Consider the following 56,111-nt stretch of genomic DNA (forward strand, 5'->3'; position numbering starts at 1 on the left):
ACACCCTGGCCCTGTCGGTGGTGGAGCGCACCCGGGAGATCGGCCTGATGCGGGCGATCGGTCTCTCCCGCCGTCAGCTGCGCCGCATGATCCGCATGGAGTCGGTCGTCATCGCCCTCTTCGGCGCCCTCCTGGGCCTCGGTCTGGGCATGGGCTGGGGCGCCACCGCACAGCAGCTCCTGGCCCTGGAGGGCCTGGAGGTCCTGGAGATCCCCTGGACGACGATCACCGGCGTCTTCATCGCCTCGGCGTTCGTGGGCCTGTTCGCGGCACTCATCCCGGCGTTCCGGGCGGGCCGGATGAACGTCCTGAACGCCATCGCCACCGAGTAGCGGGGCAAGGACCACCGCACACGGGGGTTGCGAAGGACCACCGCACACGGGGGTTGCGGAGGACGGGCCCGCCCCGGAGGTTTCCACCTCCGGGGCGGGCCCTTTGCCCGACAGGGCCGCGCGTCCGGTGTCAGCTCGCCGTGCGCCGCTCCAGGACCACGTACCCGTCGGCCTTGCCCGCGACGGCGTACACGGCGCCGGGATGCAGGTCCCCGGCGTAGCCCACGGGGTCGCGGTACTCGCCGTCGATGTTCTCCAGGGCGATGTACTCGGGGGTGACGCCCCGGGTGTTGCCGAGCCAGAAGACCCGGCAGCGCGAGGTCAGGCGGCTGATCGGGCCGATGTTGGCCTCGACGGTGGCGCCGTCGGGGATCCGAGCCAAGAGCCGTTCGACGCCGGACACCGCGGCGGGCTTCCGGTAGATCCCGGCCTCCGTGAGCTGCGCCAGCGGCAGCGAGGTGGTCAGCGCCAGGGCCGCGGCGGCGACGGCGGCCGGCAGCTGGGCGGCGTACGAGCTCAGCCACGGGCGCGGGCTGTGGCGCGCGGTCGTGAGGGCGTCGGCGAGGGCGAGGAAGACGACCGGCATCAGGACCGCGCTGTAGTGCCAGTCGGTGCCCCAGTAGTGGTCGTCGCCGGACAGGAAGCGCCAGCCGAGCGTCGGCAGGGCCACCAGCAGCAGCGGGGAGCGCAGGGCGAGCAGTCCGGTGGTGGGGATCAGCAGCCAGGCGAGGGTGCGGAGCTTGGTGCCGAGGCCGTCGAGGGGGCTGCCCGACTCGCTGACCTTGTTCCAGTAGTCGTAGGTCCCGGCGGTGTTGAACGACGGGATGACCACTGTGAGGACGAGCAGCGTCGCCGCCGTGCCGAACACCGCGGCACCGAGCGCGTACGGAACCGTCCGGGACGACGAGCCGCGCGCCCGCCAGGCGACGACGAGCGCGATCGCGGCCAGCGTCAGCCCCAGGTCCTCCTTCACCAGCACCAGGGGAAGCGCCCAGCACAGGGCCGCGCGCCGGCGGTCCGCGAGCAGCGCCTCCAGGGAGAAGGCGATCAGCGGGACGGCGAAGCAGATCTCGTGGAAGTCGAAGTCGACGGCGCGCTGGACACCCCAGGACAGCCCGTAGGCGAGACCGAGCGCCAGACCGCGGCGACGGCCGAGGAGCCGGGCGGCGGCGCGGGTGACGGGGACGGCGGACAGGGCGAAGAGCGCGACCTGGGCGACCAGCAGCGTGACCGGTGAGGGAAACAGCCGGTACGCCGGCGCGAGCAGAGCCGTCACCGGGCTGAAGTGGTCACCCAGGATGCCGAAACCCGGCCCCTTGAGGTCGGACACCGGCGCCCGCAGATGCGCGTACGCCCGCACGACCTGCTCGAAGATGCCCAGGTCCCAGGAGAGGGTCGTCATGTGCCGGTAGCGGCCGACCGAGACGGCCGCGTACGCGGCGAAGAGGAACGCGGCCAGGACCCAGGGGCCCCACCGCGCGCGATCCGGATGCCGGTCGCCGCGGGAAGGGACGACCGGCGTCGGTATGTGGGCCTCAGAGACGACCGGGAGGGCGGGGGCGGGCATGCCGGGCCTTACGGGTGGGGGGGACCGCTCGGGGGACCGGACCGATCTTGCCGTGGCGAAATCAACGGGTGGAGGTGAAGGTGTGAAGATTGGGCGGCTGGTTCGATCTTGTCCGGCTGAGAGCGGGCGTCATCCACAGCCCCGACGCGCGGGCGCGCGTCGTCGTACGCTGGAGACCCCCGGCCCGCGACGCGCGTCGGGCCCGTCGTGTTGCCCACCCTGGACGGAAAACACCCCGAATGAGTCTGCACGGTCTGCTCGACGCCGTAAGTAAGGACGCCGCCCTCGCAGAAGCGATCAACGCGGCCGCAGACGGCAACCGCATGCACGTCGACCTGGTCGGCCCTCCCGCGGCCCGCCCCTTCGCGGTCGCCGCCCTGGCCCGCGACACGGGCCGCCCGGTGCTGGCGGTGACGGCGACGGGCCGCGAGGCGGAGGACCTGGCCGCGGCCCTGCGCTCCCTCCTCCCACCGGAGGGGATCGTGGAGTACCCGGCGTGGGAGACGCTCCCGCACGAGCGGCTCAGCCCCCGCAGCGACACCGTCGGCCGCCGCCTGGCCGTGCTGCGCCGCCTGTCCCACCCCCGCCCCGACGACCCCGAGACCGGCCCGGTCTCCGTCGTCGTCGCGCCCGTCCGATCGGTGCTCCAGCCGCAGGTCAAGGGCCTCGGCGACCTGGAGCCGGTCGCCTTGAGGACGGGTCAGAGCGCCGACCTCGGCGACATCGTCGAGGCCCTCGCGGCCGCCGCGTACGCGCGCGTGGAGCTCGTGGAGAAGCGCGGCGAGTTCGCCGTCCGCGGCGGCATCCTTGACGTGTTCCCGCCCACCGAGGAACACCCCCTGCGCGTCGAGTTCTGGGGCGACGACGTCGAGGAGATCCGCTACTTCAAGGTCGCCGACCAGCGCTCCCTGGAAGTCGCCGAGCACGGCCTGTGGGCGCCGCCGTGCCGCGAGCTGCTGCTCACCGAGGACGTCCGCGCGCGGGCGCGTGCCCTCGCCGAGGAGCACCCCGAGCTCGGTGAACTGCTCGGCAAGATCGCCGAGGGGATCGCGGTGGAGGGCATGGAGTCCCTCGCGCCGGTCCTGGTCGACGACATGGAGCTGCTGCTCGACGTGCTGCCCAAGGGAGCCATGGCCGTCGTGTGCGACCCGGAGCGGGTCCGCACGCGCGCGTCGGACCTGGTGGCCACGTCGCAGGAGTTCCTCCAGGCCTCCTGGGCGGCCACCGCCGGCGGCGGAGAGGCGCCCATCGACGTCGGCGCGGCCTCCCTGTGGTCCATCGCCGACGTCCGGGACCGGGCCCGCGAGCTGGACATGATGTGGTGGTCGGTGTCGCCGTTCGCCGCGGACGAAGAGCTCGACGCGGACACGCTGAAGCTCGGCATGCACGCCCCGGAGACCTACCGCGGCGACACGGCCAAGGCCCTCGCCGACACCAAGGGCTGGCTCGCCGACGGCTGGCGCGCGGTGTTCGTCACGGAGGCGCACGGCCCGGCGGCCCGTACGGTCGAGGTGCTGGGCGGCGAGGGCATCGCCGCCCGACTGGACGCCGACCTCGCCGAGATCTCCCCGTCGGTCGTGCACGTGGCGTGCGGCTCGATCGAGCACGGCTTCGTCGACCCGGCCCTCAGACTCGCCGTCCTGACCGAGACGGACCTGACGGGCCAGCGGGCGGCGGGCCGCGACGGCGCCCGGATGCCCGCCCGCCGCCGCAAGACCATCGACCCGCTCACCCTGGAGCCGGGCGACTACATCGTCCACGAGCAGCACGGCGTCGGCCGCTACATCGAGATGGTGCAGCGCACCGTGCAGGGCGCGACCCGCGAGTACCTGGTCGTCGAGTACGCGCCCGCCAAGCGCGGCCAGCCCGGCGACCGCCTCTACATCCCCACCGACCAGCTGGAGCAGATCACCAAGTACGTCGGCGGCGAGGCCCCCACCCTGCACCGCCTCGGCGGCGCCGACTGGACGAAGACGAAGGCACGCGCGAAGAAGGCCGTCAAGGAGATCGCGGCCGACCTGATCAAGCTCTACAGCGCCCGCATGGCGGCCCCCGGCCACGCCTTCGGGTCGGACACCCCCTGGCAGCGCGAACTGGAGGACGCCTTCCCCTACGCGGAGACGCCCGACCAGCTCACCACCATCGCCGAGGTCAAGGAGGACATGGAGAAGTCGGTCCCGATGGACCGCCTGATCTGCGGCGACGTCGGCTACGGCAAGACCGAGATCGCGGTCCGGGCCGCCTTCAAGGCCGTCCAGGACGGCAAGCAGGTCGCCGTCCTGGTGCCCACGACCCTGCTCGTGCAGCAGCACTTCGGGACGTTCAGCGAGCGGTACGCGCAGTTCCCGGTGAACGTGAAGGCGCTGTCCCGCTTCCAGACCGACACCGAGGCCAAGGCCGTCCTGGAAGGCCTGCGCGAGGGCTCGGTGGACATCGTCATCGGCACCCACCGCCTGTTCTCGTCGGAGACCAAGTTCAAGGACCTGGGCCTGGTCATCGTCGACGAGGAACAGCGCTTCGGCGTCGAGCACAAGGAGCAGCTGAAGAAGCTCCGCGCCAACGTCGACGTGCTGACCATGTCCGCCACCCCGATCCCCAGGACGCTGGAGATGGCGGTGACCGGCATCCGCGAGATGTCCACGATCACGACGCCTCCGGAGGAACGGCACCCGGTGCTGACCTTCGTCGGCCCCTACGAGGAGAAGCAGATCGGCGCCGCCATCCGCCGCGAGCTGCTGCGCGAGGGCCAGGTCTTCTACATCCACAACCGCGTCGAGTCGATCGACCGGGCCGCCGCCCGGCTGCGCGAGATCGTCCCCGAGGCGCGCATCGCCACCGCCCACGGCCAGATGTCCGAGCAGGCGCTGGAACAGGTCGTCGTCGACTTCTGGGAGAAGAAGTTCGACGTGCTGGTGTCCACGACCATCGTGGAATCCGGCATCGACATCTCCAACGCCAACACCCTCATCGTGGAGCGCGGCGACACCTTCGGCCTGTCCCAGCTGCACCAGCTGCGCGGCCGGGTGGGCCGTGGCCGCGAGCGCGGATACGCGTACTTCCTCTACCCGCCCGAGAAGCCGCTGACCGAGACCGCGCACGAGCGGCTCGCGACCATCGCCCAGCACACGGAGATGGGCGCCGGCATGTACGTCGCGATGAAGGACCTGGAGATCCGCGGCGCGGGCAACCTGCTCGGCGGCGAGCAGTCCGGCCACATCGCGGGCGTCGGCTTCGACCTGTACGTACGGATGGTCGGCGAGGCCGTCGCCGACTACCGCCGTCAGCTGGAGACCGGCGAGATCGAGGAGGAGCCGCCGCTCGAGGTCAAGATCGAGCTGCCCGTCGACGCGCACGTCCCGCACGACTACGCGCCGGGCGAGCGGCTCAGGCTCCAGGCGTACCGGGCCATCGCCTCCGCCAACACGGAGGAGGACGTCAAGGCCGTACGCGAGGAACTCGTCGACCGATACGGCAAGCTGCCCGAGCCGGTGGAGAACCTGCTGCTCGTGGCCGGTCTGCGGATGCTCGCGCGGGCGTGCGGCGTCGGCGAGATCGTGCTCCAGGGCACCAACATCCGCTTCGCGCCCGTGGAGTTGCGCGAGTCGCAGGAGCTGCGGGTCAAGCGGCTGTACCCCGGGGTCGTCATCAAGCCGGCCGCGCACCAGGTGCTGGTGCCGCGCCCGAAGACCGCGAAGGTCGGCGGGAAGCCGCTGGTCGGGCGGGACCTGCTGGCGTGGGTCGGGGAGTTCCTGACGTCGGTCCTGGGTTCCTGACGGCCCGGGCCCGCCGAGACTCCGTCAGGCCACCGGGCGTACGTGCGCCCCGGTGGCCTGACGCAGTGCCGCCGCCAGCCGGTCGCGGACCGCGACCTGCGCGGCGATGCGCTCGTCCAGCACCGCGAGACGGCCGGCGGCGACCCGGAGCGCCTCCTCGGAGGCGGGCCCGGCCGTGACGTCGCCGTCCAGGCACGGCAGGAACACCCGTACGTCGTCGAGCGTCAGGCCCACGTCCAGCAGACGGCGGACGTTGCGGACGCGGACGGCCGTGCCGGCGTCGTACAGGCGATAGCCGTTCGCGGCGCGTACGGAGGTGATGAGCCCCGCCTGCTCGTAGTGGCGCAGGGCACGCGGCGTCGTGCCGGTCGCCTCGGCGAGTTCACCGATCCGCATACGTGGTTCCGCCATGCGCGTCAGTCTCATGCGACGACCGCGCCGCCGTCCACCGCAAGCACCACGCCGGTGACGAACGAGGCCTGCGGGGACGCCAGTTGGGTGATCGCCCATGCCACCTCCTCGGGGCGTCCGACCCGGCCGAGCGGCGTGTGCGCGAGCTGCCACGCGCGGATCGCGGCCTGCTGCTCGGGGGTGTGGCCCGAGTGCTCGCCGATCGGTGTGTCGATCGCTCCCGGGGCCACGGCGGCGACCCGGATCCCCAGCGGGGCGAACTCGACCGCCCAACTGCGCGTGAGCACCTCCAGGGCCGCCTTCCCGGCCGCGTACAGGGAGTTGCCCGGCCAGGCGCGCTGCCCGACGGACGTCGTCACGTTCACGATCACGCCCTGGCTGTCCTCGAGGGCCGGTAGCGCGGCCTGCACGAGCAGGACGGGAGCGAGGAGGTTCGTCGCGAGCTGGTGCTCCGCGGCGGCACGCGTGTACGTGCGCAGGGACTGGGTGTTGACGATGCCCGCGTTGTTCACGAGCACGTCGATGCGACCGTGCCGGTCGAGTGCCGCACGGACGACGCTCGCGGGGCCCTCGTCGGCCGTGATGTCGGCGACGAGCGGGCTGATGCGGGCCGGGTCGTGAGCGGCGGTCTCGGCGAGCGGCACCTCGCGGCGGCCCACCGCCACGACGTGCGCGCCCGCGTCGGCGAACGCGTGGGCGGTGGCACGGCCGATGCCGGTACCGGCGCCGGTGACGAGCACGGTTCGCGAGGTCTCTCGCAAGGTCTCTCGCGGAATCTCTCGCAGGTCCTTCGCATACCGGGACGGGGGTGGGGACGGGAATCGGGATGCCATGCGGGGATCGTCGGACCCTGACGTCAGTGTCAAGGTCAAGCGCGAGTGCCGAGGTCACGCCCGTACGGCACCAGGGCGGCGAGCGACGGCTACCCGGCGTGGCGGAAGAGCATCCCCGCCAGCTCGCGGAACACCTCCTCGGGGTCCTGGCCGCCCACCGGGTCGTCCAGGTTGTGACTGAGCAGCAGCGTGGCGAAGCCGTGGGCGAGGGACCAGGCGGCGACGCCGGCGAGCCGGGCGTCCGTGCCGCGGCCCTCCGGGGGCACCGCCGTGACGGCCTCGCGCAGGGCGTCCGAGGCGAGGGCGCGCGCCGTGGTCAGTTCCAGGTCGCCGGTGCGCAGCAGTTCGGGCGCGAACATCACCTGGAAGTGCGCCGGATGCTCACGCGCGAAACGCACGTAGCGCACACCCGCCTCCTGAAGGTCCGCCGCCGCCCTGAGCGTGGTCGCGAGCAGCCCGAAGCCCTCGGCGGCGATCGCCGTGAGCAGTCCGGCGCGGTCCTTGAAGTGGTGGGCGGGCGCGGCGTGCGAGACGCCTGCGCGGCGGGCCAGGTCGCGCAGACTCAGCCCGGACGGACCGTCCGCCGCGATGGCGTCGAGGGCGGCGGTGAGGATGGCACGGCGCAGGTCGCCGTGGTGGTACGGGCGGCCGCTGGGGCCCTTCTCGTTCGCTGACGGCTTGCTGGAGCTCATGGTCAGGAGCGTACGCCGCATCTAGGCATTGACAAGTTCGGGGTCACCGGAGCAATCTTGTCAGTGTCAAGTTGAGTGCCTGGGCCGAACGCGACGCGGCGGTCGAGTGCGACGGGACCGGACGCGAGTGTGTGGAGGTGTGTCATGCCGGAACATGTGAGCGAGATCGACGGAGGCGCGGTGACGCGGGACGGCGGCGTGGAGCCGGCTCGCGTGCGGCAGATGTGGCACCTGCTGGAGCCCTTGCACGCGGTGCTGTACTACGCGCCGGAGGCCTTCGAGGAGGCGGCCGCCCTCGGGTACGGCACCCGGGAGCGCTGGCCGAGCTACTTCGCCTACCGCGCCGCCCCGTTGGGGGAGGCCGGCCCGGAGCGGGTGGCCTCGGCCTTCTACAGCTTCAGTCCTCGCATGGTCGCCGAGCATGTCCAGCCCGCGTGGAGGATCGCGAGCCCTGAAGCGGTCCTCGAAGCGCGGACGCGGGCGGTCGACCGGGCCTACCGCGCCCTGTTCGGCGACCAGGTGGACAGCCCCGCGATGGCGGAAGCCGCCGCGCTCGCCCGGCGCGCGGCCGAGGCGGCGGACCCGGCCGGTCGCCCGCTCGCCGCGGCCAACGCCGCGCTCGACTGGCCCGCGGCCCCGCACTTGCAGTTGTGGCACGCGGCGACGATCCTGCGCGAGCACCGCGGCGACGGCCACCTCGTGGCCCTGCTCGTGGCCGGTCTGGATCCGGTGGAGGCGCTCGTCTCCTTCGCCGCGATAGGCGCCGCGCCGGTGGAGCGCTTCGAGAGCCGCGGGTGGAGTTCAGCGGAATGGGCTGCCGCACGCGACCGCCTGGCCTGCGAGGGCCTGGTCGACGCGGACGGCGCAGCCACGGAAGCGGGCCGCGCGCTGCGTGACCGAGTGGAGCGGCACACTGACCGACTTGCCGCCGGGCCCTGGCAGTTGCTCGGCCCGGATGGCGTCGACCGTCTCGCCGGACTGCTGGGTGACTACTGGGTCGCGGTCCTGGCATCGGGACTGCTGCCCCAGGAGACGACGCTGGGGATAGGTAAGGTCTGATCCGGCGGGGGTGTGAAGGCCCGCTCGGGTCGCCGGCTCAACCCCCGTCCCCTTCAGGCGCTGTCGGGCATGCGAAGCCGCCCGCAGGAGGCGCGTCTTGGTTTGCCTGTTGCCTCTCCGCGGACGGCCTCTGAGGTTCGGAGGCCTTACTGCTGGTCGGGCCGTTCGCGGTCGCGGTCCATGCCGAACTGTCCCTCGACCCGCTGCTGTCCGGCGTCGATCTGGTCCTCGTGCTTGCCGCCGGTCCTCTCGTTCATCTTCTGTTCCGCGGAGTCGGAGCCTTGCTTGCCCTTGTTCCGCGCCTGGCTCTTGAACTTGTCGAAGATGCCCATTCAGAGCTCCTTCCGGAGTTGGCTCAGAACCGACGATACGCGTGGCATGCGAGGAATGCCCGTTCAGGCCTGGTGTGGTCTGTACCTCTCCCTCGCTACGGTGGGGGAGGCACAGACCGCCCGTGCGGTGGCGGAACAGGCGAGCAGGGGAGGGGCGCACAGTGAGGCGTCTGAGGGGCGGGGCGGCACCGGCTGTCGCGATGATGTGCGCGGTGCTGGCCGGCTGTGAAGGCCTGGCCGAGCCATCGGACGGCGGTGGACCCTCGGGTTCCGGCGTCCCCACGGCCGGCGACGGACGAGCCGTGAACCCGCTGGACAACCCGGACGGCACGAAGCCGGGCCTGGCGGCGATCACGTCCACCGAGGACCAGGCGCGGGCCCGTGCCCTCATCGAGAAGGTGGAGACGAAGGGACGCGGGCCCAGGACGGGCTACGAACGGGACAAGTTCGGCTACGCCTGGATGGACTCGGCACCGGCCGACGTCCCCTTCGCGCGCAACGGGTGCGACTCGCGCAACGATCTCCTCAAACGCGACGGGGAGGACCTCCGCTTCCGGTCGGGCTCGGACTGCGTCGTCATGGCACTGACGTTGCACGACCCGTACACCGGGAAGGTCATCGAGTGGACCAAGTCCCGCGCGACGGAGGTCCAGATAGACCACGTCATGCCGCTGTCCTACGACTGGCAGATGGGCGCCTCGCGCTGGACGGAGGACAAACGGGAGGCCATCGCCAACGACCCGCTCAACCTCGTCCCGGTGGACGGGCGGACCAACAGTTCCAAGGGCGACTCCGGTCCGGCGTCCTGGCTGCCGCCGAACAAGCGGATCCGCTGCGCCTATTCGGTGCGGTTCGCCCAGGTGTCGCTGAAGTACGAGCTTCCCGTCACGGCGGCGGACAAGCGGATGATGCTGGAGCAGTGCGGCGGCTGAAGCGGTACGGGCCGCCGGTGCGGCTGCCGCTCGGACAGAAAGCACTTTCCAACTCCGACTCGATGTGCTGGGGTGACTCGTGATGCCACTGGACGGGTGACGGGGACTCGATCGGAGAGTGACGGATGCCGAGCGGACTCGTCGCGCTGGCGCTCGGCGGTTTCGGCATCGGTCTGACCGAGTTCCTCATCGCGGGGCTGCTGCCGCAGGTGGCGTCCGGTCTCATGGTGTCCGAGGCGGCCGCGGGCTGGCTGATCTCCGGCTACGCGCTCAGTGTCGCCGTGGGAGCGATCGCGCTGACCGCGGCGACGGCACGGCTGCCCCGCAAGCAGGTACTGCTGGGGCTGGTGGCGTTGTTCGTCGTCGGCAACCTGCTCTCCGCCATCGCGCCGAACTACCCGGTGATGATGCTCGGGCGGATCGTCGCGGCTCTGTGCCACGGTTCGTTCTTCGGTATCGGTTCGCTGGTCGCGCGCAGTCTGGTCGCGCCGGAGAAGAAGTCCCAGGCCGTGGCGGTCATGTTCGCCGGGCTGACGGTCGCGAACGTGCTGGGCGTGCCGTTCGGCGCGCTCGTCGGCGAGCGCTGGGGCTGGAGGGCGGCGTTCTGGGCGGTCACCGCGATCGGAGTGCTGGCGCTGGCGGGAATCGCCGCGCTGGTGCCCGCGTGGGCGGGCCGGGCCCGGCCGGCAACAGGAGCGGATCCCGTCCATGGGCGTTCGGCCGCACAGACAGGGGAGTCGGGCCCAGCGCCTCCCAGCGGCCTGCGGGCGCAGGTGCGGGCGTTCCGGTCCTGGCAGGTCTGGCTGACGCTGGCGGCCACCGCGCTCGGCTACGGCGGGATGTTCGGCGCCTTCAGCTACATCGCCTACACCTTCACCGAGGTCAGCGGCTTCGCCCAGGCGGACGTCGCCTGGCTGCTGATGGTGTACGGCGTGGGGCTGGTCGTCGGGAACCTGGTCGGCGGGCGCGCGGCCGACCGCGACCGTGACCGTGCCCTGGTCCTCGCGCTGTCCGGACTCACCCTCACCCTGGCCCTGTTCGGGCTGCTGGCCGGCAGCGCGACCGCCTCGGTCGTCCTGGTGTTCGTGATGGGCGTGACCGGGTTCGCCAGTGTGCCCGGGATGATCACGCGTGTCACCGACTACGCGCACGGAGCGGCACTGGCCGCCAGCGCCAACGTGTCCGCGTCCAACGTCGGCAACGCCCTCGGCGCCTGGCTCGGAGGCCTGGCCATCACCGCGGGCCTCGGCTACACCTCACCGCTCTACGTCGGTGCCGGCATCGCCCTGTTGTCCACAGTGGTCATGGTGATCGCCGCCCGCCGAGCCGGGACACCCCGAGTGGCGGACCGAGCCCCCACGTCGTAATTCGGTTCCGGCCGAGCCTCCTCATGCCTACCGTGATCGCATGCAGCCGAAGATATCGAGCCTCGCCGACCGCCCGGACATGCTGGAGCGGGTCGTCGGGATGGCGGACAGCTGGCCCGAGTTCACGATCCAGGACCTCGTGGGCGCCGCGCACTTTCCCCGGATCGCCGCCGAACTCCCGGAGTACGTCCTGTTCGCCGAGGACGAGCAGGGCGAGGTCGTCGCGAACGCCTACAGCGTGCCCTTCGCCCTGAACGCCGAGGGCCGTGGCCAACTGCCCGGGAACGGCTGGGACACGGTCCTGGTGTGGGCGTTCTCCGACCTGCGTCGCGGGGTCCGCCCCGACACGGTCAGCGCGATCTCGGTCTCGATCGCCCCGCACGCCCAGGGCCGCGGCCTGTCGGCGCTGATGCTCTCGGCCATGCGCGACAACGCCCGGGCGCGCGGCTTCCGGGAGGTCGTCGCCCCGGTCCGCCCCAACGCCAAGCATCTCGAACCGCACACGCCCATCGAGGAGTACGCCCACCGCGTCCGCCCCGACGGCCTGCCCCAGGACCCGTGGCTGCGGGTCCACGCCCGGGCCGGCGCCACCATCGACTGCGTGGCACCGGCCTCCATGACGGTGTCCGCCTCACTGGCCAACTGGCGCCGCTGGACGGGGCTGCCCTTCGACACCCAGGGCGACATCGAGGTGCCCGGCGCCCTGGTGCCGGTGCGTTGCGAGCCCGAGCGCGGATACGCGGTGTACGTCGAGCCCAACGTGTGGATGCGGCACCCCTTGTGACCGCGTCACACGGTGTGACGCGGTCGGCCGTGTGACGCGGTGCGCCGCGTGACGCGGTGGGCCCTGCCGCAGAGCTCCCCTACGACCCGTAGGCCGGCTGGCCGGCCAGCGCGGCGAGTTCGGGAGCGGGCTCGACGCCCAGCTCTCTGCGCAGCCGTCGCCGCAGGTCCCGGAAGAGCTCGGCGGCCCTGCTGGGTGCTCCGATCTCCACGAACGCCCGCATGAGCAGCAGATGGCTGGGTTCGTCGAGCGGTTCCCAGGACACCAGGAACGTCGCCGTCTCCGCCGCCTCGTGGGGAAGACCGCCGGCCAGCAGGCTGTGACCGGCCTCCCGCAGCGCGTGGAACCTGCGCTCGTCCCAGCCGGCCTGGTGCATCTCCGCCCATGCCGACCGCACGTCGGACATCAACGGCTGCCGCAGCATCTCCAGGTCCCGCGCGCGGGGCGGTACGCCGGGCCGGGTGACGCGTTCCAGGGCCTCCTCCGCCAGCCTCCAGTCGCTGGCCAGCGCGTCGGTGAGGTGCACCGTCTCGCCTTCGGTGTACGTCAGTTCCCAGGGGAGGCTCCGGTTCGTCCGCCACAACAGGCGGCTGAGCCTGCGCCGCCCGACGCTCTCCGGCAGGTCGGGCCAGAGCGCTCCGACGAGGGCGGGTCTTCGGGCCCTGCGTCCGCCGCGCAGTTCCAGATAGGCGAGCAGTTCGGCGGTCTGCGGCGGCAGTCGGTGGGATTCGTGCTCTGCGAGGTGGATGCCGTCGTCACCCAGCAGACGGAGCAGCACGGTGGGTTCGGTCTCGCTCTTGTCCGGGTGCGTGGAGGCCACTCCGAACGGAGATACGTATGGCAAAGGTTCCCCCTGTTTTTCCCCGTATCCGGCCCGTGTCCCCGTAAGTACCGGGCCGCGCGTGATGCGACAGAGGTCAGCTGTGCGGATCACGCGCCAGACAGTTAACACCGGGCCGCCGAACGGAACAAGCCATATGGCCACCGGTCGTGGGACAGCGGTGACCGAAAGTGATTTCCCGGCGCGTCCGGCCGTCGAGGGGCCCGCATGCGCTGACCTGGCCCGAGAACAGCGCGGAGACACCCCGGAGACACCGACGCTGCATGATGTGCTCATGTCCGAGATCGTCAGGGGGCGCGACAGGGTGAGCGCGGAGACGGGGCCTTGTGAGCCTGTGCGAGCCGTTGGCCAACCGGCCGGAACGGCTTACCAGTTGACTCATGGAGGACTCCGTGAACAAGAACCGCGTCATCGCGAGCACCGTGCTCGTCGGTGCTCTCATCGGTGTCGGCGCGCCGGCCGCCAGCGCCGCGACCCCGGCTCCGGCCCGCTCCGTCGCCCAGGTGCAGACGGTCGACACCCACCGCGCGGTCACCTCGGCCGCCGAGGTGAAGATCGCGACGCCGGCCGCCTCCTCCAACGCCGCCACGGGCTCCGCCACCGCCTCGGCCGCGGCGGAGACGGGCGACGTCGCCGCCAAGGGCCGCATCAGCTGGCTCATCGGCAAGCTGAAGGGCCTCGGCTCGACCGCCTGGAACAAGCTGAAGGCCGCGGCCAAGAGCGGCTACAACGCGTTCAAGAAGGCGTACGAGAAGTACGTGCCGTGGCTGGTCCGCAAGGCGATCGAGGTCGGCTACACGGTCTACGAGGTCTACACCATCGTGAAGGACTTCGTCAGCTGACGACCGTGCTGACCGAGGGACCGAGCAGGGCGATTCCCCGTTCGGACGCTTGTCGGGAAGCCACCGTCGCAGCGCCCGGACTCCCGTCCGGCTCTCGGTGACCTTGCCGGCCGCGGGAGCGGGGGCTCCGCTCGGCCGTCAACACCGGTCAGGGTTCCGGCCGGTCACCGGCCGGCTGTGCGGCCCGCGGAACCAGCCGGTTCCGCGGGCCGCACACCCCTTCCCGACACCCGACCCTTTGACAAGCCCTCGAGGAAAACCAAGGAAGACATGAGCAACGGATCCTTCTCGGCACGGCGGCAGGAAGCCCCGGAGTCCGTCCGCGGCGACGCCTGGCCCGTAGTCCCGCTCGCAGTGGCCCTGCTGCTGCTCCGCTGGCAGGGAGACCAGACCTGGGCGTACGTCACCGCGGCCGTGATCGGCGGCATCGGGCTCCTGGCGGCGCTGATCGGACTCGCCGAGTGCGTCAAGGCCGTCCGCCGGGGACTCGCGCCCGGCAAGGTCGTCTGGGTCGTCGTCGTCCTGTTGCTCGCGAGCTTCGGCGTGGTGCAGCAACTGATCGTGGCCTGAGGCGGGTTCGAAGAGATGACCAAGGCGACGATCGAAGTGTCGGGGCTGGCCAAGACGTATGCGAAGAAGCGCGTCGTCGACGGCCTGTCCTTCACCGTGAACCCCGGAACCGTCACGGGGTTCCTCGGCCCGAACGGGGCCGGCAAGTCCACCACCCTGCGCATGCTGCTCGGCCTGACGCGGCCCGACGCCGGCACCGCGCTCATCGGGGGGCGCGGCTACCACGAGCATCCCGAACCCCTCAGGGTCGTCGGAGCGTTGATGGACGCCCGCTGGACCCACCCCAAGCGCTCCGCCCGCGCTCATCTGACCTGGCTGGCCCGCAGCAACCGGATCCCCGTGCAGCGGGTGGACGAGGTGCTCGCGCAGGTCGGGCTCACCGACGTGGCGGGCAAGCGGGTCGGCGGGTTCTCGCTCGGCATGGCGCAGCGCCTCGGGCTGGCGGGCGCACTGCTGGGCGACCCGGGCGTCCTCGTCCTCGACGAACCCGCCAACGGCCTCGATCCCGAGGGCATCGCCTGGATGCGGGGACTGCTGCGCGCACTGGCGGCCGAGGGACGCACCGTCTTCGTCTCCAGCCATCTGCTCGCCGAGATGGCGCAGCTGGCGGGCGACGTGGTGATGATCGGGCGCGGGAAACTGATCACCCAGGGCTCCGTCACGGACCTCACCTCCCTCAGCTCCACCGAGGAGGTGCTGGTACGGGCCGAGGAGCCCGAGCGGCTGCGCGACCTGGTCGTGGAGCACGGAGCGACCGTCGCCGAGGCACCCGAGCGCGCCGAGGCGCTGCTCGTCTCCGGGATGAGCAGCGAGGACATCGGCAGGGCGGCGGCCCGGGCCGGACTGGTCCTGTTCGAACTGGCGCCGCGCCGCCGCACGGTCGAGGACGCCTATCTCAAGCTCACGGCCGATTCGGTCGAGTACCGGGGCTCCGTGCAGCAACCGGTGGAAGGGAGCCGGGTATGACCACGGCCGTACTGCGCACGGAAGTCGACAAGCTGCGGTCGCTGGCCTCGACGTGGTGGTTCCTCGGCATCACGGCCGCGGTGTCGCTGGCCCTGAGCGGCTTCGGGGTGCGGGAGACGGCGGAAGGACAGGAGCCGGGTATCGCCGACGTCCTGACGGGACCGGCCTTCGCCCAGTTGCTCATCATGGTCTTCGCCGCCCGTTCGGCCACCATGGAGTTCCGCACGGGCACGATCTGGGCCTCCCGTCTGGCCGTGCCGTCCTGGTACCGGCTGCTGGCGGGCAAGGCGGCGGTCGTCGCCGGGCTCGCCGCACTCGCCGGGGCGGTCCTCATGGCCGGTGGCCTCGCCGTGGCGGCGCTGGCGGAGCCCACCGCGCGGCTCACCCCGGACTCCGGACTCGACTGGCGCCAGCTCCTCACCGTCCCCGTGGCGTTCGCGATCACCGCGGTGATCGGTCTCGCGGTCGGGCTGCTGCTCAAGAGCGGAGGCGCGACCGTGGCGGTCGTGCTGGTGTGGTCCCTGGTGGCCGAGCCGGCGCTGGGCGCCGCGGGCGAATGGCTGCTCCGCGTCGACATCGGTGCCTGGCTGCCCTTCATCGCCCTCAGCGACTTCCAGGGACAGCCCGGCGGAACGCCGTTCCCCGGCGGTCCCTACGCGGCGGGTATCTACGTCACCGTCCTCGCCGCCGGCCTGCTGACGGCGGCGATCCGGTTGCAGGAGCGCAGGGAACCCTGACCGCACCGGAGACCCGGAAACCCCGGGAGGGGAGCCGCGCCCACCCCCCGGACGCGGCTCCCCTCCCGGCCCGGTCCGCGCGGCGGTGCCGGAAGTCCCGGTGAATCGTTGGTCGAATGGGTTGGCCAGAGCTTGGCCACTGCCTACCATCGATCACCGCAAGACCTTGTGCACCGTCGCACAATCTCCTCGGGAGGTCCCCTTGCACCGCCGCCGTCGCACCGCGCTCGTCCTCACCGCCGCGATCGCCGCCGCGGCGCCCCTGCTCACCGCCTGCGGCAACGACGCGCATCCCGGCGCGGCGGCCGTGGTGGGCGGCCAGCGGATCACCGTCTCCCAGCTGGAGGAACGGGTCGGCGAGGTACGCGCGGCCCAGCGGGCGGCCGTGCGGAGCGACGCCCAGTACCAGCAGGCCATCGCCGGGACCGGCACGCTCACCCGCGACACCCTCCAGACCATGATCCTCGACCGGGTGCTGCACCGCGCCGCCGAGGACGCCGGTGTGACCGTCAACCGCAGGGAGATCCAGGAGATGCGGTCCGGGCTGGAGGAGCAGGCCGGCGGCGCCGAGCAGCTGGAGACGACCTGGCTCCAGCAGTACGGCATCCCGCCGCAGCGCCTCGAAGAGAACCTCCGCCTCCAGCTGGAGGCCCAGAAGCTCGCCGAGAAACTCGGCACCGACACCAACCGTCCCGAGTTCTGGAAGGCCCTGTCCGAGGCCTCCAAGGACCTGAACGTCGACCTCAACCCGCGCTACGGCTCCTGGGACGTCCAGAAGAGCAGCCGGGCCGACGCGAAGACGCCGTGGGTGCGGGACGTGTCGGCGGCCCAGGCGCAGCCGAGCATGTAGCAGCGGAGCCTGCGGGGGCACCCCGGGCACGGGGCCTTCGGAAACCGGGGCCTGTGGAAACCGGGGCATGCGAAAACCGGGGCCTGTGGATAACTTCGGGGGCTGTCGGCGGCGTGGGATAGCTTCGAATCGTGAACGCCAACAGCCCCGAAGCCACCCCGCGACCCGAGCAGGCCGCCCCCGGCACGGCCGACACCGCCGCCCCCGGCCGCATCGTCCTGCTCACCACCAGCCACCGCGTCGCCCCCGGCCTGCTGTCCTGGCCCGCCTGGCAGGCACTGCACGCGGCCGACCAGGTGCTGTGCGCGGACGGCGCGCACCCGCAGTTGCCGTATCTGCGGGAGGCGGGGATAGCCGTCGACGAGGCGTCCCCGACGGCCCAGGAGCTGCTCGACGCCTGCGCCGGCGGCCGCACGGTGGTGGTCGTGGCGACGGGCGAGGGCGAGCCGGCCCTGACGGACGGCCTGGCCCGCCTCGCCGGCACGGGCCGCGTCGCCATGCCGGAGCTGGAGCTGCTTCCCGCCTCCTACGACCTGCCGGGCGCCCGCCTGCTCGATCTCGTCCAGGTCATGGACCGCATCCGCGCCGAGTGCCCGTGGTCGTCCCAGCAGACCCACAAGGGCCTGGCCAAGTACGGCATCGAGGAGGCGTACGAACTCGTCGAGGCGATCGAGGAGGGCGACCGCGACGAACTGCGCGAGGAGCTCGGTGACGTCCTCCTCCAGGTCGTCTTCCACGCCCGGATCGCCGAGGACGACCTGGAGAGCCCCTTCTCCGTCGACGACGTCGCCGCCGGCATCGTCGCCAAGCTGATCCACCGCCACCCGCATGTCTTCGGCGACGAGACGGCCACCACGCCGGAGGAGGTCAAGGCGCACTGGCTGCGCACCAAGGCGGTCGAGAAGCAGCGCACCTCGATCACCGAGGGCATCCCCCTCGGCCAGCCCGGCCTGGCCCTCGCCGCCAAGCTGGCGTCCCGGGCCCGCACGGCGCACCTGGACATACCGCTCCCGCCCGTCGAGGGCATCGGTTACGAGCTGCTGGCCCTGGCGGTCCGCGCGGAGTCGGAGGGTGTGGACCCGGAGGCGGCCCTGAGAGCGGCGGCCCGCGCCTACCGGGACGCGATCAGGGAGGCGGAGCAGGGCTGAAACCGGCCCGGGGCAGGGCACAGGAGGCGGAGGACGGCCGGGCCGGGCCGAGGGCAGGGAGGCGGAGGGCGGCTGGGGGACCGGCCGAGGGAGGGGAGGGGGCGGGGAGCCGGATACCGTCGGGGGGTGACCGACCAGCCCCAGCCCAGCACCCCGGCCGCCGCTCCCGACCTCTTCACCTGGGAGTTCGCGAGCAATCCCTACCCCGCCTACGCCTGGCTCCGCGAGCACGCCCCCGTGCACCGCACCAAGCTGCCCAGCGGCGTGGAGGCCTGGCTGGTCACGCGGTACGCCGACGCCAAGCAGACGCTCGCCGACCACCGGCTCTCCAAGAACCCCGCGCATCACGCCGAACCCGCGCACGCCAAGGGCAAGACCGGCATCCCCGGCGAGCGCAAGGCCGAGCTGATGACGCATCTGCTCAACATCGACCCGCCGGACCACACCCGGCTGCGGCGGCTCGTGTCCAAGGCGTTCACGCCCCGACGGGTCGCCGAGTTCGCGCCGCGGGTGCAGGAGCTCACGGACGGGCTCATCGACGGGTTCGCGCGGAAGGGGTCCGCCGACCTCATCCACGAGTTCGCGTTCCCGCTCCCCATCTACGCCATCTGCGACCTGCTCGGCGTCCCCCGCGAAGACCAGGACGACTTCCGCGACTGGGCGGGGATGATGATCCGTCACCAGGGCGGGCCCAGGGGCGGCGTGGCGCGGTCCGTGAAGAAGATGCGCGGCTACCTCGCCGACCTCATCCACCGCAAGCGGGAGGCGCTGCCCACCGAGCCCGCCCCCGGCGAGGACCTCATCTCCGGTCTCATCCGCGCCTCCGACCACGGTGAGCACCTCACCGAGAACGAGGCCGCTGCCATGGCCTTCATCCTGCTGTTCGCCGGCTTCGAGACGACCGTGAACCTGATCGGCAACGGCACCTACGCCCTGCTCACCCACCCCGAGCAGCGCGCGCGGCTCCAGGCGTCCCTCGCCGCCGGGGAGACCGGCCTCCTGGAGACCGGCGTCGAGGAGCTCCTGCGCTACGACGGGCCCGTCGAACTCGCCACCTGGCGGTTCGCCACCCAGCCGCTCACCATCGGCGGGCAGCGGATCGCGCCCGGTGACCCGGTCCTCGTCGTCCTGGCCGCCGCGGACCGGGATCCGGAGCGGTTCGCCGATCCGGACGTGCTCGACCTCGCCCGCCGCGACAACCAGCACCTCGGTTACGGCCACGGCATCCACTACTGCCTCGGCGCCCCGCTCGCCCGCCTGGAGGGCCAGACCGCGCTCGCCACGCTCCTCACCCGCCTCCCGGACCTGCGGCTCGCCGCGGATCCGGCCGAGCTGAGATGGCGCGGCGGCCTCATCATGCGCGGGCTGCGCACCCTGCCGGTGGAGTTCACGCCGGCCCCAAGGTGACACGCCGTCAGGAATGTGATCTTCACGTGATCTGTGCGGCATGAACTTGTGACAAGTGATCGTCTGCCGATACGTTCACCCATCATCAGCGCGGCCGGGGGACCCTGCGCCGCGCCGGTCACTGCTGTCTCGCGAAAGGTCTCCGTATGCTCTCCGGGAACGGTCGGCACCGTCGCCCCCGCCAGGCTCCGGCTCTCCTCGTCGCGGCCGGAGTGACCGGCTCCGCCATCGCGATTCCGCTCCTCGGAGCCTCCGGCGCCAGCGCGGCCGACGGCACGACCTGGGACCGGGTCGCAGACTGCGAGACCGGCGGCGCCTGGAGCCAGAACACCGGCAACGGGTACTTCGGCGGCCTCCAGTTGTCCCAGGAGGACTGGGAGAACCACGGCGGCCTCGACTACGCCCCGAGTGCCGACCTGGCCAGCCGTTCCCAGCAGATAGCCGTGGCCGAGAGAATCCTCGCCGACCAGGGGGTCGGCGCGTGGCGCACCTGCGGGCTGCTCTCGGGTCTCCAGCAGGACAAGGACTCGGACACGTCCGGCTCGTCCGCTCCGACGGACTCGCCCGGACTGCTCGACTCCTCCGAGTCGTCTCCTTCGTCTTCTCCGTCCGCGTCGCCGTCCCCTGACGCGCCGTCGACCTCGGAGGACGAAACCGCCAAGTCCGACAAGTCGTCCGATTCCGCCGATTCCTCGACGCAGGAGCAGCCGCGGGACCAGTCGCAGGACCAGGACTCCGACAGCTCCCCCTCGGCCGGTCCCGAGAGTGACAAGTCTGACAAGTCGCCACAGAACGACGACTCTTCGGCCCTCACCGACACCGGCTCCGGCCGCCATCGAGGCCCCAGTGCCGACGAGGACACCGCGGCTGAGGACGGCCGTCCGTCCGGGGTCGCGGGCCGCCACGCCTCGCGCGGCGACGAAGCCTCGCGCGAGGCGACGGACGGCCCCTACGTCGTCCGTCCCGGCGACAGCCTCTGGTCCATCGCCGACTCCCTTGACCTCAGCGGCGGATGGCGCGCGCTCTACGTCGGCAACGAGGTGGCCGTCGGCGTCGACCCGAACCTCATCCGCCCCGGTCAGAAGCTCACGGTACGGGTCGAAGCGGGCGACGAGTAGCTGGTGGGGCAGTACGGAAACGGCGGCGGAAGTCACCCCTAAACCGTGCGAGTTCACGCCACCGTTCGTACCGAATGTCCCGTATAAGCCCGGTGAGAGATAGATCTCAGAAGCCCTGATCGTCTTTGAAATTCCGCGGATCGCATGTCTACGGTCATGACCGCTCGTCACCACGAGCCCCGGCTGCCGCAACGCCGAATCCTGCCAGCGGCCGCACGGGAACAGTCGTCGCGTCAAGCGCCGTAGGCAGGAGCGGGGGACCCAAGGTAAGTGCCGGGCCCGGCGGTTGAGGCAACTCGACGGCAGGTCCGGCTTGGGGTGAAGCCGCGTCCCGGGAGGGACGCGGCCGGGCAACTCAACCGGCCCGAACCCGACAGCTCACCTCGTAGGCGTCGGTGAGGGGATCTCTCCATGCTGTTTTCCGGCAAGGGCACGCACCGCCGTCCGTCCAAGGCCTCTCGGGTCATCGCCATCGCCGGTGTCACCGGTGCCGCCGTCGCCGCCCCGCTGATGGCGGCCGGCAACGCCTCCGCCGCCACCGCCTCCGAGTGGGACGCCGTCGCCCAGTGCGAGTCCGGCGGCAACTGGTCGATCAACACCGGCAACGGCTACTACGGCGGTCTGCAGTTCTCCGCCTCCACCTGGTCCGGCTACGGCGGCACCAAGTACGCCTCCACCGCCGACCAGGCCACCAAGTCCCAGCAGATCGAGATCGCCGAGAAGGTCCTCGCGGGCCAGGGCAAGGGTGCCTGGCCGGTCTGCGGCAAGGGCCTGTCGAGCGCCGGCTACAGCGGCGGCTCCGAGCAGAGCAGCGGCTCCACCGAGACCCGCCAGACCGAGCAGCAGCCGGCCTCCCGCTCCGACGAGCGCCCGGCCCAGACCCAGAAGACCCAGAAGACCGTCACCACCCCGACCGGCAAGAAGGTCAAGAAGGGCGACGGCGAGTACAAGGTCGTCAAGGGCGACACCCTCAGCTCCATCGCGACCGAGCAGAAGGTCGAGGGCGGCTGGGAGAAGCTGTTCGAGCTGAACAAGGACATCATCACGGACGCCAACCTGATCTACCCGGGCCAGCAGCTGCACCTGAAGTAAGCAGCGGCCCACCCCCGTCCCCACGGGCTCCCCGCCCCGGCGCGTCATCCCCCGTGCGCGCCGGGGCGGGGTTTTTTCTGCCGGTCTTTGCGATCCGGCTTTGTTCCGTTCGGAAACAATTTACTCTCGGTTCTGTCCATGGGGTGGGCGACCCGGTGGCCGATCGCCCGGAGCCGGTTAGGCTCATGTCGCGAGCCACCGCGGCCCGCGCCTCGCCGGGCCCCCGCGGCCCGCGTACCCGCGTCACATGAAGAAGGAGATGCTCGTGCCGTCCATCGACGTCGTCGTAGCCCGGGAAATCCTGGACTCCCGAGGCAACCCCACGGTCGAGGTCGAGGTCGGCCTCGACGACGGCAGCACCGGTCGTGCCGCCGTCCCGTCCGGCGCCTCCACGGGCGCCTTCGAGGCCATCGAGCTGCGCGACGGCGACTCGAACCGCTACCTCGGCAAGGGTGTGGAGAAGGCCGTCCTCGCGGTCATCGAGCAGATCGGCCCGGAGCTGGTCGGCTACGACGCCACCGAGCAGCGCCTGATCGACCAGGCCATGTTCGACCTGGACGCCACCGACAACAAGGGCTCCCTCGGCGCCAACGCCATCCTCGGCGTCTCCCTCGCCGTCGCCCACGCCGCCTCCGAGGCCAGCGACCTTCCGCTGTTCCGCTACCTGGGCGGCCCGAACGCGCACCTGCTGCCGGTGCCGATGATGAACATCCTGAACGGCGGCTCGCACGCCGACTCCAACGTGGACATCCAGGAGTTCATGATCGCCCCGATCGGCGCGGAGTCCTTCTCCGAGGCCCTGCGCTGGGGCGCCGAGGTCTACCACACGCTGAAGAAGGTCCTGAAGTCGAAGGGCCTGGCCACCGGCCTCGGCGACGAGGGCGGCTTCGCCCCGAACCTCGGCTCCAACCGCGAGGCCCTCGACCTCATCCTCGAGGCGATCAACGAGGCCGGCTACACCCCCGGCGAGCAGATCGCCCTGGCCCTCGACGTCGCCGCGTCCGAGTTCTACAAGGACGGCGTCTACACCTTCGAGGGCAAGGACCGCTCGGCCGCCGAGATGACCGAGTACTACGCGGAGCTCGTCGACGCGTACCCGCTCGTCTCCATCGAGGACCCGCTGTTCGAGGACGACTGGGAGGGCTGGAAGACCATCACCGACAAGCTCGGTGACAAGGTCCAGCTCGTCGGCGACGACCTGTTCGTCACCAACCCCGAGCGCCTCGCCCGCGGCATCGAGGAGGGCGCGGCCAACGCCCTGCTGGTCAAGGTCAATCAGATCGGTTCGCTGACCGAGACCCTGGACGCCGTGGAGCTGGCCCAGCGCAACGGCTTCAAGTGCATGATGTCCCACCGCTCCGGCGAGACCGAGGACGTCACCATCGCCGACCTCGCCGTCGCCACCAACTGCGGCCAGATCAAGACCGGCGCTCCGGCCCGCTCCGAGCGCGTCGCCAAGTACAACCAGCTCCTGCGCATCGAGGAGATCCTCGACGACGCGGCGGTGTACGCCGGCCGCAGCGCGTTCCCGCGCTTCAAGGGCTGACCTGGCCCGCAAGTAGCAGCGTCGTACGTACGTCCCCGTGCCCGGTCCCGTACCGTGTCCGGGGACGTACGCGCGTATGACGGTGGAGCGGGAGGCGGACAGACATGGCCGTGAAGGACCGGGACCGGTTCTCCACCGCGACCAGGATCCGGCTGCTCGGCGAGCAGACCGCGGCCCGGGTCTACCGCTCCCAGACCAAGCGCCAGGCCCGGCGCTCCCGGCTGACCGGCCGGGCCGCGCTGCTCGCCCTGGTGATGTGCTCGCTGATCGTGGCCCTGGCCTACCCGATGCGGGAGTACGTCTCGCAGCGCGCCGAGATCGACGACCTCCAGCGCGAACAGCAGCAGGCCCGGCAGCGCGTCGAACGGCTGCGCGACCAGAAGGCGCGCTGGCAGGACGACGCGTACGCCGAGCAGCAGATCCGGAAGCGGTTGCACTACGTCATGCCGGGGGAGACGGGGTTCATCGTCGTCGACCCGCACGCGGCGCGGCAGTCGCGCGCCGACCTCGGGGCGGCCGACCGCCCCTGGTACTCGAACGTCTGGGACGGGGTCGACAAGGCCGACGCCTCCGACCAGTGAAGTGACCCGAGAGAACACCCAGAGAAAGACAGCCTGAACACAGTCATGGAAACGCCCCCGCCGACCACTCCGCGCACCGAGCCCACCGACGCGGACGTCGAGGCCTTCAAGCAGCAGCTCGGCCGGCCCCCGCGCGGCCTGCGCGCGATCGCGCACCGGTGCCCGTGCGGGCAGCCCGACGTCGTCGAGACGGCCCCGCGGCTGCCGGACGGCACGCCGTTCCCCACGCTGTACTACCTGACGTGCCCGCGCGCCGCCTCGGCGATCGGCACGCTGGAGGCGAACGGCGTGATGAAGGAGATGACCGAGCGGCTGGCCTCGGACCCGGAGCTGGCGGCGGCGTACCGAGCGGCGCACGAGGACTACATCAGGCGCCGTGACGAGATCGAGGAGCTGAAGAACTTCCCGAGCGCGGGCGGCATGCCGGACCGGGTGAAGTGCCTGCACGTGCTCGTGGCGCACTCGCTGGCCGCGGGGCCCGGGGTGAACCCGCTCGGGGACGAGGCGATCGGGATGCTGCCGGAGTGGTGGCTCAAGGGCCCGTGCGTGACCGATGCCGAGGAGGACGCCCAGTGACCCGTGTCGCCGCCGTGGACTGCGGTACGAACTCCATCCGGCTCCTGGTCGCCGACGCCGACCCTGCCACCGGCGAACTGGTCGACCTGGACCGCCGGATGACCATCGTGCGGCTCGGGCAGGGCGTCGACCGCACCGGCCGGCTCGCCCCCGAGGCGCTCCAGCGGACCTTCGCGGCCTGCCGCGAGTACGCCGGGACCATCAAGGAGCACGGCGCGGAGCGACTGCGGTTCGTGGCGACCTCCGCCTCCCGGGACGCCGAGAACCTGGACGAGTTCGTGCGCGGCGTGCTGGACATCCTGGGCGTCGAGCCCGAGGTGATCTCCGGGGACCAGGAGGCCGAGTTCTCCTTCACCGGCGCCACCAAGGAGCTCGCCGGGCGCGACCATCTGGCCAAGCCCTACCTCGTGGTGGACATCGGCGGCGGTTCGACCGAGTTCGTCGTCGGTGACGACCACGTCCGTGCGGCACGCTCGGTGGACATCGGCTGTGTCCGCATGACCGAGCGTCACCTGGTCCGGGACGGGGCCGTGACCGACCCGCCGTCCGAGGAGCAGATCGCGGCGATGCGGGCGGACATCGACGCCGCCCTCGACCTCGCCGAGGAGACGGTCCCGCTGCGCGAGGCCCGCACGCTGGTCGGCCTGGCCGGATCCGTGACGACCGTGTCGGCGATCGCCCAGGAGCTGCCCGAGTACGACCCGGCCGCCATCCACCACTCCCGCGTCTCCCGCGAGAAGGTCCGCGAGATCACCGACTGGCTGCTGCGCTCCACGCACGCCGAGCGCGCGGCCGTGCCCTCCATGCACCCGGGCCGGGTGGACGTGATCGGGGCGGGGGCCCTCGTACTGCTGTCGATCATGGAGCGGATCGGCGCGGAGGAGGTCGTGGTCAGCGAGCACGACATCCTTGACGGCATCGGCTGGTCCTTGGCCTGACCGCCTACAGGTTGCGGTACACGTCCCGCCGGTCGCCTACCTTGACGACGAGGATGACGAGCTCACCATCGTTGATCTGGTAGGCGACCCTGTAGCTGCCGACCCTGAGCCGGTAGAGCCCGGACGGGCCGGTGAGCTTCTTGACATCGGCGTCCTCGCGGTACGGATCGTCGCCGAGCGCGGTCAACGCGGTCAGGATGCGCATGGCATCGTGCCGGCTGATGGCCCGAAGCTGCCGCTGTGCAGCGGTAGTGAACCGGAAGGCGTACTTCACGCGGCGCCTTCACCGCGCTCGCTGAACAGGTCCGCCAGCAGCTCGGCCATGGAAACGGTGGGCCCGCCGTCGGCCAGAACTGCTTCCGCCTCCCGGGCCAGCATCACGTCGGCCGCCTCCTCCAGCGCTTCGAAGTCGCTGATAGGCACGACCGCGGCTACTGGGGCGCCGTTGCGCGTTATAACGGTCGGAGTGCCTTCCTCGGCGCGGTTGATGTGTTCCGCGAGGTGTGCGCGTGCTTCCCTGACGGTCACGGTGTTATCAGCCATGAAAGTAGTGTACGCATTTCCGTGTACACCAGCCAGGTGTGGACGTCGCCTCGTACGGGAGACGCGTTCATGGGAAATCCTCGACGGCATCGTGTGGTCCGTCGCCCAGGACAGGCTCCAGGCCGCTTCTGAGCAGGCAAGGATCACGTTTGAGCGGGTCCGAGGGGCGCGTGTGCGCCCCTCGGGGCCAGGCCCCCGGAAAAGTTCGTGAAGTTCTTCACAAGGAATTCGGCACTCCAGGGCGACGAGAAGGGCCGCGTTGACCCTTCTGGGGGCCTGATGGCCCTTTGAACGTGTTCAGAAGCATGGTATGGGCGTGTCCGGAGAGGGCGCCGGCGGAAGGCCCGACGGGGCACTCACAGGGGAGTCGGCGGGCCAGAGAGGCAGCTCACGCGGCATTGACAACGGTCCGCAGTGCACAAAGGGACCCGGTTGTCACCATGACATGGATCACGGGAGTCGCGGAGGATAACACACCCCCCGGAAGAGCTTGTGAAGGGGCGCACGAGCTACCCCCCTGAGGCGGGTGGATACTCGATGGCATGAGCACCACGGAGCGTCCCAGGATCCTCGTAGTAGGCGGTGGGTACGTAGGCCTGTACGCAGCTCGGCGCATTCTCAAGAAGATGCGCTACGGCGAGGCGACCGTCACGGTCGTCGACCCCCGGTCGTACATGACCTACCAGCCCTTCCTCCCCGAAGCCGCCGCCGGCAACATCTCCCCGCGCCACGTCGTCGTCCCGCTGCGACGCGTGCTGCCGAAGGCGGAGGTCCTCACCGGCCGGGTCACCACCATCGACCAGGACCGCAAGGTCGCCACGATCGCGCCGCTGGTCGGCGAGGCGTACGAGCTGCCCTTCGACTACCTGGTCGTCGCGCTCGGCGCGGTCTCCCGCACCTTCCCGATCCCCGGCCTCGCCGAGCAGGGCATCGGCATGAAGGGCATCGAGGAGGCCATCGGCCTGCGCAACCACGTCCTCGAGCAGCTCGACAAGGCCGACTCCACCAACGACGAGGAGATCCGCCGCAAGGCGCTCACCTTCGTCTTCGTGGGCGGCGGTTTCGCCGGTGCGGAGACCATCGGCGAGGTCGAGGACATGGCCCGCGACGCGGCCAAGTACTACAAGAACGTGTCCCGCGAGGACATGCGCTTCATCCTGGTCGACGCCGCCGACAAGATCCTCCCCGAGGTCGGCCCCAAGCTCGGCAAGTACGGTAAGGAGCACCTCGAGGGCCGCGGCGTCGAGGTCTACCTGTCCACCTCCATGGACTCCTGCGTAGACGGCCACGTGGTGCTGAAGAACGGCCTCGAGGTCGACTCCAGCACCATCGTCTGGACCGCCGGCGTCAAGCCCAACCCGGTCCTCTCCCGCTACGGCCTGCCCCTCGGCCCCCGCGGCCACGTCGACTGCGAGACCACACTCCAGGTCAAGGGCACCGACTACATCTGGGCCGCGGGCGACAACGCCCAGGTCCCGGACCTCGTCGGCCGCAAGGCGGGCAACGAGAACGCCTGGTGCCCGCCGAACGCGCAGCACGCGCTGCGTCAGGCCCGGGTCCTCGGCGACAACGTCCTGTCCGGCATGCGGGGCTTCCCGCAGCAGGACTACTCCCACGCCAACAAGGGAGCGGTGGCCGGTCTCGGCCTCCACAAGGGCGTCGCGATGATCGTCATGGGCAAGATGAAGATCAAGCTCAAGGGCCGTCTCGCCTGGTACATGCACCGTGGCTACCACGGCATGGCCATGCCGACCTGGAACCGCAAGATCCGCGTCTTCGCCGACTGGACGCTCGGCATGTTCCTCAAGCGCGAGGTCGTCTCGCTCGGCGCGATCGAGACGCCGCGCGAGGAGTTCTACGAGGCCGCCAAGCCGGCCCCGGTCGCCTCCGCGCCGAAGGAGAAGACCGAGGCGAAGGCCAAGGAGAAGACCGAGGAGAAGGCCAAGGCGTCCTGACCTCCGGCCCCCTCCCGTCCTGACGGAGGGACCTGCACGCAGGACCTCCACTGCCGGACTCCGCCGAAGGACCTCCCGCCATCCGTGGTGCGGGAGGTCCTTCGGCGTTCTCGCGGCATTCGCTCGGGGTAGTGGTTTGCCCGGACGTGACGCGTGCCGGGGACTGCGCCGAGGCCCCGCAGGTGCTTACGTGGTGTCGGACATTCCGGGATTCCCCGTCACGGAGGTGTACACCATGGCAGACGCCGCGCCGCGGCTCCAGGGCCTCTTCGCACAGTTGCTGGGAGCACCGCTACCGGTGCGCATCCGCGCCTGGGACGGTTCGCAGGCGGGCCCGCCGGGCGCGCCGATCCTGGTCGTACGCAACCGCCGCGCACTGCGCCGCCTGCTGTGGAAGCCGGGCGAACTCGGTCTGGCCCGGGCCTGGGTGGCGGGTGATCTCGACATCGACGGCGACCTCTACACCACCCTCGACCTGCTGGCCGGTCACATCTGGGAGCGCGACGAGGACGCCCGCACTCTCGCCCAGGCCCTGCGCGAGCCCGAGGTCCGCGCCGCCGTACGCGGGCTCGTCAAGCTCGCCGGGACCCCGCTGCCGCCCGCCCCGCCCCGCGAGGAGGCCCGTCGGCCGCGCCGCAACCTGCACACCAAGCGCACCGACAGACGCGCCATCAGCCACCACTACGACGTCGGCAACGACTTCTACGAGATCGTCCTCGGCCCGTCCATGGTGTACTCCTGCGCCTACTGGCCCAGCCCCGACAGCACCCTCGAACAGGCCCAGCACGACAAGCTGGAACTGGTCTGCCGCAAGCTCGGCCTGCGCCCCGGGCGGCGGCTGCTCGACGTCGGCTGCGGCTGGGGCTCGATGGCCGTCCACGCCGCCCGGGAGCACGGCGTGAGCGTCGTCGGCATCACGCTCTCCCAGGAGCAGGCCGCGTACGCCCGCAAGCGCGTCGCCGACGAGGGCCTCACCGACAAGGTCGAGATCCGCGTCCAGGACTACCGCGACGTCCGCGACGGGCCCTACGACGCGATCTCCTCCATCGGCATGGCCGAACACGTCGGCGCCGAACGGTACCTGGACTACGCCACCGACCTGCACGGGCTGCTGAAGCCCGGCGGGCGGCTCCTCAACCACCAGATCGCCCGCCGCCCGCAGCGGGACGAGACGGCGTACGACGCCGACGCGTTCATCGACTCCTACGTCTTCCCCGACGGCGAGCTCCAGCCCATCGGCGTCACCGTCGCCCAGTTGGAGCGCGCCGGGTTCGAGGTGCGCGACGTCGAGTCGATCCGCGAGCACTACGCCCTCACCCTGCGCCGGTGGGTCGCCCGCCTGGAGGCCGACTGGCAGCGTGCCGTCCAGCTGACCAGCCCCGGCCGCGCCCGCGTCTGGCGTCTGTACATGGCCGCCTCCGCGCTCGCCTTCGAGCACAACCGCATCGGCGTCAACCAGGTCCTGGCCGTTCGGACCCCCGAATCGGGAGAGTCGGGCATGCCGCTGCGCGCCCGTACCTGGAACTGAGCACGGAAGGGCCCCGGTTCCCGTCGGCGGGGGCCGGGGCCCTTTTGGTGTGATGGCCGGGAAGAGGACCGGGACCGCACTCGTGGCCCGTACCCGGGCGTGGGGTCCGCGGGCCCACGAGGCTGGGCACCGAACGGGCGACGCGCCCTCCCGAGCCCCCTTCCGGACCGCGCGACGGCCCTTGGCCCCGGCGGACCCGGCCCTGGCCTCAGCGGACCCGGTCCCGGACCCGGCCCCCTGAACCCGGACCTGGCCCGGGCGACCCCCGGCCCCGGCCCCGCACCCGCCCCCGAACGCAGACCCCGCGGGTCCCCCCGGACCCGCACCCGACACGCGTCGCCAGGTGCCCTGGCCCCCGAACCCGGGGCCCGGCCCTGCACCCGCACCCGGCCCCCGAACGCAGACCCCGCGGGTCCCCCCGGACCCGACACGCGTCGCCAGGTGCCCCGGCCCCCGAACCCGCGGCCCCGGCCCTGCACCCGCACCCGGCCCCCGAACGCAGACCCCGCGGGTCCCCCCGGACCCGGACCCGACACGCGTCGCCAGGTGCCCCGGCCCCCGGGCCTGCACCGGACACGCGTCGCCGGGTGCTCCGGCCCCGGCCCCGCGGCTCCGGCCCCGGCCCCGCGGCTCCGGCCCCGGCCCCGCGGCTCCGGCCCCGGCCCCGCGGCTCCGGCCCCGGCCCCCGAACCCGCCCCCGACACGCGCCGCCAGGTGCTTCAGGGTTCCGCCTGCACGCGGAGCCGAGACGCCGAAGGGCCCCTTTTCCCGCCGTGGGAAAGGGGCCCTTCCGCGTCTCGGCCTACTCCGCCTTGATCGCCTCCAGCATGTTCAGCCGGGCCGCACGCCGGGCCGGCCACAGCGCGGCGAGGACGCCCACCGTCGCGGCCAGCAGCAGGAAGATGCCCATCCGCGCCCAGGGCAGGACGAGTTCGTAGGTTGCCATCCTCGTGGCCAGCAGCTCACCGGCCGCCCAGCCGAAGAACACGCCCAGGCCGATGCCCAGCACCCCGCCGAACAGGGAGATCACCAGGGACTCCAGGCGGACCATGCGCTTGATGCCCTTGCGGTCCAGGCCGATCGCCCGGAGCATGCCGATCTCCTGGGAGCGTTCGAAGACCGACATCGCCAGGGTGTTGATGACCCCGAGGACCGCCACGATCACCGCCATGGCGAGCAGGCCGTAGACCATGTTCAGCATCAGTGTGAACATCTGCGCGATCTCGTTGGAGATGGCCTGCTTGTCCTGGACCTTGATCGCCGGGTTGGTGCCGAGGGCCTTCTCCAGCTTGTCCTGCGTCGCGCCGGACGTGCCGCCGGAGGTCTTCACCATGACCTTCATGTTGTACGGGTCCGACTCGTGCGGGGCGAGGGTCGCCTGGTCGAGCAGGATGCCGCTCAGGAAGTCGTTGCTCTCGTAGGTCCCGGCGACCGTCAGCTTCTGCTTCTTGCCGTCCTCGAAGGAGACCGTGAAGGCGGACCCGGCCTTCCAGCCGTAGGACTTGGCGGTCTCGCTGTCCACGACGATCCGGGTGCCGCCGACCTTGAAGGAACCGGTGTCGACCTTCGGGCCGGCCAGCTCGCCGATCGCCGCGCCGTTGACGCCGGTCAGGTACTCGGTCCGGCCGTCGATCCGGGAGACGGCGTTGAGCATCGGGCTGGTGGCGGTGACGCCGTCGGTCCGCTCCAGCTTCTTCTCGACGTCCGGCGACAGCGGGTTGCCGTTCGCCATGGACACCACGTAGTCCGCCTTGATCGACGACGACGCCATCTTCTCGATGGCCTGCTGGAGGCTGCCCGCCATCACCGTCATACCGGTGATCAGGGTCAGGCCGATCATCAGCGCCGAGGCGGTGGCGGCCGTGCGGCGAGGGTTGCGCACCGAGTTCTGCCGGGCCAGCTTGCCGGAGATGCCGAAGGCGCGCAGCACGGGCGCCGCGGCGGCGATCAGCGGGCGGGACAGCAGCGGGGTCAGGATGAACACGCCGATGATCAGCAGCACCGCGCCGAAGCCCATGGGCACCTGGCCGTCCGAGCCGTCCATCGTGGTGGCCACCAGGATGACCGCGATGCCCGCGGCCGAGACCAGGGCGCCCAGCGTGTTGCGCAGCACCAGCGACTTGGTCGTGGCCTTGGCGTGCACGCTGTTCATGGCCGCCACCGGCGGGATCTTCGCGGCCCGGCGGCCCGGCAGCCACGCCGCCAGCATGGTCACCAGGATGCCGACCGCGAGCGCGGTGAGGATCGTGGCGGGCTTGATGATCAGCGGCCCGTCCGGCACGGTCGCGTCGAACGTCCCCATCAGGGAGCGCAGTCCGGCCCCGATGCCGATGCCCGCGACCAGCCCGGCGACGGCGGCGACCGCGCCGACCACGAACGCCTCGATGAGCACCGACCGCGTCACCTGCCGCCGCGAGGCGCCGACCGCCCGCATCAGCGCCAGCTCCTTGGTGCGCTGGGCGACCAGCATGGTGAAGGTGTTGGCGATGATGAACGTGCCGACGAACAGGGCGATACCGGCGAAGACCAGCAGGGCCGTCTGCATGCCGCTCATCGACCGGGCGATCGTCTCCGCCTGGTCGTCGGCGAGTTGCTTGCCCGTGGTGGTCGCGACGGTGCCCTCGGGCAGCGCCTTGTCCAGCTCCGCCTTCAGCGCGGCCTGTGTGACGCCCGGCTTCGCCTTGACGTCGATCTGGTCGTAGACGCCCGCCTTGCCGAACAGCTTCTGGGCGGTCGCCGTGTCGAACAGGGTGAGGCTGCCGCCGGCCGCGACGTTGCCGTCGTCGGTGGTGAAGATGCCGGTGATCTTCGGGGTCAGGACCGGCCCGTCGACCGACATGCGTACGGTGTCGCCGACCTTGTATCCGGCGCGCTTCGCCGTCTCGGAGTCGACGAGGACCTCGCCCCGGCCCTTGGGGGCGTGGCCGCTGACCAGGGGGTAGCGGGGGTCCTTGGTGCCCCAGTAGTTGCCGCCCTGCGACTGGAAGCCCTCGCCGATCAGCTTGCCGTCCTTGTCGGCGATGGCGGTGAAGCCCTGCACGACTCCGATGGCGGACGCGGCGCCGGGGACGCGCTCACTCTTGTCGAGCGTGGCCTGGGTCAGGTCGTGGAGCTTGCCGACCCGGTCGCCCTCGGCGTCCTGGTAGTCCGCCGTCATGGCGACGTCGACCTGGTCGAAGCCCTTGGCGGAACTCTTCTGGAAGGCGTCCGAGATGGTGTTGGTGAAGACCAGGGTCCCCGACACGAAGGCCACGCCGAGCATCACGGCGAGGACGGTCATCAGGAGCCGGGCCTTGTGCGCGAGCACGTTGCGCAAGGCGGTACGGAACATGGGTTCTTCTTCTCAGTCCTGTCGGTCCTGACGGGGGATCAGCTGGTGCGGCCCTTGGCGTCGAACGCCTTCATGCGGTCCAGGACCGACTCGGCCGTCGGCCGGTACATCTCGTCGACGATCCGCCCGTCGGCGAGGAAGATCACCCGGTCCGCGTAGGCCGCGGCCACCGGGTCGTGAGTCACCATCACCACCGTCTGGCCCAGCTCCCGAACGGAGTTGCGCAGGAAGCCCAGCACCTCGGCGCCGGAGCGCGAGTCGAGGTTTCCAGTGGGCTCGTCACCGAAGATGATCTCGGGCCGGGAGGCCAGCGCCCGCGCCACGGCGACGCGCTGCTGCTGACCGCCCGACAACTGTGCGGGGCGGTGGCTGAGCCGGTCCGCCAGACCCACCATCCGGATGACGGAGTCAAGCCACTGCTTGTCCGGCTTGCGGCCCGCGATGTCCATCGGGAGGGTGATGTTCTCCAGGGCCGTCAAGGTCGGCAGCAGGTTGAACGCCTGGAAGATGAAGCCGATCTTGTCCCGGCGCAGCTTGGTCAGCTGCTTGTCCTTCAGGGAGCCGAGCTCGGTGTCGCCGATGCGCACCGACCCGGAGGAGAAGGTGTCGAGACCGGCCACACAGTGCATCAGCGTCGACTTGCCGGAGCCGGAGGGACCCATGATCGCGGTGAACTCGGCCTGCCGGAAGTCGACGGACACCCGGTCGAGGGCGACCACCTGGGTCTCACCCTGTCCGTAGATCTTCGACAGATCCGTGGCGCGAGCGGCCACGGCGGTGGCCCGGTCGGTGAGCGGTGCGGTGGTCACGGGATGGCACTCCTGTCGGACGGCGGTGTTCTGGGACGGACTCGTTCCATCGTCCGGGTCCCACGCCGCCGTGTAGTCAGCCGTTGTTCCGGTTCCGGGGGCCGACTGGGGTCTGACCGCGAGGGGCGGCGTCATACCTGGGGATGACGAACGCCCCTGAGGGGAACGGGTGTCGGGGGAGGATCCGCTCAACACGCCGGGAAACCGAGCGGGACCGTGTCAAGAACAGGTGGAGTGCCCTTGTTCAGACGGTGAAATTCCGTCATTCCGCATGCGCCGCCGACAGCCGCCCGCAAGGCTACTGGCAAGTGCGGATGGCGCGTTCCATGTGCTGATGCACCCTCAGACGTCATTAAAATAAGACAACATCGGTCCGCCCTTCCGCTGTTCGGGGGACCCGTCCCGATAGTCTCGGAACCTCGATGCGGAGCCCATGGCCTGCCCGGATGGTGGAATGCAGACACGGCGAGCTTAAACCTCGCTGCCCCTTCGCGGGCGTGCCGGTTCAAGTCCGGCTCCGGGCACCTTCCGATCCCTGTGTGGTCCATTGAGAAGTTCGCGGCGTACCCGTTGACAGCGGTCGCATGCCGTCAGAGACTCACATCCAACAATGGTGAAAAAAACTTCACCACACGAACGGATGAGAAGAGGGCGTCCGATGCGCACCACCGTCGGCATCATCGGAGCCGGGCCCGCCGGCCTCCTCCTCGCCCGGCTGCTCCACAACGCCGGCATCGACTCGGTCGTCCTGGAGAGCCGCGACCGCGCCTATGTCGAGCGGCGGCAGCGCGCCGGCATCCTGGAGCAGGGCACCGCGGACGTGCTGCGCGCGGCCGGCGCCGGGGCGCGGATGGACCGCGAGGGGCTGCGCCACGACGGCATCGAACTGCGCTTCGACCGCAGGCGCCACCGCGTCGACTTCCCCGCCCTCACCGGCGGACGCTCCGTGATGGTCTACGCCCAGACCGAGGTCTGCAAGGACCTCATCGCCCTCCAGCTCGCCGAGGGCGGCCCGCTGCTGTTCGAGGCGGAGGCGCTGGCCGTGGAGGACGCCGGCACGGACGCCCCGCGCGTCCGCTTCCGGCACGAGGGCCGTGAGGACGTCCTGGAGTGCGAGTACGTCGTCGGCTGCGACGGCTTCTGGGGTGTGGCCCGCAAGGCGGTCCCGCCCGAACTGGTCCAGGTCTTCGAACGGACGTACCCCTTCGGCTGGCTCGGCATCCTCGCCGACGTGCCGCCCTCGCACGACGAGCTCGTCTACGCCCGCCACGACCGCGGCTTCGCCCTGCTCTCCATGCGCTCTCCGTCGGTCTCCCGCCTGTACCTCCAGGTACCCGACGGCACCGACGCCGAGGCGTGGAGCGACGAGGCGATCTGGGACGAGCTGGAGCGCCGCTTCGAGACCGCCGACGACTGGCGCCTGGAGCGCGGCCCGATCACCCAGAAGTCGGTCACGCCCATGCGCTCCTACGTCCACGAGCCGATGCGCCACGGCCGCCTCTTCCTCGCCGGCGACGCGGCCCACATCGTGCCGCCCACCGGCGCCAAGGGGCTGAACCTCGCCGCCGGCGACGTCGTGACGTTCGCCCGGGCCCTGGCCCACCGGCAGCAGACCGGCTCACCGGAACTGCTGGACGCCTACTCGGAGACCTGCCTGCGCCGGATCTGGCAGGCCGAGCGGTTCTCCTACGACATGACGACACTCCTGCACCGGGCCCCCGGCGCGACCGGCTTCGAGGACCGGCTCCAGCTCGCCCGGCTGGACCGCATCGCCTCCTCCCGTGCCGCCGAGACCGACCTGGCCGAGGGGTACACGGGCTTCCCGCTCGGGTGATGGCCCGGGTGGCGTAAGGACGGCGTCAGCGGGTGATCTCCGTCCGGTTCCGGACGTGTCGCAGCTTGGTGATGAATGACCCCCTCCGATGAGGGGAATCACGAAGCCGCGTAGCGTGTTGCGCAGCACGACGAGGGAAAGATCCTCCCCAAGCACTAGGGTCATTCCTTTGCCTACCTATTACTCTTGAGCCAAGGCCACGCAGTGTTGGCCATGGAGGAGTGAAATGAGGAGCAGAAACCCGGTCTTCTCGCGACGGGGGTTCAGCCGCGACAACGGCTACGCGGGCTTCAACACCGCGCCGCAGGCCGGGGGTCCCGCTGTCGCCACCCAGGGCAACCCGTACGCGCAGCCGACGGGCAACCCCTACGCGCAGAACCCGTACGCGCAGAACCCTTACGCCCAGCAGGACGTGCAGCACGGCGCGCCGCCGCAGGCCCCGGCCACCACCGGCCGGATGACCATCGACGACGTCGTCCTGCGCACGGCGAGCACGCTCGGTGTGCTCATCCTCACCGCGGCGCTCTCCTGGGCCCTGCTGCCGGTCGACGACGCCAACATCAGCCGTAGCTACGGCATCGGTATCGGCGCCGCGCTGATCGGCATGGTCCTGGCGTTCGTCCAGTCCTTCAAGCGCAAGGCCTCGCCCGCGCTGATCCTGACGTACGCCGCGTTCGAGGGTGTCTTCCTCGGCGTCGTGTCCAACATCGTCGACAGCCGCATCGCCGACGGCGCGGCCATGCAGGCCGTGATCGGCACCATGGCGGTCTTCGCCGGTGTGCTGATCGCCTACAAGGCCGGCTGGATCCGCGTCAACCGCCGCTTCTACGGCTTCGTGATGGCGGCCGCGCTCGGCTTCATCATGCTGATGATGGTGAACCTGCTGTTCGCGGTGTTCGGCGGCGGTGACGGCCTCGGCTTCCGCAGCGGTGCCCTCGGTGTCGTCTTCGGCGTCATCGGCATCATCCTCGGCGCCTGCTTCCTCGCCCTGGACTTCAAGCAGGTCGAGGACGGCGTCGCCTACGGCGCCCCGCGTGAGGAGGCGTGGCTCGCGGCCTTCGGCCTCACGCTGACGCTGGTGTGGATCTACCTGGAGTTCCTGAGGCTCATCTCGATCCTCAACAGCAACGACTAGTCTTTGACGCGTCGTGCGCGAAGGGCCCCGGCTCCGGCCGGGGCCCTTCGGCGTCTGCCGGGCGGGCCTCCGTCGTCGAGACGTGTCCGCGCCTAGAGCAGTTTGCGCGCGGCCCTCCTCAGGTCGTACTCGTGGATGATCGCCTTGGCGTGGCCGTACGCGAGGTTGTGTTCGTGCCGGAGCCAGCTGACCTTTTCCTCGAAACGGAAGAGTGCCGGGCCTTCTTCGACGGTGCGAAGCCAGTCGGAGATCTCACGACCGGTGCAGTGGGGGATGCGGGCGAGCATGTTGCGATGGGTCTCTTCGGAGAAGACTTGGGACATCGGCGCCTCCGGACGCTGGGATGTAAGCCGGTCCTTCAGGTCACCGTGCCTGAGTGTTCGCCCGTTGGCAACAGTCCCGGTGCGACGCGTACGCTCGCGGCGTGGTTGATACGACGCCTCTGACCCGTGCGGTGGATCACTTCGCCGATCGTTTGAGGGCCGCGCCCCAGAGCCGGTTGCAGCGGGGCGCTGCCGCCGAGGCTCTCGGGCTGGCCCGGGAGTTGGCCCGGAGGGCGCAGGTGCTCGAGGGTCTGGAGCCTCGGGAGATGCCGGATGCGGGGATGTTTGCAGCGGCAGATCAGATCACCGTTGCCGCGCATGATCTGGCGGTGGTGATTCCCAGTGGTGCCGATGTCGATGACGCGGTGCGGTTGGTCGAGGAGGCGCAGAAGCGGGCGGGGGTTTAGCGCCGTTCGCGGGTGCCGGTAGTTCGTGGCTGGTCGCGCAGTTCCCCGCGCCCCTTCGGGGCGCTTCCCTAAAGGGACGCGATGACCCTGTCGGCCAGGATGTACACGTTCTCCTCGCCGCACTCGAACGTCAGGGTGTACGCGCCAGAGATGCCGGAGCCGCCCAGGAGGACCGGGGTTTGGCCCGCGCGCAGGGCCGCGGCGAGGTGCTCCGCCGTCTCCCGGTGACCCGGGGTCATGCACAGGGTCGTGCCGTCGGCGAAGACGTAGACGTCGAGGGTGCCCAGGGGGCCGGGGCGGACGTCCGTCAGTTCCACGCGCGAGGCGGCCAGCTCCTCCAGCGTCGCGACCGTGCGCTCGTGGTCGTTCGCCACCGGCGACTGCGTCGGCACGAAGTCAGGGTGGGAGGGGTGACGGCGGCGGGCCGCGGCCAGCTCCGGGGACTCGGCGGCCGGCTCCTCGGTGTCCGCGCCGGGTTCGGACACCGGCTCCAGACCCGCGAAATCGGCCTGCCGGGGCAGGAACAGGTCAGTGTCGGGCAGACCCAGCAGGGGCGGCGCGTCGGAGGCGTCACGGGCCTCCTGGGCGGCCCAGAACGCCCGCGCCTCGGCGAGCTCACGCTCGCGTTCCTCCGCGAGCGCCGCCGCCACGGCGGCCCGTATCTCGTCGGTGTCGGCATGCGTGCGGGCGGCGGGCAGCAGTGCACGAGTGGTGGCGGCGCGGTTCTCGGCCAGCGCCTTGTGCAGGGCCGCGACCTGTCGGCGCAACTGCAGCACGGTGCGCAGGACGGCGACACCCACGGCGCCTGTGGCGGCCGTGGTGACCAGCAACGCGATCGGCATGGCGCTCACTGACGTACTCCCGGTTCAAAGTCGACCCCCGACTTCCTACATCAGCTTGAAGGGCGGACTAACCAGCTGTCAGTGCGTAATGTCACGAAACGGACAGGGCTTCGGTGCCGGGGGCGTGGGTGGGGCTGCTGTGACCTGGCCTTCTCTCCGCGTAGAGGGAGATAGGTCACATCCTGGGGGAGATTGGATCACAAAACAGCCCAGAACCCCGGGGTTTCCGGGGTTCTGGGACGGGGCCTCACAGCACGTGCTATGACGGCTACGGTGCGGTGCTCAGCTGAGGCGCTCGATGACCATGGCCATGCCCTGGCCGCCGCCGACGCACATCGTCTCCAGGCCGAACTGCTTGTCGTGGAACTGGAGGGAGTTGATGAGCGTGGTGGTGATGCGGGCGCCGGTCATGCCGAAGGGGTGGCCGACGGCGATGGCGCCGCCGTTGACGTTCAGCTTCTCCAGCGGGATGCCCAGGTCGCGGTAGGAGGGGATCACCTGGGCGGCGAACGCCTCGTTGATCTCGACCAGGTCGATGTCGCCGATGGACAGTCCGGCCCGCTTCAGGGCCTGGTTGCTCGCCTCGACCGGACCGAGGCCCATGATCTCGGGCGAGAGGCCGGAGACGCCGGTCGACACGATGCGGGCGAGCGGGGTGAGGCCCAGCTCGCGGGCCTTGGTGTCGGACATGATCACGAGCGCGGCGGCGCCGTCGTTCAGCGGGCAGCAGTTGGCGGCCGTGACCATGCCGTCGGGGCGGAAGACCGGCTTGAGGCCCTGGACGCCCTCCAGCGTGACCCCGGCGCGGGGGCCGTCGTCCTTGGAGACGACCGTGCCGTCGGGGAGGGTCACCGGGGTGATCTCGCGCTCCCAGAAGCCGTTCTTGAGGGCCTCTTCGGCGAGGTTCTGCGAGCGGACGCCGAACTCGTCCATGTCCTGGCGGGTGACGCCCTTGGCGCGGGCCAGGTTCTCGGCGGTCTGGCCCATCGCGATGTACGGGTCGGGCAGCAGGCCGTCCTCGCGCGGGTCGTGCCAGGTGGAGCCCTCGGACTGGGCGGTCGCGGCGGTGCGGGCCTCGGCCTCGGCGAAGAGCGGGTTGTGGGTGCCGGGCATGTCCGAGCTGCCGTTGGCGTACCGGGAGACCATCTCGACGCCGGCCGAGATGAAGACGTCGCCCTCGCCGGCCTTGATGGCGTGCAGGGCCATGCGGGAGGTCTGGAGGGAGGAGGAACAGTACCGGGTGACGGTGCAGCCCGGCAGGTGGTCCATCCCCATCTGCACGGCGACGATGCGGCCGAGGTTGTGGCCCTGCTCGCCGCCGGGCAGGCCGCAGCCGAGCATCAGGTCGTCGATGTCCTTCGGGTCCAGCTCGGGGACCTTGGCCAGGGCGGCCTGGACGATCGTGGCGGTGAGGTCGTCCGGGCGGAGGTCCTTGAGGGAGCCCTTGACGGCGCGGCCGATGGGGGAGCGGGCGGCTGAGACGATCACGGCTTCGGGCATCACGGCTCCATTGACGTACCGGGTGGTCTGGCTGGGCTGTCTGGGAAGTTACCCGTACGTATGGCCTGGGTCACGGGTGTGGCGGTGTGACCCTGACCGCAGTTTTCTAAGCGCTTGCTTTTTCGGCCTCCCGGGGCCTTCGTCAGTTCGACGGTGCGGCGGGAGCCGGTTCCTGCTCGGGTACCCGCCGGCGCCTGCGGCGCTTCAGCAGCGCCCACGGCCCCCTCGGGCCGCTCGGCATGGCGGCCGTGACCTCCGTACCCGCCTCCGACGCGGCCTCCGCCGCCGCCCGGGCGACCGGCAGGAACCCCTCGCGGCGGGAGGCGTCAGGGCGCTCCTCCTCGGCCGGCCACAGGCCGAGACAGGCGCAGACGGTCGGCAGGACCGCCATCGCCGCCGTCGCGTAGCCCTCGGCGGAGGGGTGGTAGCTGTCCGGGCCGAACAGCTCGCGCGGGTTCGCGGCGAACTCGGGGCCGAGCAGGTCGCCCAGGGACACGGTGCGGCCGCCCTGTTCGACGACTCCGATCGTCTGGGCGGCCGCCAGCTGGCGCGAGGCCCGTCGGGCCAGCCAGCGCAAGGGTTGCCGGACCGGCTCGATCGTGCCCAGGTCGGGGCAGGTGCCGACCACGACCTCGGCACCTGCCGTGCGCAGCCGCCGTACCGCCGAGGACAGGTGGCGGACCGAGCGGGTCGGGGGCATGCGGTGGGTGACGTCGTTCGCGCCGACCATGATCACGCAGATGTCCGGCACGGGATCGGGGTCGGCCAGCACCAGGGCCACCTGACGGTCCAGGTCGTCCGAGCGGGCCCCGGGCATGGCCGCCGTGCGCAGCTCGACCGGGCGTTCCGCCAGCGCCGCCAGGCCCGAGGCCAGCAGCGCCCCCGGGGTCTGACCGGCCCGGTGCACACCCTGGCCGGCGGCCGTGGAGTCGCCCAGCATCGTCAGCCGCAGCGGCACCTCACCGGGGACGTCGTACGTACGGCCGTACCGGCCGTCGGCGTTCGGCACATGGGGCGACATGCCGTTGCCCACCCGGCGCCGCGCCAGATGCACCTCCGCCAGCACCAGCCCGGCGGCTGCCGCCCCGGCCAGCCCGATGCCGCCACCGCCGTACGCCGCACCCGCCGCGATCCGCCGGGCCACCCGCGCCCTCGACATGCTCGTCATGCGTCGCCGCCACCTCCTCGAACCCGTACACCCAGTGCTTGCCCCGTACAGACCGTCGCCCAATCTCAACAGCGAGTGAACGACCGTCATGGATGACCGGCAGGCCATAGGCTGGCGGCACCAACCAAGACCATTTCTGCGGCAACCGGAGACAACGGTGCAGTTCCACGACTCGATGATCAGTCTCGTCGGCAACACCCCGCTGGTGAGGCTCAACAGCGTGACCCAGGGCATCAGGGCGACCGTCCTGGCCAAGGTGGAGTACTTCAACCCCGGCGGCTCCGTGAAGGACCGCATCGCCTTGCGCATGATCGAGGCGGCCGAGGAGAGCGGCGCGCTCAAGCCGGGCGGCACGATCGTCGAGCCGACCAGCGGGAACACCGGCGTGGGTCTCGCCATCGTGGCGCAGCAAAAGGGGTACAAGTGCATCTTCGTGTGCCCCGACAAGGTGAGCACCGACAAGATCAACGTGCTGCGCGCGTACGGCGCCGAGGTCGTCGTCTGCCCGACCGCCGTGGACCCCGAGCACCCGGACTCCTACTACAACGTCTCCGACCGGCTGGTCCGTGAGACGCCCGGGGCCTGGAAGCCCGACCAGTACTCCAACCCGAACAACCCCCTCTCCCACTACCACTCCACCGGCCCCGAGCTGTGGGAGCAGACGGAGGGGCGGATCACCCACTTCGTGACGGGTGTGGGCACCGGCGGCACCATCTCCGGGACCGGCCGCTACCTGAAGGAGGCCAGCGACGGCAAGGTGAAGGTCATCGGCGCCGACCCCGAGGGGTCCGTCTACTCCGGCGGGTCCGGGCGGCCGTACCTCGTCGAGGGCGTCGGTGAGGACTTCTGGCCCACCGCCTACGACCGCACCGTCGCGGACGAGATCGTCGCCGTGTCCGACAAGGACTCCTTCCAGATGACCCGTCGCCTGGCCAAGGAGGAGGGCCTGCTGGTCGGCGGCTCCTGCGGCATGGCGGTCGTCGCCGCGCTGGAGGTCGCCGAGCGGCTCGGCCCGGACGACGTCGTCGTGGTGCTGCTGCCGGACAGCGGCCGCGGCTACCTCAGCAAGATCTTCAACGACGAGTGGATGGCCGACTACGGCTTCCTGGAGGACGCGGGGCCGAGCGCCCGCGTCGGCGACGTGCTCGCCGACAAGGAGGGCGACCGCATGCCCTCCCTCGTCCACATGCACCCGGAGGAGACCGTCGGCCAGGCCATCGACGTGCTGCGCGAGTACGGCGTCTCGCAGATGCCGGTCGTCAAGCCGGGCGCGGGCCACCCCGACGTGATGGCGGCCGAGGTCGTCGGCTCGGTCGTGGAGCGCGAGCTGCTGGACGCGCTGTTCAGCAAGAGCGCCTCGCTGGAGGACCCGCTGGAGAAGCACATGTCCGCCCCGCTGCCTCAGGTCGGCTCCGGCGAGCCCGTCGCCGACCTGATGGCCGTCCTCGGCAAGGCGGACGCGGCGATCGTCCTCGTCGAGGGCAAGCCGACCGGTGTGGTCAGCCGGCAGGACCTGCTGTCCTTCCTCGCCCGCTCCGCGAAGTGACGGCGAACGGCCGGTGAACCACCCGTGAACCGGGTGCACTTGCCGTTCGCCCGCGATCTTCGTGGACTTCGCGGAAGTGGTACGAGCGCGACACGTTCGCGCAGCACCCGCTTAACACGAGTCCTGCACATTGGTGGTGTCGGCAGGGCGGGAGCGGCTCCCCGCCCCGGCCGGCGCCGTTGACGTCAAGGACCTCCGGAGCGGCTCCCGGACCTCCACCGGCGTCACAGACGCGCAAGCCAGGCCTGACCAGGCCCGCGTCTTACGCGGGGACCGCCGTCGTCCCGCCCCCCGTCAAGGGGGTGCGGCGGTCCCCGCGCACATCTTCCTTCCGGTGCCCGTGGGCACCGGGTTGTCGGCGGCGGGTGTTCCTCGCCGACGCGACCGCCCTGGCCGACCCGGAGCGACAGGTGAGGGCGGGGATCGTGGCGTACGCGCCGCAGCCGGGCTCGAAGACGGCGGAACGCCTGGCCCTGCTGGGGAGTTGGACCTCAGCCGTCCCCTGAGCGACACACCGGGCTTGAACAGCGTGTGCCCGCTCAGTCCTCCCAGTCGCTGTTCCGGGACTGGCGGCGGCCGCCGAACAGGCCCGGGTTGGCGCGAGCGGCCTGTACGACGTTGACGCCGACGATGCCCGCCCAGGCGGCGAGGAGGCCGGGCAGTTGGGCCAGGCTCCCGCCGATCGCGGACAGCGGCACCGCCAGGACCAGGGAGACGATCCCGAAGCCGAAGCGTTCGCCCCAGGAGTCCGTGCCCCCCGGCGACCTGGAGTCCCGGGCCGTCTGCATCTGCTGCTCGGCGAGCTGCCGGCGCACCCGGCGCTCCACCACGCCGTCGATCCGCTGGTCGACCTTCTCCAGGAACGAGTCGACCAGCGCGGACTCGTAATCCTCGCCCAGTTCCCTGCGCGCGTGCAGAGTGGCGTCGAGTTCCTTCTGCAGGTCGGTGTCCCGCGCGTCCATTCCGGTCATGCCACTCACGGTAGGAAGCCGGGGCGCCGGCCACACTGGGGATAGCCCCCCTCTCCGGGCGGGGGCCTGCCGGGCGCGAGGCTGACCGGCCGCCCAGGGACCGGGCGGCACACGCCGCCTTCCGCGTCTTCGTTTCCCGGCCCTGACGTCTTCCGTCCCCTGACGGCCACCCTGCCGCTGCCGCCTGGGCCCGTAGCCGTGGCTGCGGGTCCCGACGGGTCGTATTCGGAGTCCCCCTTCACCCTCTTACATACCCCCCTCGGGTATGTTACGGTCCCACTCAAGGTACCCCCCAGGGGTATGTCAGAGAAGGGATGAACCCATGTCTGCCGTCAATCCCCGGCGCTGGTGGGCACTGGTGGTGCTCGCCGCCGCTCAGTTCATGGTCATCATGGACACGTCGATCATCGGGGTGGCGCTCCCCGAGATGCAGAAGGACCTCGGCTTCTCGCAGGGTGAGTTGCAGTGGGTCTTCAACGCCTACGTCATCGCCTTCGGCGGGCTGCTGCTGCTCGGCGGCCGCCTCTCCGACCTGCTCGGTGCCCGCAAGGTCTTCAACACCGGCTGGGTCGTGCTGATCGCCGGCTCGGTCGTCGCGGCCGCCGCGCAGACGGCGTGGGTGGAGGTCGCCGGCCGTGCCGTTCAGGGCGTGGGCGGCGCGCTGATCGCACCGTCGGCCATGACGCTGCTGATGATGCTCTTCGCGCACGACCCGAAGGAGCTCGGCAAGGCCATGGCGCTCTACGGCGCCGCCGCGCCCGCGGGCGGCACGGCCGGCGTGTTCCTCGGCGGGGTGTTCACCGAGTGGCTGAGCTGGCCGTGGATCTTCATCATCTACGTCCCGATCGGCGTCGCCACCCTCGCCGCCACCAAGCTCCTGCCCGCCGTCGTCGGCCGTCGCGGTTCCGTCGACGCGCTCGGAGCCGCCGCGGTCACCGCCGGCCTGGCGCTCGCGGTCTTCGCCATCGTCCGCGCGCCGGAGGTCGGCTGGACCTCCACCGGGACCGTGCTGCAGCTGGCCGGTGCCGCCGCGCTGCTCGTGCTGTTCTTCGTGATCCAGAAGACCGTGCGCGAGCCGCTGATGCCGCTCGGCATCTGGCGCGTCCAGCGGCTCGGCTCGGCCAACCTCGCGATGACTCTGCTCGGCGCCGCGTGGATCCCGATGTGGTACTTCCTCAACCTGTACCTCCAGCAGGTCCTCGGCTACGGGGCGTTCGCCTCCGGTGCCGCGCTGCTGCCGATGACCGGGCTGCTGATGATCTTCATGACGGCGATCACTGCCAGGCTGATGGCCAAGGTCGGCGCCAAGCCGATGATCGGCGGTGGTCTGCTGGTCCTCGCCGCCGGACTGCTGTGGCTGTCCGCCGTCGAGCCCACCGGCACCTTCGTGGTCGACGTCCTGCCTGCCTCGCTGGTCGCCGCGCTCGGCATGTCGCTCGCCTACATCCCGGCGATGATGGCCGCCATGTCCGGGGCTCCGCAGGAGCAGGCGGGCCTGGCGTCCGGCATCGTCAACACCACCTACCAGGTGGGCTCCGCACTGGGTCTCGCGGCGCTGACCGCGGTGGCCACGTCGCAGGGCGCCGGCCAACTGGGCAACCTGCCCGCGCTGACGGACGGCTTCAGTGCCGCGTTCATCTGGGCCGCCGCCATCGCCGCCGTGGGCGGGCTGGTCACCCTGCTGGTGATGCGCGGCGACAAGGCGGCTGCCGCACCGCAGGCCGACGCCGCCCCCGCGGCGCGGGGTGAGCGGGCCGGCGTCTAGCGGCCGGCCGGTCAGTGGGCAGGTGGAGCAGTCGTACAACGCCGCCGTCCACCAGGCGTATCGCGGCGGCGAGCAGCCGGGATACGGCCGGCGCCTCGGCAAAGGCGGCGGATCGCACTTCGACCGCGTGCATCAGGTCTGCACCTTCCCCCAGGGCGCCTCGGTCAATCGGTGATACCCGGAACGGAACAGCAGGCCAGGACGAGCGGAGTCAGGGCCGCCGCCGCGCTGAGGGCCACGAACACCGTCCGCAGGGCCGGAGAGTACGTGTCCTGCGGTGTGAGGATGCGGCGCATGCGCAACACCGCCGACGGTCCGCCCGCCGCGAAGGCCATGTGGGGCGCCTGACCGGATGCCACCGCGTACAGGGCGGTGGCGAGTGCGTCCCGCGAACACCGGCGCAACGCCCGGTCGTCGGCTGCCATCTCCAGCAGCAGCGCCACCTCGGTGCGGGCGAGCCGGGCCAAGGGCAGTCCACGGAAAATGACACCGAAGGCCCCGGCCACGGCCACCAGCAGATGGTGGCGGCCGGCGATGTGCGCCCGCTCGTGTTCCAGCACCGCCGTCACCTGCTGTCCGGTCAGGACCTCAAGTGCTCCCGAACTGACCACGACTTGAGACCCGCGACCCGGCAGGCAGTACACGGCCGGGGTGTCATGCTCCAGCACCGTGGCACGCAACTCCGGTCGCCTGCTGCCGACGAGGCGCAGCAGTTCGGCGTGCCGCACCCGCAGACGTCTCGCGCTCAGGAGTTCACGTGCGAAGGTGACGGCGAAGGCGGCGGGCATGGCGGCCGCCGCGACCAGGGCCGCCCACACGCGGGCGTCCAGGCCTGCCGGGCCGTCCGGGAGGAGAGGCCCGCAATCCGCGCCGCCGGAGGCGATGCAGGCCTCGGTGAAGCGGGAGAAGCGGTGGCTGCCTGCTGTCGGAAGCAGTAGTTGCAGGGCCGCCAGGGACACGGAAGCGATGAGGGACAGCCCGAGCAGGGTCCACACCGTGAGAGCCAGCCGGGGCGTCCGGTGCGCCCAGTGGCTGCGGGCGAGCGCCCTCGGCAGCAGCACCCCGACCACCAGGGCGACGGTCAGGGGCGGCAGCACATGATGAGCGGGAACGAGCAATCCGCTCGAGTAGCCGATGAGTTCGGTCACGAGGGTGCTCCCGGCTCCTCGGCGCTGCCGGGAACGCGGCCCATCGCGCGCAGTGCGGCGGCCAGAGCGGACACGTCCTCCGGCGACATGTGCTCCACGAATCGCTGAAGCGCGGCCTGGCGGTCCTCGGTGTTGCCGAGTGCGTCCTGCATGAGGGCGGCGGTGAATTCCTCACGGCTGCGCTCGGGTTCGTACAGCCAGGCGCGCCCGGCCTTCTCGCGGCGGAGCAGGCCCTTGCGGTGGAGGATGTCCGCGACCGTCATCACGGTCGTGTAGGCGACCGGACGCATGCGATTGATGTCGTCGACGATCTCCCGGACCGTGGCAGGCCGGCCCCAGCGCCAGAGCCGGTCCATGATTTCGGCTTCGAGGTCACCCAGCCGTCGCACCCGTCCCCCTCCTCTTCCCCGTCACCGAGGTGCCTCTCATCGTATGGCACCCCTCTTCACCGCAGGATGGTCACACAGGCGTCACGCATACGGGTAGGGGGTATGTTGCCCTCATGTTCTCACTCAGCAGGGAAATCGCCGTCGGAGCCCCGAACAGCCCGTGCGCGAAGGTCTGCGGAACGGACCTGGGCGGTGCCGAGTTGGTGCTGCTGCGCCAGGTGCTCGGCCTGTGTCTGCGCCTCAGCCTCCGGCTGAGTGCCGACTGCCCCGCGGGCAAGGGAGCCTGAGCAGCCCCGGGCCCGGGCGGTGGAACCGCCCGGGCCCGGAACCTGGAGGTCACGCCCGTACGAGCCGGGCGATTGCCTTGGACGCCTCGTTGACCTTGGTCCTGGCCTGCTCGCCGCCCTCCACGATGGCCTCCGTGACGCAGCAGTTGAGGTGCTCGTCCAGCAGGGCCAGCGCGCAGGACTGGAGCGCGGCGTTGGTGGCGGCGACCTGGGTCAGGACGTCGATGCAGTAGGTCTCCTCCTCGACCATGCGCTGCAAGCCCCTCACCTGGCCCTCGATCCGGCGGAGCCGTCGCAGGACGACGTCCCGGTGGGTCTGCTCTCCGGCCACGGTGGCCTCCTTCCCGTCCTGGTCGGCCGCTTCAGCGGTCGGCGGGCTGGAAGCCGCGCAGCCGCAGGCTGTTGCCGACCACGAAGACCGAGGAGAAGGCCATGGCCGCTCCGGCGATCATCGGGTTGAGCAGGCCGGCGGCGGCGAGCGGCAGCGCGGCGACGTTGTAGGCGAAGGCCCAGAAGAGGTTGGACTTGATGGTGCCCAGCGTCTTGCGGGACAGGCGGATGGCGTCCGCCGCGGCCCTCAGGTCGCCCCGCACGAGCGTCAGGTCTCCCGCCTCGATCGCGGCGTCCGTACCCGTTCCCATCGCCAGGCCCAGGTCGGCCTGAGCCAGCGCGGCCGCGTCGTTGACACCGTCACCGACCATCGCGACCGAACGGCCCTCGCCCTGGAGGCGCTTGACGACGTCGACCTTGTCCTGCGGCATGACCTCGGCGATCACGTGCTCGGGGGCGATGCCCACCTCCGCGGCGACCGCCTCGGCGACCGCCTTGTTGTCACCGGTCAGCAGGATGGGCGTCAGGCCCAGGGCGCGCAGCCGCTCGATGGCCTCCGGGCTGGTCTCCTTGATGGCGTCGGCGACCTCCAGGACCGCGCGGGCCTCGCCGTCCCAGGCGACCGCGATGGCGGTACGCCCGGCCGTCTCGGCCTCGGCCTTGGCGCGCCGCAGCTCCTCCGGCAGGGACATGGCCCACTCGTCCAGCAGCTTCTCGCGTCCGACCAGGACCGCGTGGCGTTCGACGATGCCCTGGACGCCGAGGCCGGCGATGTTGGCGAAGTCCTCGGGAGCGGGGAGCGTGCCGACGCGGGCGGCGGCGCCGGAGGCGACGGCCTGGGCGATGGGGTGCTCGGAGGAGTGCTCCAGGGCGCCGGCGAGGCGCAGGACGTCGTCCTCGTCGGTGCCGTCGGCGGTGTGCACGGCGAGCAGGGTCATCCTGCCGGTGGTGACGGTGCCGGTCTTGTCCAGGACGATGGTGTCGACCTTGCGCGTCGTCTCCAGGACCTCCGGGCCCTTGATGAGGATGCCGAGCTGGGCGCCACGCCCCGTTCCCACCATGAGGGCGGTCGGCGTGGCCAGGCCCAGGGCGCACGGGCAGGCGATGATCAGGACGGCGACCGCGGCGGTGAAGGCGGCGGTCAGTCCGGCGCCGTTGCCGAGCCAGAAGCCCAGGGTGCCGAGCGCCAGGGCGATCACGACCGGGACGAAGACCGCGGAGATCCTGTCGGCCAGCCGCTGCGCGGCGGCCTTGCCGTTCTGCGCGTCCTCCACCAGCTTGGCCATGCGGGCGAGCTGGGTGTCGGCACCGACGCGGGTGGCCTCGACGACCAGACGGCCGCCGGCGTTCAGTGTGGCACCGGTGACGGCGTCCCCGGTGCCGACCTCCACGGGTACGGACTCGCCGGTGAGCATGGAGGCGTCCACGGCGGACGACCCCTCGACGACCACACCGTCGGTGGCGATCTTCTCACCGGGCCGCACCAGGAACCGGTCGCCGACCTTCAGCTCGCCGACGGGAATGAGCTCTTCCCGGCCACCGCGCACCACCGTGACTTCCTTGGCGCCGAGCTCCAGCAGGGCCTTCAGCGCCGCCCCGGCCTTCCGCTTGGAACGCGCCTCGAAGTAGCGCCCGGCCAGGATGAAGGCGGTGACACCGGCCGCGGCCTCCAGGTAGATGTTCCCGGCGCCGTCGGTGCGGGCGATGGTGAGTTCGAAGGGGTGGGTCATGCCGGGCGTGCCGGCCGTGCCGAAGAACAGCGCCCACAGGGACCACAGGAACGCCGCCGAGGTACCGACGGAGATCAGCGTGTCCATCGTGGCGGCGCCGTGCCTGGCGTTCGTCCAGGCCGCCTTGTGGAAGGGCCAGGCGGCGTACGTCACCACGGGCGCCGCCAGCGTGAGCGAGAGCCACTGCCAGTACTCGAACTGCAGCGCCGGAACCATGGCCATCGCGATCACGGGGACGGCGAGCGCCACGGCGGCGGTCAGCCGCTGGCGCAGCGGCCGCAGCTCGTCGCTCTCCTCCTGGGCCGAGCCCTCACCGGACGCCGAGTCGTCGGGGCGGGCCGTCTCGGGCCGGGGCTCCCGCGCGGTGTAGCCGGTGGCCTCGACCGTCGCGATCAGGTCCGAGACGGTCACGTCCTCGCGGAAGGTGACCTTCGCCTTCTCGGTGGCGTAGTTGACGGTGGCCTCGACCCCGTCCAGGCGGTTGAGCTTCTTCTCGATCCGGGCGGCGCACGAGGCGCAGGTCATGCCGCCGATGGCGAGTTCGACCTCGGCGGCGCCGGGCGTGGTGGTGGTCATGTCTGCTCCTCGGAGCTCACGGACGCGATGCGCGAAAGAAGGGTGTGCGAAGGAAGAGGTACGCGAGGGGGTGCGAAGAAGAGGTACGCGAGGTGGTGCGCAAGAAGAGGTGCGCGAGGGGACAGAGGGAACGGGGGCCGCGAGGATCCGCGGCCCCCGCCCGGCTCGTGGGTCAGGCGGCCACGCGGCCGGCGAAGTCGTATCCGGCCTCGTCGACGGTCTTCGCGATCAGCGTGTCGAGCGCCTCGTCGGGCTCGGCCGCGGTCGTCACCCTGACCAGACCGGTGCCGATCTCGACCTCGACCGCGGTGACCTCGTCCAGGCCGCCCACCGCCTTGGCGACGACGCCCTGGCAGTGCGCGCTGCCCACGCCGCCGACCTTGTAGGTGGTCTTGATCTCCGCCGTGGTGTGGCAGCTTCCGTCGGGGGTGCAGCAGTTCGACACGGGTCCTCCGCAACTAGTAGTTCATACCCCTAGGGGGTATCTGCGACGGCTCCATGTATACCCCCCGCCCGTATGTGATGGCAAGGGTTGCCCGGCACTTGACTTGGTACCCCCGGGGGGTATGTTGAAGGTATCGGTCGCATGCACGAGCGGCCCGGAGAGTAGGAGTGGGTCATGAACACCGGACTGCGGATCACCGTCTTCGCCGCCGCGCTCGCCGCGACGTTCGGCGCCGCCTACGGCGTGGGTGGCGCGGCCGGCCCGATCTCACCCGAGCCGAAGAGCGGTACGCACAGTGACGGCGAGGGCCACGCGTCCGCCGGGCAGGAGGAGAAGACGGCCGGGCACCACGAGGCGCAGGGCGGCGGTCACGAAGCCGCACCGCCAGGCGGCCTCGAGATCTCCAGGGGCGGCTACACGCTCGACCTGAAGACCCCGCGCGTCGAGGCGGGCGAGAAGGCCGACCTGCGCTTCGCCGTCGTCCAGGACGGGACCGGACGCAAGGTCACGGCGTACCAGCGCGAGCACGGCAAGGAGCTGCACCTGATCGTCGCCTCACGTGACCTGACCGTCTACCGCCACCTGCACCCCGCCCGGGCCGCGGACGGCACCTGGTCGACGCCCGTGGACCTGCCCGAGGCCGGCGGCTACCGCGTCTTCGCCGACTTCAAGCCGAAGGGCGGCCAAGCGCTCACCCTCGGTGCCGACCTCGCCGCGTCCGGGCCGTACGAGCCCCGCGAGCTGCCCGGGCGCAACACCTCGGCGAAGGTCGACGGCTACGACGTGAAGCTGCGAGGCGCTCTGACCCCCGGCAAGGCCGGCGAGCTCACGCTGACGGTGGCGAAGGACGGCAAGCCGGTCCGCGACCTCCAGCCCTACCTGGGCGCTTACGGCCACCTTGTCGCCCTGCGCTCCGGCGACCTCGCCTACCTGCACGTCCACCCCAACGGCGAGCCCGGCGACGGCAGGACGAAGCCCGGCCCCGAGGTCTCGTTCACCGCGACGGCGCCGAGCGCCGGCGCGTACCGCCTGTTCCTCGACTTCCAGCACGAGGGCAAGGTCCGTACCGCGGCCTTCACGGTGCACGCGGGCGGTGCGGCGGACGAGTCCGAGCAGCCCTCGCGGACCCGGTCCGCCGAGGAAGAGGAAGAGACCGGGCACACACACTGAGGTGCGCGGGACTGTGGGCGACCACGGCCGACGAGCCGCTAGGATCACGGCATGGTTACGGCTTGGTCGCCCTGGCGCAGCGTCAGGACCCGTTCCGATACGGGTCCGTTGCTGCGCGTGCTGGCCTTGGCCGTGCTCCTGTTCGGTGTCCTCGTCACGCACGGCGTGCACGGGGAGAGTGCTCAGGGGCACCTCTCCGCCGGCGCGACGGTTCCCGCCGCTCCGGCGGCCGACGGAGTCCGCCACACAGCCGTCGAGCCCGCGCCGCCGTTCGCCGCGGAAAACGACGGTCATCATGGCGGCCATGGGCCGTCACATCCCGGCGAGCACTGCGTGTCCGGGCAGCCTCAGCAGGGTCCAGCCCTGACATCTCCCTGCTCCACAGCGGCGGTTCGCGCATCGTTCCGTTCCTATGACACCTCGACCGTTCGAGGGCCGGCCATAGGTGGCCCCGTGGACGGGGCGTCTCCCGTGGCTCTGAGAGCAGCCTCCGTAGTGCAGCAGGTCTAGGGGTACGGAGTTCTTCCGACCGGCTCGTCGAAGCCGTCCTGCCCCCACCCATGTCTACGCCTCACTCCGTCCTCGCCGGAGGCGTGGCAGCAGCACGGAGGACCTGTGCCGACACCCTTCCGTACGCTCACGCATGCCCCATGGGCCCCATGCGGCTCTTCCTCGGGGCGCCGACTCGTCTCGGCGATCCGCGGTGCCCTCGTGATGGCACTCGCGCTGTGCGCCGTCCTGCACGGCGTGCCTCAGGAGACGCACGAACCGGTGCCCGTGCCCGCCGGATTCTCGCTGACGGCCGCGGGCGAGGACCCGCATGGGCCTCACGGGCCCCACGGTCCGCACGGCCCTCACATCCCCGACGGAGCCGCGGACTGTGCGGCCGACGTGATCCTCCGGACCGCGGCCCAGCCGGCCGACGAGCTTCCCCTCGGCGCGCTGGCCGTCGTCGTACTCGTCGCCGTGTCACTGGCCGTGGGGAGACCCCTCGCACGGCATGTCCACCGCAGACGCCGCGGCGCACGCACCGGTCGCGTGGAACTCGTCGTCACGTCTCGGTGGCGCATCTAGACCACTCGCTCGCAGCCGACCGACCTACGGCTGCCGCGTGCCCAGGGCGCGCGGACCCGCGTCCGCCGCCTCGCCCTGGGGCGCGAGATGAACCCGCACCGGCATACATCGAGCGAGAGTGAACACACAGACATGCAGTCATTGACCAAGGCCGCGATCCCCTCGGGCCGGTCCGCCCTGTCCGGGCTGGTGGGCAACACCCCGCTGCTGCGGGTGTCGGAGCCCCTGGCCCCGGCCGGACGTGGCTTCTGGGCGAAGCTCGAAGGGTTCAACCCCGGCGGTATCAAGGACCGTCCGGGCCTGCACATGGTGGAGCGGGCCCGGGCCCGTGGCGAACTGCGGCCCGGCGGACGGATCATCGAGTCCACCAGCGGCACCCTGGGCCTGGGACTGGCTCTGGCCGGAATGGTGTACGGCCACCCGGTCACCCTGGTCACCGACCCGGGTCTCGAGCTGTCCATGACCCGGCTGCTGACCGCGTACGGAGCCCAGGTCACCGTCGTCTCCGAGCCGCATCCCACGGGCGGCTGGCAGCAGGCCCGCCGTGAACGCGTCCAGCGGCTGCTGGAACAGCACCCCGGCTCCTGGTGCCCGGACCAGTACAGCAACCCCGACAACGTCGCCGCCTACACCCCGCTGGCCCTCGAACTCGCCTCCGAGATGGGCCACATCGACCTACTGGTGTGCAGCGTCGGCACCGGAGGCCACTCGGCCGGCGTCTCCCGGGTCCTGCGCCAGCTCTACCCGGAGCTGACCGTCGTCGGCGTGGACACGATCGGCTCGACGATCTTCGGCCAGCCCGCCCGGCCCCGGCTGATGCGCGGACTCGGCTCCAGCATCTACCCCCGCAACGTCGCCTACGAGAACTTCTCCGAGGTGCACTGGGTCGCCCCGCACGAGGCCGTGTGGACGTGCCGCCAGCTGGCCGCCTCCCACTACGCCACCGGCGGGTGGAGCGTCGGCGCGGTCGCGCTGGTGGCCGGCTGGCTGGCCCGGACGATGCCCGCCGACGCACGGATCGTCGCGATCTTCCCCGACGGCCCTCAGCGCTATCTGGGAACGGTCTACGACGACGACTACTGCGCCGCCCACGGCCTGCTGGACTCCCCGCCGTTGCCAGAACCGGAGCTGATCGGCCGCCTGGACGAGAAGGAGGTCACCCGCTGGACCCGGTGCACCACCGTGGTCGATCCCCTCACGCTGCTCAGTGCGGAGCAGGACGGCACCGAGGACGTGCCCGGCGGCGAGTCCGACACTGCGGAGGAGGGCCGGTGAAGGGGCTGCTCACCCAGGTCCGGTCGTACGAACGCAGCGTCCAGCTGTTGATGGTGAACCAGTTCACCATCAACCTCGGCTTCTACATGCTGATGCCCTACCTGGCCGCCCACCTCTCCGGCACCCTCGGGCTGGCCGGCTGGATCGTGGGACTCGTCCTCGGCGTACGGAACTTCAGCCAGCAGGGCATGTTCCTGGTCGGCGGCACGCTCGCCGACCGGCTCGGCTACAAGCCGATGATCGTCGCCGGGTGCGTGCTGCGCACCCTCGGCTTCGCGACGCTCGGACTGGTCGATTCCCTGCCCGCCCTGCTCGCCGCCTCCGCGGCCACCGGGCTGGCCGGTGCGCTGTTCAACCCGGCCGTACGGGCGTACCTCGCGGCCGACGCGGGCGAGCGCAGGGTCGAGGCCTTCGCGTTGTTCAACGTGTTCTACCAGGCAGGCATCCTGCTGGGCCCGCTGGCGGGCATGGTGCTGACGGGGGTGGACTTCCGCGTCACCTGCCTGGTGTCCGCCGCGATCTTCGCGCTGCTGAGCGTCGTACAGATCCGTGCGCTGCCCGCCCGGCGGCCCGAGGACGCCAAGCGGCAGGCCGGCGACGGCGGTCAGGGCGTGCTCGCCCAGTGGCGGGGCATCCTCGCCAACCGCCCGTTCCTGCTCTTCTCCGTCGCCATGATCGGTTCGTACGTGCTGTCCTTCCAGGTCTACCTGGCGCTGCCCCTGGAGGTGCGCCGGCTCGGCGGCGACGGGGAGTTCGGCACGGCGGCGGTGGCCATGCTCTTCGCCGTCTCGGGGCTGACCACGATCCTCGGCCAAACGCGGGTGACGGCGTGGTGCAAGGAGCGGTACGAGCCCGGCCAGGCGCTCGTGCGCGGGCTGGCGGCGATGGGCCTGGCCTTCGTGCCCCTGCTGCTCGCCACCGCCGTGCCCGTACCGGAGGCCGGGATCGGGCTGTGGCTGCTCGCAGCGGTTCCGCCGACGCTCGCCGCGCTGCTGCTGGCCATCGGCACGATGATCGCCTACCCGTTCGAGATGGACACCATCGTCCGCCTCTCCGGTGACCGCCTCGTCGCCACCCACTACGGCCTGTACAACACGATCTGCGGCATCGGCATCACCGTCGGGAACCTGGGCACGGGCGCCGCGCTCGACGCCGCGCGGGCGGCCGGGATGCCCGCGCTGCCGTGGATCGCGCTGACCGTGCTCGGCCTGGCGTGCGCCGCCGCCCTGTACGGCCTGCACCGCACCGGCCGACTGGCGGCACAGCCCGCTGCCGAGCCGCTGGGCGCGACCGTCTGACCCACCGGTCCTCAGGACCAGGGGCGGGGCACCGCACGGTGGCCGGCCCCTGGCCCTGCCCTGGCGTCGACGCCGCCGAGCAGAGCGACAAGAGGCGTACGAGGACCGGGACTCGTCCGAATCCGAGCGGTGGCGGTTAAGTCCCAACTAACTTAGTAGTATTCCGTACGTCGAGTACGGAGGGCGAGTTGACCAAGAGCGGGCGGCTGTGGGCAGGCGGGGCCTTCGGGTACCTCCTGTTGGTCGCCATGCTCACGCTGGGCGTGCTCGCCATGCACACGATGGGGCACCCGGACGAGTCGCACGGGCGTGGCATGACCGGCGCTGTCGGCGGTGCCGAAGGCACGCGACACGACGGCATGGCCCGGCACGCCGCGCCCCTGGACGACCCCGAGCCCGAGCAAGGGACCACGGCGTCGGCCGCCAAGTCGCCGGTGCACGAGCTCCCGGGCGGCATGGACCCGATGTCCGTGTGCTTGGCGGTTCTCACCGTGTGGCTGCTCGGGCTGTTCCTGCACGCGCTGGTGGTCCGCCGGGAAGAGCGGCTGACCGCCCTGCTCGCTCGATCGATGGCCTTGGCGCGCCCCGGTACTCCACCGCCGAGACCGCTCCTCTCCCAGTTGTCAGTTCTGCGGATATAGGCCGAACCGCCGCGCGGCCCTTTCCGTGCCGCCCGCGCAGACGCCCACTCCGCACAGCCAGAAACTGACGACAAGAGGTATTCCGTACATGACCGCCTACAAGCACGCCCTCAACCGTCGCCTGAGCCGCCGTCTCGCGGTGGTGGGCGCCATCACAGCGGGCGGGCTGCTGCTCGCCGCCTGCGGCGGGGACGACATGAAGGGCATGGACCACGGGAGCGGCAGCTCCACATCCGCCTCCGCCTCGCCGACCCGGTCGACGGGGAAGAGCCCCGCGCCCGGCGCGTTCAACGACGCGGACGTGATGTTCGCGCAGATGATGATCCCGCACCACGAGCAGGCCCTGGAGATGTCCAAGCTCGCGGACGGCCGGGCCTCCGACGCGGAGATCAAGACCCTGGCCGCGGACATCGAGAAGGCCCAGGACCCCGAGATCCAGACCATGAAGTCCTGGCTGAAGGCCTGGGGCAAGCCGGAGTCCGCCGGGGAGAGCATGCCCGGCATGGACCACGGATCCGGCGGCATGGACCACGGGTCCGGCGGCATGGACCACGGGTCCGGGATGTCCGGAATGATGTCCGACGAGGACATGAAGAAGCTCGAGGCCGCCAAGGGCACCGAGTTCGACCGGATGTTCGCGGAGTTGATGATCGAGCACCACAAGGGCGCGATCACCATGGCGGAGGACGAGCGGAAGAAGGGCCGTGACGCCACGGCCAAGAAGCTCGCCGCCGACGTCGTGAGGACCCAGTCCGCCGAGGTCGCGAAGTTCGAGAAGATCCTCGACCGGCTCTGAT

At 71.2% G+C, this 56,111-nt stretch carries 55 protein-coding genes, 1 tRNA gene and 1 riboswitch (1 of these 57 only partly in view); of the genes, 36 read left to right on the top strand and 20 right to left on the bottom strand.

The window, feature by feature from the left end; all coding sequences use genetic code 11:
- Positions 1 to 332 carry the final stretch of an ABC transporter permease gene (locus QC385_RS06210; RefSeq protein ID WP_279540244.1) on the top strand. Its footprint begins 2,248 nt before the window's first position, so the window shows 332 of its 2,580 coding nt (coding positions 2,249-2,580); its start codon lies beyond the left edge, outside the window; it ends in the stop codon at positions 330 to 332.
- A gap of 130 nt (positions 333 to 462) precedes the next feature.
- Here QC385_RS06210 and QC385_RS06215 read toward each other — a convergent pair whose 3' ends face one another.
- Entirely contained in the window at positions 463 to 1,899 is a 1,437-nt protein-coding gene (locus QC385_RS06215; protein WP_279540245.1) for a DUF2079 domain-containing protein, read from the bottom strand.
- A gap of 239 nt (positions 1,900 to 2,138) precedes the next feature.
- Here QC385_RS06215 and mfd point away from each other — a divergent pair, with 239 nt between their 5' ends.
- Positions 2,139 to 5,672 (top strand): transcription-repair coupling factor, encoded by a 3,534-nt coding sequence (gene mfd / locus QC385_RS06220; RefSeq protein WP_279540246.1) that lies wholly within the window; start codon positions 2,139 to 2,141, stop codon positions 5,670 to 5,672.
- Positions 5,673 to 5,696: 24 nt separating this feature from the next.
- Here the strand turns inward: mfd and QC385_RS06225 are convergent, their stop codons facing one another.
- The 3 genes from QC385_RS06225 to QC385_RS06235 all read right to left on the bottom strand — a co-directional run bounded on the left by QC385_RS06225 (position 5,697) and on the right by QC385_RS06235 (position 7,608).
- Complete coding sequence (locus QC385_RS06225) at positions 5,697 to 6,068, bottom strand: MerR family transcriptional regulator (protein ID WP_279540363.1); 372 nt, start codon at positions 6,066 to 6,068, stop codon at positions 5,697 to 5,699.
- 26 nt (positions 6,069 to 6,094) lie between these two features.
- Positions 6,095 to 6,916, bottom strand: coding sequence for an SDR family NAD(P)-dependent oxidoreductase (locus QC385_RS06230; protein ID WP_279540247.1), 822 nt, complete (start codon positions 6,914 to 6,916; stop codon positions 6,095 to 6,097).
- An 89-nt stretch (positions 6,917 to 7,005) separates the two neighbouring features.
- The gene (locus QC385_RS06235) at positions 7,006 to 7,608 is read right to left on the bottom strand and encodes a TetR/AcrR family transcriptional regulator (protein WP_279540248.1); all 603 of its coding nucleotides are present in this window, start codon (positions 7,606 to 7,608) and stop codon (positions 7,006 to 7,008) included.
- Between the two features lie 144 nt (positions 7,609 to 7,752).
- Between QC385_RS06235 and QC385_RS06240 the strand changes: the two genes are divergently transcribed.
- Positions 7,753 to 8,667: an SCO6745 family protein gene (locus QC385_RS06240; protein WP_279540249.1), complete on the top strand. Its 915-nt coding sequence runs from the start codon at positions 7,753 to 7,755 to the stop codon at positions 8,665 to 8,667.
- 146 nt (positions 8,668 to 8,813) lie between these two features.
- Here the strand turns inward: QC385_RS06240 and QC385_RS06245 are convergent, their stop codons facing one another.
- A complete protein-coding gene (locus QC385_RS06245) occupies positions 8,814 to 8,999 on the bottom strand; it encodes an antitoxin (RefSeq protein WP_279540250.1) in 186 nt (61 codons plus the stop codon).
- 161 nt (positions 9,000 to 9,160) lie between these two features.
- Between QC385_RS06245 and QC385_RS06250 the strand changes: the two genes are divergently transcribed.
- The 3 genes from QC385_RS06250 (at position 9,161) to QC385_RS06260 (ending at position 12,082) form a co-directional block, all read left to right on the top strand.
- On the top strand, positions 9,161 to 9,931 hold the full coding sequence (locus QC385_RS06250) for an HNH endonuclease family protein (RefSeq protein ID WP_279540251.1): 771 nt from the start codon (positions 9,161 to 9,163) through the stop codon (positions 9,929 to 9,931).
- Positions 9,932 to 10,056: 125 nt separating this feature from the next.
- Entirely contained in the window at positions 10,057 to 11,298 is a 1,242-nt protein-coding gene (locus tag QC385_RS06255; RefSeq protein WP_279540252.1) for an MFS transporter, read from the top strand.
- A gap of 40 nt (positions 11,299 to 11,338) precedes the next feature.
- On the top strand, positions 11,339 to 12,082 hold the full coding sequence (locus QC385_RS06260) for an N-acetyltransferase (protein ID WP_279540253.1): 744 nt from the start codon (positions 11,339 to 11,341) through the stop codon (positions 12,080 to 12,082).
- Between the two features lie 79 nt (positions 12,083 to 12,161).
- On the opposite strand, the gene QC385_RS06265 is transcribed toward QC385_RS06260, so the two are convergent.
- A complete protein-coding gene (locus tag QC385_RS06265; protein WP_279540254.1) occupies positions 12,162 to 12,902 on the bottom strand; it encodes an AfsR/SARP family transcriptional regulator in 741 nt (246 codons plus the stop codon).
- A 413-nt stretch (positions 12,903 to 13,315) separates the two neighbouring features.
- Here QC385_RS06265 and QC385_RS06270 point away from each other — a divergent pair, with 413 nt between their 5' ends.
- The 13 genes from QC385_RS06270 to QC385_RS06330 all read left to right on the top strand — a co-directional run bounded on the left by QC385_RS06270 (position 13,316) and on the right by QC385_RS06330 (position 25,294).
- Complete coding sequence (locus QC385_RS06270; protein WP_279540255.1) at positions 13,316 to 13,765, top strand: hypothetical protein; 450 nt, start codon at positions 13,316 to 13,318, stop codon at positions 13,763 to 13,765.
- Between the two features lie 270 nt (positions 13,766 to 14,035).
- Positions 14,036 to 14,335 carry a hypothetical protein gene (locus QC385_RS06275; RefSeq protein ID WP_279540256.1) on the top strand — a complete coding sequence of 100 codons (300 nt, stop codon included), beginning with the start codon at positions 14,036 to 14,038 and terminating at the stop codon, positions 14,333 to 14,335.
- Positions 14,336 to 14,350: 15 nt separating this feature from the next.
- Positions 14,351 to 15,301, top strand: coding sequence for an ATP-binding cassette domain-containing protein (locus QC385_RS06280; RefSeq protein ID WP_279540257.1), 951 nt, complete (start codon positions 14,351 to 14,353; stop codon positions 15,299 to 15,301).
- Positions 15,298 to 16,038 (top strand): hypothetical protein, encoded by a 741-nt coding sequence (locus QC385_RS06285; protein ID WP_279540258.1) that lies wholly within the window; start codon positions 15,298 to 15,300, stop codon positions 16,036 to 16,038. The genes QC385_RS06280 and QC385_RS06285 overlap by 4 nt, the downstream gene beginning before the upstream one ends.
- Positions 16,039 to 16,240: 202 nt before the next feature.
- Positions 16,241 to 16,888: a SurA N-terminal domain-containing protein gene (locus QC385_RS06290; RefSeq protein WP_279540259.1), complete on the top strand. Its 648-nt coding sequence runs from the start codon at positions 16,241 to 16,243 to the stop codon at positions 16,886 to 16,888.
- Between the two features lie 131 nt (positions 16,889 to 17,019).
- Complete coding sequence (locus tag QC385_RS06295) at positions 17,020 to 18,036, top strand: nucleoside triphosphate pyrophosphohydrolase (RefSeq protein WP_279540260.1); 1,017 nt, start codon at positions 17,020 to 17,022, stop codon at positions 18,034 to 18,036.
- Between the two features lie 126 nt (positions 18,037 to 18,162).
- On the top strand, positions 18,163 to 19,443 hold the full coding sequence (locus QC385_RS06300) for a cytochrome P450 family protein (RefSeq protein ID WP_279540261.1): 1,281 nt from the start codon (positions 18,163 to 18,165) through the stop codon (positions 19,441 to 19,443).
- Between the two features lie 146 nt (positions 19,444 to 19,589).
- Positions 19,590 to 20,561: a LysM peptidoglycan-binding domain-containing protein gene (locus tag QC385_RS06305; protein ID WP_279540262.1), complete on the top strand. Its 972-nt coding sequence runs from the start codon at positions 19,590 to 19,592 to the stop codon at positions 20,559 to 20,561.
- Between the two features lie 228 nt (positions 20,562 to 20,789).
- Positions 20,790 to 20,968: riboswitch (cyclic di-AMP (ydaO/yuaA leader) on the top strand.
- 4 nt (positions 20,969 to 20,972) lie between these two features.
- Positions 20,973 to 21,653, top strand: a complete 681-nt coding sequence (locus QC385_RS06310) for a transglycosylase family protein (protein WP_279540263.1) — start codon at positions 20,973 to 20,975, stop codon at positions 21,651 to 21,653.
- 265 nt (positions 21,654 to 21,918) lie between these two features.
- On the top strand, positions 21,919 to 23,199 hold the full coding sequence (eno, locus tag QC385_RS06315) for a phosphopyruvate hydratase (RefSeq protein ID WP_059424418.1): 1,281 nt from the start codon (positions 21,919 to 21,921) through the stop codon (positions 23,197 to 23,199).
- 104 nt (positions 23,200 to 23,303) lie between these two features.
- Positions 23,304 to 23,780, top strand: coding sequence for an FtsB family cell division protein (locus QC385_RS06320; protein ID WP_279540264.1), 477 nt, complete (start codon positions 23,304 to 23,306; stop codon positions 23,778 to 23,780).
- A 45-nt stretch (positions 23,781 to 23,825) separates the two neighbouring features.
- Positions 23,826 to 24,356, top strand: coding sequence for a DUF501 domain-containing protein (locus QC385_RS06325; protein WP_193504694.1), 531 nt, complete (start codon positions 23,826 to 23,828; stop codon positions 24,354 to 24,356).
- A complete protein-coding gene (locus QC385_RS06330; protein ID WP_279540265.1) occupies positions 24,353 to 25,294 on the top strand; it encodes a Ppx/GppA phosphatase family protein in 942 nt (313 codons plus the stop codon). Before QC385_RS06325 ends, QC385_RS06330 begins: the two co-directional genes overlap by 4 nt.
- A 4-nt stretch (positions 25,295 to 25,298) precedes the next feature.
- Here the strand turns inward: QC385_RS06330 and QC385_RS06335 are convergent, their stop codons facing one another.
- Together QC385_RS06335 and QC385_RS06340 are read right to left on the bottom strand one after the other, a co-directional pair.
- A complete protein-coding gene (locus QC385_RS06335; RefSeq protein ID WP_184910386.1) occupies positions 25,299 to 25,568 on the bottom strand; it encodes a type II toxin-antitoxin system RelE family toxin in 270 nt (89 codons plus the stop codon).
- Entirely contained in the window at positions 25,565 to 25,837 is a 273-nt protein-coding gene (locus QC385_RS06340) for a type II toxin-antitoxin system Phd/YefM family antitoxin (RefSeq protein WP_102911240.1), read from the bottom strand. The genes QC385_RS06335 and QC385_RS06340 overlap by 4 nt, the downstream gene beginning before the upstream one ends.
- Positions 25,838 to 26,379: 542 nt before the next feature.
- On the opposite strand from QC385_RS06340, the gene QC385_RS06345 reads away from it, so the two are divergent.
- Positions 26,380 to 27,792: an NAD(P)/FAD-dependent oxidoreductase gene (locus QC385_RS06345; RefSeq protein WP_279540266.1), complete on the top strand. Its 1,413-nt coding sequence runs from the start codon at positions 26,380 to 26,382 to the stop codon at positions 27,790 to 27,792.
- Between the two features lie 235 nt (positions 27,793 to 28,027).
- Complete coding sequence (locus QC385_RS06350; RefSeq protein WP_279540267.1) at positions 28,028 to 29,320, top strand: class I SAM-dependent methyltransferase; 1,293 nt, start codon at positions 28,028 to 28,030, stop codon at positions 29,318 to 29,320.
- Between the two features lie 802 nt (positions 29,321 to 30,122).
- On the opposite strand, the gene QC385_RS06355 is transcribed toward QC385_RS06350, so the two are convergent.
- Positions 30,123 to 32,651, bottom strand: a complete 2,529-nt coding sequence (locus QC385_RS06355; protein WP_279540268.1) for an ABC transporter permease — start codon at positions 32,649 to 32,651, stop codon at positions 30,123 to 30,125.
- 38 nt (positions 32,652 to 32,689) lie between these two features.
- Positions 32,690 to 33,460: an ABC transporter ATP-binding protein gene (locus QC385_RS06360; RefSeq protein ID WP_279540269.1), complete on the bottom strand. Its 771-nt coding sequence runs from the start codon at positions 33,458 to 33,460 to the stop codon at positions 32,690 to 32,692.
- A gap of 440 nt (positions 33,461 to 33,900) precedes the next feature.
- Here QC385_RS06360 and QC385_RS06365 point away from each other — a divergent pair.
- The 3 genes from QC385_RS06365 (at position 33,901) to QC385_RS06375 (ending at position 36,429) form a co-directional block, all read left to right on the top strand.
- Positions 33,901 to 33,984: transfer RNA gene (locus QC385_RS06365), tRNA-Leu, on the top strand.
- A 134-nt stretch (positions 33,985 to 34,118) separates the two neighbouring features.
- Positions 34,119 to 35,294, top strand: coding sequence for a 4-hydroxybenzoate 3-monooxygenase (locus QC385_RS06370; RefSeq protein ID WP_279540270.1), 1,176 nt, complete (start codon positions 34,119 to 34,121; stop codon positions 35,292 to 35,294).
- A gap of 226 nt (positions 35,295 to 35,520) precedes the next feature.
- Complete coding sequence (locus tag QC385_RS06375) at positions 35,521 to 36,429, top strand: Bax inhibitor-1/YccA family protein (protein WP_279540271.1); 909 nt, start codon at positions 35,521 to 35,523, stop codon at positions 36,427 to 36,429.
- Between the two features lie 92 nt (positions 36,430 to 36,521).
- On the opposite strand, the gene QC385_RS06380 is transcribed toward QC385_RS06375, so the two are convergent.
- On the bottom strand, positions 36,522 to 36,752 hold the full coding sequence (locus QC385_RS06380) for a DUF4287 domain-containing protein (RefSeq protein ID WP_059424410.1): 231 nt from the start codon (positions 36,750 to 36,752) through the stop codon (positions 36,522 to 36,524).
- A gap of 101 nt (positions 36,753 to 36,853) precedes the next feature.
- On the opposite strand from QC385_RS06380, the gene QC385_RS06385 reads away from it, so the two are divergent.
- A complete protein-coding gene (locus QC385_RS06385) occupies positions 36,854 to 37,159 on the top strand; it encodes a hypothetical protein (RefSeq protein ID WP_167537356.1) in 306 nt (101 codons plus the stop codon).
- 68 nt (positions 37,160 to 37,227) lie between these two features.
- Here QC385_RS06385 and QC385_RS06390 read toward each other — a convergent pair whose 3' ends face one another.
- The 3 genes from QC385_RS06390 to QC385_RS06400 form a co-directional block, all read right to left on the bottom strand.
- A complete protein-coding gene (locus tag QC385_RS06390) occupies positions 37,228 to 38,010 on the bottom strand; it encodes a hypothetical protein (protein ID WP_279540272.1) in 783 nt (260 codons plus the stop codon).
- Positions 38,011 to 38,283: 273 nt separating this feature from the next.
- Positions 38,284 to 39,501 carry an acetyl-CoA C-acetyltransferase gene (locus tag QC385_RS06395; RefSeq protein WP_279540273.1) on the bottom strand — a complete coding sequence of 406 codons (1,218 nt, stop codon included), beginning with the start codon at positions 39,499 to 39,501 and terminating at the stop codon, positions 38,284 to 38,286.
- A 142-nt stretch (positions 39,502 to 39,643) separates the two neighbouring features.
- Entirely contained in the window at positions 39,644 to 40,669 is a 1,026-nt protein-coding gene (locus QC385_RS06400; protein ID WP_279540274.1) for an SGNH/GDSL hydrolase family protein, read from the bottom strand.
- 157 nt (positions 40,670 to 40,826) lie between these two features.
- On the opposite strand from QC385_RS06400, the gene QC385_RS06405 reads away from it, so the two are divergent.
- Positions 40,827 to 42,215: a cystathionine beta-synthase gene (locus QC385_RS06405; RefSeq protein WP_279540275.1), complete on the top strand. Its 1,389-nt coding sequence runs from the start codon at positions 40,827 to 40,829 to the stop codon at positions 42,213 to 42,215.
- 365 nt (positions 42,216 to 42,580) lie between these two features.
- Positions 42,581 to 42,721 carry a hypothetical protein gene (locus QC385_RS06410; protein WP_279540276.1) on the top strand — a complete coding sequence of 47 codons (141 nt, stop codon included), beginning with the start codon at positions 42,581 to 42,583 and terminating at the stop codon, positions 42,719 to 42,721.
- Between the two features lie 33 nt (positions 42,722 to 42,754).
- On the opposite strand, the gene QC385_RS06415 is transcribed toward QC385_RS06410, so the two are convergent.
- The gene (locus tag QC385_RS06415; RefSeq protein WP_279540364.1) at positions 42,755 to 43,177 is read right to left on the bottom strand and encodes a hypothetical protein; all 423 of its coding nucleotides are present in this window, start codon (positions 43,175 to 43,177) and stop codon (positions 42,755 to 42,757) included.
- 331 nt (positions 43,178 to 43,508) lie between these two features.
- Between QC385_RS06415 and QC385_RS06420 the strand changes: the two genes are divergently transcribed.
- A complete protein-coding gene (locus QC385_RS06420) occupies positions 43,509 to 44,951 on the top strand; it encodes an MFS transporter (RefSeq protein WP_279540277.1) in 1,443 nt (480 codons plus the stop codon).
- 22 nt (positions 44,952 to 44,973) lie between these two features.
- Positions 44,974 to 45,126: a hypothetical protein gene (locus tag QC385_RS06425; protein WP_279540278.1), complete on the top strand. Its 153-nt coding sequence runs from the start codon at positions 44,974 to 44,976 to the stop codon at positions 45,124 to 45,126.
- Here the strand turns inward: QC385_RS06425 and QC385_RS06430 are convergent.
- Complete coding sequence (locus QC385_RS06430) at positions 45,116 to 46,099, bottom strand: M56 family metallopeptidase (protein WP_279540279.1); 984 nt, start codon at positions 46,097 to 46,099, stop codon at positions 45,116 to 45,118. The genes QC385_RS06425 and QC385_RS06430 overlap by 11 nt on opposite strands.
- Complete coding sequence (locus QC385_RS06435) at positions 46,096 to 46,488, bottom strand: BlaI/MecI/CopY family transcriptional regulator (RefSeq protein WP_279540280.1); 393 nt, start codon at positions 46,486 to 46,488, stop codon at positions 46,096 to 46,098. Before QC385_RS06435 ends, QC385_RS06430 begins: the two co-directional genes overlap by 4 nt.
- A 113-nt stretch (positions 46,489 to 46,601) precedes the next feature.
- On the opposite strand from QC385_RS06435, the gene QC385_RS06440 reads away from it, so the two are divergent.
- Positions 46,602 to 46,775, top strand: a complete 174-nt coding sequence (locus QC385_RS06440; RefSeq protein ID WP_279540281.1) for a hypothetical protein — start codon at positions 46,602 to 46,604, stop codon at positions 46,773 to 46,775.
- Positions 46,776 to 46,824: 49 nt separating this feature from the next.
- On the opposite strand, the gene QC385_RS06445 is transcribed toward QC385_RS06440, so the two are convergent.
- The 3 genes from QC385_RS06445 to QC385_RS06455 all read right to left on the bottom strand — a co-directional run bounded on the left by QC385_RS06445 (position 46,825) and on the right by QC385_RS06455 (position 49,856).
- Positions 46,825 to 47,106, bottom strand: coding sequence for a metal-sensitive transcriptional regulator (locus QC385_RS06445; RefSeq protein WP_279540282.1), 282 nt, complete (start codon positions 47,104 to 47,106; stop codon positions 46,825 to 46,827).
- A gap of 31 nt (positions 47,107 to 47,137) precedes the next feature.
- Positions 47,138 to 49,411, bottom strand: coding sequence for a heavy metal translocating P-type ATPase (locus QC385_RS06450; protein WP_279540283.1), 2,274 nt, complete (start codon positions 49,409 to 49,411; stop codon positions 47,138 to 47,140).
- A 172-nt stretch (positions 49,412 to 49,583) separates the two neighbouring features.
- Positions 49,584 to 49,856, bottom strand: coding sequence for a heavy-metal-associated domain-containing protein (locus QC385_RS06455; RefSeq protein ID WP_279540284.1), 273 nt, complete (start codon positions 49,854 to 49,856; stop codon positions 49,584 to 49,586).
- A 174-nt stretch (positions 49,857 to 50,030) separates the two neighbouring features.
- On the opposite strand from QC385_RS06455, the gene QC385_RS06460 reads away from it, so the two are divergent.
- The 6 genes from QC385_RS06460 (at position 50,031) to QC385_RS06485 (ending at position 56,110) form a co-directional block, all read left to right on the top strand.
- Positions 50,031 to 51,026 (top strand): hypothetical protein, encoded by a 996-nt coding sequence (locus QC385_RS06460; RefSeq protein WP_279540285.1) that lies wholly within the window; start codon positions 50,031 to 50,033, stop codon positions 51,024 to 51,026.
- Positions 51,027 to 51,740: 714 nt separating this feature from the next.
- The gene (locus tag QC385_RS06465; protein ID WP_279540286.1) at positions 51,741 to 52,100 is read left to right on the top strand and encodes a hypothetical protein; all 360 of its coding nucleotides are present in this window, start codon (positions 51,741 to 51,743) and stop codon (positions 52,098 to 52,100) included.
- Positions 52,101 to 52,232: 132 nt separating this feature from the next.
- Positions 52,233 to 53,375 carry a PLP-dependent cysteine synthase family protein gene (locus tag QC385_RS06470; RefSeq protein WP_279540287.1) on the top strand — a complete coding sequence of 381 codons (1,143 nt, stop codon included), beginning with the start codon at positions 52,233 to 52,235 and terminating at the stop codon, positions 53,373 to 53,375.
- The gene (locus QC385_RS06475; RefSeq protein ID WP_279540288.1) at positions 53,372 to 54,673 is read left to right on the top strand and encodes an MFS transporter; all 1,302 of its coding nucleotides are present in this window, start codon (positions 53,372 to 53,374) and stop codon (positions 54,671 to 54,673) included. Before QC385_RS06470 ends, QC385_RS06475 begins: the two co-directional genes overlap by 4 nt.
- Before the next feature lie 188 nt (positions 54,674 to 54,861).
- Positions 54,862 to 55,314, top strand: a complete 453-nt coding sequence (locus QC385_RS06480) for a DUF6153 family protein (RefSeq protein ID WP_279540289.1) — start codon at positions 54,862 to 54,864, stop codon at positions 55,312 to 55,314.
- An 88-nt stretch (positions 55,315 to 55,402) separates the two neighbouring features.
- Positions 55,403 to 56,110, top strand: a complete 708-nt coding sequence (locus QC385_RS06485) for a DUF305 domain-containing protein (RefSeq protein WP_279540290.1) — start codon at positions 55,403 to 55,405, stop codon at positions 56,108 to 56,110.
- The last annotated feature ends 1 nt before the right edge of the window (position 56,111 follow it).

This window comes from Streptomyces sp. DH10, from assembly GCF_029813805.1.
In the GTDB taxonomy this organism is placed as follows: domain Bacteria; phylum Actinomycetota; class Actinomycetes; order Streptomycetales; family Streptomycetaceae; genus Streptomyces; species Streptomyces coeruleofuscus.

Bases quoted from the DNA above. Each gene is read 5' to 3' on its own strand.
- QC385_RS06215 (WP_279540245.1), bottom strand. From the start codon at position 1,899: ATGCCCGCCCCCGCCCTCCCGGTCGTCTCTGAGGCCCACATACCGACG.
- mfd (WP_279540246.1), top strand. From the start codon at position 2,139: ATGAGTCTGCACGGTCTGCTCGACGCCGTAAGTAAGGACGCCGCCCTC.
- QC385_RS06225 (WP_279540363.1), bottom strand. From the start codon at position 6,068: ATGCGGATCGGTGAACTCGCCGAGGCGACCGGCACGACGCCGCGTGCC.
- QC385_RS06230 (WP_279540247.1), bottom strand. From the start codon at position 6,916: ATGGCATCCCGATTCCCGTCCCCACCCCCGTCCCGGTATGCGAAGGAC.
- QC385_RS06235 (WP_279540248.1), bottom strand. From the start codon at position 7,608: ATGAGCTCCAGCAAGCCGTCAGCGAACGAGAAGGGCCCCAGCGGCCGC.
- QC385_RS06240 (WP_279540249.1), top strand. From the start codon at position 7,753: ATGCCGGAACATGTGAGCGAGATCGACGGAGGCGCGGTGACGCGGGAC.
- QC385_RS06245 (WP_279540250.1), bottom strand. From the start codon at position 8,999: ATGGGCATCTTCGACAAGTTCAAGAGCCAGGCGCGGAACAAGGGCAAG.
- QC385_RS06255 (WP_279540252.1), top strand. From the start codon at position 10,057: ATGCCGAGCGGACTCGTCGCGCTGGCGCTCGGCGGTTTCGGCATCGGT.
- QC385_RS06260 (WP_279540253.1), top strand. From the start codon at position 11,339: ATGCAGCCGAAGATATCGAGCCTCGCCGACCGCCCGGACATGCTGGAG.
- QC385_RS06275 (WP_279540256.1), top strand. From the start codon at position 14,036: ATGAGCAACGGATCCTTCTCGGCACGGCGGCAGGAAGCCCCGGAGTCC.
- QC385_RS06280 (WP_279540257.1), top strand. From the start codon at position 14,351: ATGACCAAGGCGACGATCGAAGTGTCGGGGCTGGCCAAGACGTATGCG.
- QC385_RS06285 (WP_279540258.1), top strand. From the start codon at position 15,298: ATGACCACGGCCGTACTGCGCACGGAAGTCGACAAGCTGCGGTCGCTG.
- QC385_RS06305 (WP_279540262.1), top strand. From the start codon at position 19,590: ATGCTCTCCGGGAACGGTCGGCACCGTCGCCCCCGCCAGGCTCCGGCT.
- QC385_RS06310 (WP_279540263.1), top strand. From the start codon at position 20,973: ATGCTGTTTTCCGGCAAGGGCACGCACCGCCGTCCGTCCAAGGCCTCT.
- QC385_RS06320 (WP_279540264.1), top strand. From the start codon at position 23,304: ATGGCCGTGAAGGACCGGGACCGGTTCTCCACCGCGACCAGGATCCGG.
- QC385_RS06325 (WP_193504694.1), top strand. From the start codon at position 23,826: ATGGAAACGCCCCCGCCGACCACTCCGCGCACCGAGCCCACCGACGCG.
- QC385_RS06340 (WP_102911240.1), bottom strand. From the start codon at position 25,837: ATGGCTGATAACACCGTGACCGTCAGGGAAGCACGCGCACACCTCGCG.
- QC385_RS06345 (WP_279540266.1), top strand. From the start codon at position 26,380: ATGAGCACCACGGAGCGTCCCAGGATCCTCGTAGTAGGCGGTGGGTAC.
- QC385_RS06350 (WP_279540267.1), top strand. From the start codon at position 28,028: ATGGCAGACGCCGCGCCGCGGCTCCAGGGCCTCTTCGCACAGTTGCTG.
- QC385_RS06355 (WP_279540268.1), bottom strand. From the start codon at position 32,651: ATGTTCCGTACCGCCTTGCGCAACGTGCTCGCGCACAAGGCCCGGCTC.
- QC385_RS06370 (WP_279540270.1), top strand. From the start codon at position 34,119: ATGCGCACCACCGTCGGCATCATCGGAGCCGGGCCCGCCGGCCTCCTC.
- QC385_RS06375 (WP_279540271.1), top strand. From the start codon at position 35,521: ATGAGGAGCAGAAACCCGGTCTTCTCGCGACGGGGGTTCAGCCGCGAC.
- QC385_RS06380 (WP_059424410.1), bottom strand. From the start codon at position 36,752: ATGTCCCAAGTCTTCTCCGAAGAGACCCATCGCAACATGCTCGCCCGC.
- QC385_RS06395 (WP_279540273.1), bottom strand. From the start codon at position 39,501: ATGCCCGAAGCCGTGATCGTCTCAGCCGCCCGCTCCCCCATCGGCCGC.
- QC385_RS06400 (WP_279540274.1), bottom strand. From the start codon at position 40,669: ATGACGAGCATGTCGAGGGCGCGGGTGGCCCGGCGGATCGCGGCGGGT.
- QC385_RS06415 (WP_279540364.1), bottom strand. From the start codon at position 43,177: ATGGACGCGCGGGACACCGACCTGCAGAAGGAACTCGACGCCACTCTG.
- QC385_RS06420 (WP_279540277.1), top strand. From the start codon at position 43,509: ATGTCTGCCGTCAATCCCCGGCGCTGGTGGGCACTGGTGGTGCTCGCC.
- QC385_RS06440 (WP_279540281.1), top strand. From the start codon at position 46,602: ATGTTCTCACTCAGCAGGGAAATCGCCGTCGGAGCCCCGAACAGCCCG.
- QC385_RS06450 (WP_279540283.1), bottom strand. From the start codon at position 49,411: ATGACCACCACCACGCCCGGCGCCGCCGAGGTCGAACTCGCCATCGGC.
- QC385_RS06460 (WP_279540285.1), top strand. From the start codon at position 50,031: ATGAACACCGGACTGCGGATCACCGTCTTCGCCGCCGCGCTCGCCGCG.
- QC385_RS06465 (WP_279540286.1), top strand. From the start codon at position 51,741: ATGGCACTCGCGCTGTGCGCCGTCCTGCACGGCGTGCCTCAGGAGACG.
- QC385_RS06470 (WP_279540287.1), top strand. From the start codon at position 52,233: ATGCAGTCATTGACCAAGGCCGCGATCCCCTCGGGCCGGTCCGCCCTG.
- QC385_RS06485 (WP_279540290.1), top strand. From the start codon at position 55,403: ATGACCGCCTACAAGCACGCCCTCAACCGTCGCCTGAGCCGCCGTCTC.